Raw genomic sequence first — 57671 nt, 5'->3', positions numbered from 1 at the left:
AACGGTCGCCAGGTAAAAAGCTACAAAAAGCAGCCAATTACTTTCCGCCTAGAATCTGAATAATTATTTACACTTCAGAAAATACATTAAACCTCTCCAGTTTGGAGAGGTTTTTTTATTGGGCTTCGGCAATCCCGATTCTACAATCGGGACTATCGAAGCCTTCCTGATGACCGATTTGCGATTGACCATTCACCATTCTCAGTTACTTTTGTCAATAAATCTTTTTACATGATTGGAAAATTAGCAGGTTGGGACGAAACAATAGTGGCGCTGGCAACACCGCCGGGAATTGGAGCAATTGGGGTGATAAGATTAAGTGGTAAAAAGGCGATTGAAATAGTTAACGGTCTTTTTCAATCAAAAGATCTTACAAAACAAACTGCAAATACACTGCATGTTGGTTTGCTGAAGAATAACAACACCGTTCTTGATGAAGTAGTGCTTTCTTTATTCAAAGCTCCCGCAAGTTACACTGGTGAAGATGTAATAGAAATTTCATGTCATGGCTCGCCTTATGTGCAGCAACAGGTTATTGCGGCCTGTATTGAAAAAGGGGCAAGATTGGCAAAAGCTGGAGAGTTTACGCAACGGGCCTTTCTCAACGGTAAATTAGATCTTACACAGGCTGAAGCCGTAGCAGATTTGATAGCCAGTAATTCAGAGGCTTCAAGAAAGTCGGCACTGCACAATATCCGCGGTGGTTTTTCAAGCAATTTGAAGGAGTTGCGTGATCAATTGCTGAGCTTTTCTGCGTTGATAGAATTAGAGCTTGACTTTTCACAGGAAGATGTGGAGTTTGCGGACCGCACGCGTCTGTATGACCTTGTAAAAAGATCATATTCAACAACCTCATCTTTATTGAATTCTTTTCAGCTGGGCAACGTAATTAAAAATGGTGTACAGGTTGCAATAGTAGGCAAGCCCAATGCCGGTAAATCTACTTTGCTCAATACTTTGCTTAACGAAAACCGCGCTATTGTAAGCGACATTGCAGGCACGACCCGCGACACGATTGAAGAAATATTGAACATTGACGGCATTTTATTCCGGTTGATTGATACTGCCGGAATTCGCGAACATACCAGCGACATCATCGAATCGATTGGTGTAGAAAAGAGCCGCGAAAAGATTCAACAGGCGGATGTTGCATTGTATCTGTTTGATGTAAACACAAATACAAGAACAGATATAGAAAGCATCTTACAGGAGATAAAAAAAGAAAACTCGCAAATACTACTTGTTGCCAACAAAATTGATAACACAAATGAAGAGTCCGTTCGTTTGACATTTGGCAATTTGCCGAACGTATTGTTTATTTCGGCTAAGGAGCACCGTTATATAGAAGTTTTGAAAGAAAGATTGGTTGATATGGTATTGCAGGGCAATGTTCAAACAGAAGGAACCATTGTAACCAACGCCCGCCATTACGAAGCACTCCAAAAAATATCGACTTCGCTTGCAGATATCGTTAGTGGAATGGACAACAAACTACCTGGCGATCTGCTAGCTCTTGATATCCGCCGCTGCCTCCACTTTCTGGGAGAGATAACAGGTGAGATTACTAATGAAGATCAGCTGGATTATATTTTTAGTAAGTTCTGTATTGGAAAGTAGCTGATACAAAACAAACACGTGTAAAGGATATAATAAGGTTGTCAAAACCCCTGTTTTTATGGCTTTTTCATGTGCTTGGCGTATCGTTTATGTTTTAGTATTAATTGCTTTTACATACTATTTTGTATTTCATTTATACCCGTTGACCGAGGCACAAAATAAATCTCTTTGATTAGGTTTGTAGCATTGGTTATTTTCGCGCTTCAAAGAATGCTAATACCACCTACAAAGTAACCCTTCTCCAAATACACTACCGGTTTAATCATCAAAACCAGCAGTGGATGGAAAATTTTATTAAGAGGATTAATAACGGAGCGGGTCCTGTTCAAAAAATCAAACATTCTATTTTTTCGCTTTTATTGCTGGCTACAGGCATAGTCAGTGTGAAAGCACAAATCTACCCTGTGCAAGTAATGCCGCAGTTGATTGCGCCCTACACTGCGAGCGTACCTGAATACTACAACGGTACGACGGAGAAATTTGTGGTGCTGCTTGTGAATACCGATCTAACCAAGCCAACACTACAGGTAAAACTTAAGTTGAGCGTAGAAGGTGCGGGTATAAACTTAACCAGCCGCAGCGATGTATATTATCCTCCCTTGGAACTCGATGCCGGTGTAGCGCAGCGTATCAGCCTAAACGACCTCGCGCCTTATTTCGATGCAAACAACTTGATATTCTCGGGCATGACTCGCGCCCAGTACCAGCAATTCAGAAAGTTGCCGGAAGGGTTCTATAAATTTTGTGTTGAAGTTTATGAGTACAATACAAACCGTCTTGTTGGTCGCAGCAACTGCGCGATGGCATGGATCAGCTTGCTGGATCCACCATTTTTAAATTTGCCCAGAACAAGCGAGTCTATTGCTTACCGCGATCCAACCAATATTATTTTCCAGTGGACACCAAGAAACCTGAGTAACCCTACTGCGGCTTTTAATACAGAATATGAATTTACTCTTGCAGAGCTGTGGGATAATTGCATTGTACCCCAAGCGGCTTTCAACGCCACGCAACCACTTTACAGAACTACTTCACAAGCTACCACCTTATTATATGGTCCGTCAGAACCTTTACTAATTCCCGGCAAGCGCTACGGTTGGCGCATAAGAGCGCAAGCCAGTGATGGAAGCCAAAACAGCGCCGCTTACAAAAACAATGGTTATAGTGAAATCTACTGGTTCACGTATCAAAGAAATTGTCCTGAGCCCTTTAATGTACAATGCGATATAAGTGGCGGCAGGGCCACCATTACATGGAGTGCCAATGCACAACAGAACAGATATACAGTAGACTATCGCGAAAAGACACAAAGTGGCAGCACCTGGTACACGGTGAACAGCACCATCAACCGTGTGATGTTGTACGACCTGAAAAAAGATAAACAATACGAATACCGTGTGGGTGGCTTTTGTGACTTGGCAACAGGCAGTTTCCCACTAGATGGCGCGGTATATACTAACATCAAAACCTTTGCCCTCAATGGCACCAGTAAAGACGACTATCTCGCCTGCGGCATATTGCAGCCCGAACTAAAAATTGCCAACCGCAATCCTATACAAAGCTTGCTGAGTGGCGAGATAATAACAGCAGGAGATTTTCCTGTAAAGCTAATTAGCGTACAAGGTAGTAACGCCAACTTTACGGGCAATGGCTATATCACTATTCCATTCCTTGGCAAAGCGGCGGTGAAAGTCCGGTTCAGCAACATCAACGTGAACACAGACAAACAATTGATCGGGGGATTGATTGAAACGACTTATGACGCGAAAGAGACGCAGATTGTAGATCCTAATAAGATATTGGATGGCATTACCGGCGATCCGGCAAGTGTCTCTATACTTAGAGACTTAAAAGATCATATACCCGATGCCGCTGCTGCGCCTGTTAGCGAGTTAACCGACTTTGCCAAAACGCTTAATGAAGTAGACAAGGAAACGATAGACAACACACTGGTGCTTTCGGCTACAGAAAAGAAACAGTTGAAGGATGACATGGCGGCAATGGCCGAAGCTACCGAAACACTAGAAGATGCCACCGCTACACCCGAACAAAAACAACAAGCTGAACAGCAACTACGCAAAGCAGTACAAGATGGAGCTCCGCTGGTACAAAAGCTGGGAGAAGGTGTTGGCAAAGGAGTACAAACAATAGCAGGTAATCTTTTCAAAAATGTGCGCGACTTCCTCAAAGGCTACAAAGGCACAGAAGAAGATAAACAACAAGCAAGAATATACACTAATCAAACTGACAGTATTACCCAAGCTTATCTGCAAAGAACGGATGTTCCCGATAGTTTAAAAGATGGTTTGCGTAAAGCGGCACAAGACGCCGCTCCCGCTTGGAAAGCTTTGCAAAACGCAACAGCTTGTAGCAATAATATAATTGGCTACAACTATCCAAAATTACATGGGCCAAATACAGAAGATAATTTATTGGCGGATTACAGTTGTTATACACGACTTGGAAATGCGCAGTGGGATTGGATTGATATGATGAAAACGTGGGATGCGGCAACAAAACGTGATCTTATAATTATAATAAAAACTACAGAAAGCAACGGCAAGGTGAAAGAAGAGAGAAAGGATACACAAAAAATGAGCAATGAAAAATACTGGGAATATAAAAAGTCACTTTGGCTGGGCTTTGAGTTATGCAATAAAAAAGGTACAAGCGAATGGATAGATGGTTATAGTGAATACACAATGGGTAACGACTGTACGATCAAAAATGGATTCTATGGAGCGAATACAGGAGTGTTGTTAATAGAAGTTACTGGTGCAACGCCTGCTTACAAAGTTTATTATTATAAAGATATTGTTCGATACGATGCTCGTAAAAACAATAATGTTTTGCTGTTTGTGAATGGTTATCGTAATAATATGCTCGATGAATTTCCAAATACAGACAATTCCATTGGAACCGATGCCATAGCCAATTACTGGGAGGGCATAGATGATGTGTTTCTAATGCGGTTGAAGGACAGGAAAGTATACTATGCAGATGGACACCATAGCGTGAAAACGTCCAACCATAGAGGAATGTCAACATTTGTAAGCAGCATGTTGGGCTCTGCTTGCGCCGCTGGTAACAAGGCACTTATTGCGACAGCAACAGGCTTAAATGTTGTAACAGGAATTAAATGTGCCGGTTGTTATCACGAAAACAGTTGCGTATCCTTAAGCACAACACCTAATACAAATGGTTTCGGTGAGCGCCGCGACAATGGTAAAACGGCAGGCAACAATTTTATAACGGAACTCAAGGCAATTAACTTCGATAAAACCAAAGAAAAGGTAGATATTGTTGCACACAGTATGGGGTATGCTTATGCGTTAGGCATCATTGATGTGCTGAAGCAGAACGGGTATACGCTGGGCCGTTTTTATATATTGGCTCCTGAAAATGCATCATCGGGAAACATTATGCTAAGTGATTATGAAGAAGTATGGCAATATGGTTCAAATGAAATAAGCCTGCGGGAAAAGAAATGGTTACAGGATGGTGTTGCTCCGCAAGTGGGAGTAGGTAATATACAAACACGACGCGCTTATATACCCGAAGATGGCTCGGTACCGCAAGGCTTTAGAGACAGCCATACCATTGGAAATTATAAATGGATATTTAATAAACTAAAAGGACAAGATGGATATGTTACTCCGAGAAACTAAGTTGTTTGGTGCAACAATATTTTTATTGCTTTGCTTTTCATGTAAAAACAAAAGCACTGTTTCATGGGATACAGAACGATACAAAAATTATTCAAAAAAAGAAGTTGGAGAATATATGTATAACAGCATTTATGAAGCAATAAATGACAGTATGCATATTTGGGGATCAAATAAAATCGGTAATCAATCTATCTGGAATTTTAATTACAAATTGGATAGCGTTCTTTGTTTTAACAAGGAGAAGAATAAGTTGATAAGCGCATTTCTTGTTAGATGTAATCAACAAAATTGTTTGCAAGACGATGTCCATTTTTTTTATGGTATTAAAATGAACGGACTTTGGTATTTTTTCAAAGGACCAGATATAACGTTACCCCGTGAATATTATCAAAAAGATACACACACGCCATTAAGTTTTGAGAAGCTGCATGAATTGGCCATGAACAATATATTCATCGGTTATTTAAAAAAGAAGGATAAAGGGTTCTTCGGAAATTTATTTGGTAAAACGGAATGGGAAATAAATGATGATTTTTTTAGCGATTTATCAAGTGCTGCATGGTGTGCCCATTGCAAAACACAACAGCAATGGGATTCTACATTTTTGGATGTAGTTAAAAGAAATTGGGAAACACGCGATACCGTTGTGGGTAACTGAATGTAGTCGTTTCCGTCGCAATAAATATTTATATAAAATTTCTAAAATAACAATAATGGAAAATTTAGAGGAAGAGATTTTGTTATGCATAGCTTTGATTATTGCGAGATATGCCGTTTTGATAGGAATGACAATTTGTACGGTTCGGTCATTTTCAGCAAAGAAATATTTGACGGTCATAATATTTTTGTCCATAGTTGTCTCTTTCTTCTCAATGATTTTTTACCAAACGTCCACAAAAACAATTGCAACAGAGTTTGGAAATGTCGCTTATGTAAAAATGCCGGTGCAGTATAAAGTTCTCGAAAAAGAAATGGAGTTTCTTTTAATTAAATACTATACAAATGAAAGCAGTTTCCTGAGTTTTATTTATTCTGACAGTTTATTGTAATTATAAAATTTGTGCTAGTATAGTCGGCTAGTTATGTAGAAGGAAATTCTGAATATTTTGAGCGGGTAATCTGTTTGTTAAACAAGAAACGGACGAGCCTTCCTAAAAGTGAATCACATTTGGTGTTCTGGTATTTTGTACAATAATAAAAAGTGTTGAATGCTATTTAATCTCAAATGTGTCTGACTTGTGTCGAAATGTATCATCACCGTTTCGCTTTTGAAGGTGCATGTACGAAAAGCACCGACCCCTTAAAGCGGCAAGTTCACGAAAAGATATTTGTGGCTTTTGAAATTGCTTTACAAAAGTTGACATCTATTGACATTGTTTTGAAGTTGTAAATATTTTTTTCGATCTTGCACTCTAGCTCAACCATACAATTGCGTTGACTGCGATTATTTCTTACCGTTACTATTCCCATTACCAAATACGCTTAATTATTAATTGGAGTGATCAGCACTCTTAAAAAGGTTTAATGCGTATTCTTAAAATAATTCTCTATTCGTTCACAATGTTATTTTTTGCAATAACCAGTTGTAAGAAAGGACAGGTTGTTACTGCCAAGGCAGACTTTGCTTATGAAATTATCGACAGCAATTTCACCGTTCCGGTTAGAATAAAACTTACTAACAACGCAACAGGAGCCAATCAATACAAGTGGACATTTGAAGGAGGCGACCCGGCAACATCTTCAAAGCGAGACCCCGGTGTAATATCTTTTAACCAACCTGGAACATATCATATAACATTGGAATCATGGAATGAAGATGGCCATGATCAGAAAGCGGTTACAATTACTTTGGATAGCGCTGTAGTAATAAACTTCGATGCGGAAATACTTATAAACAGTTACGCGCCTGCCAACGTACAGATTACCAATAAAACAATCGGTGCCATTAGTCAGGAGTGGAGCTTCAACGGTGCAGCACCTCAAACGTCTTCAGCAAAAGATCCCGGCACCATCACATATACAAATCCCGGAAATTATACTATCACACTAACTGTCAATAATGGCCGCAAAACTTTTACACTCTCCAAAGAGATTACAATTCTGCCGCCGTTAGTCCCATCTTTTGAGATTGTTCCCTCGTTTGATGATGACGATTACCAGGCACCTCTCACTGCCGTTTTAAATAATAATACAAACGCGGAATGCACCTGGAAATGGACGGCAACGGGAGGTAAAATAGACAATGATACAGCAAAAAATCCCAGCATATATTTCGCCTCCCCGGGAACTTACACGGTAACGCTTTCGGCTAACAATAAAAAAGAAACTAAAACATTCGCGCAGACGATAACGGTATTGCCTAATACTAACCTGCGGAGTTTTGCCGATGTCAGACTCGGCATTAGCTCTGCTTATAATACGATAGGCTGTTTTTTCTCCACAAAACTCCGGAAGGTGTTTACAGCAAAAGATGACCTGACAAACATAGGAGGGAATATAGACATTGTATATTATGGTCTCAATAAAAACTTTAAGTACAACAGTTTTATTTCCCCTGACTCGGCAACTTATTACACTTTTAATGTTATTCCCAATGCTCGGCCTGTAGTTGTCGTCAATACTACAGAGAACTGTAACTGCAACCCCATAACGGCTAGTCAATTTGATAATATGTCAACCGATGCATTGTTCCAAAATACAGCGGTGAATTTTAGCGGTGCGGCGTGGAAGCAATTTGACAATTCAGCGATGCCGAGAATTGTGATGTATCAAACAGCAGATGGCCGCAAAGGTGCCATCAAAATCAAGTCGTTTGTTGACAACGCCTCTCAATCATACATTATTTGTGACATCAAAGTTCAAAAGGAACCGTAAGCCTGTCATAATAAAACCCTGAAGAATTGATAATTGAATGTTTATGCTGAACCCCGATACCAGGAAACTTTGTGCACTTATATTGCTAACCCTATTATGCAGATATGGATATGCGCAGCAAGTCGATATAGACGGATTGAAAGATGTATTCAAGGCAAAGCCCGTAAAATTTAGTGGAGGCGTATCTGCCAGCACCATGTTTTACAATGGTAACGGCGGTACAGGAAGAGCTCCATTTACCTGGTTCTTGCAAGGTAATGCCAACGCAAATATTCTTGGTAAAATAAACCTGCCGTTCTCTTTTAATTTCACCAATGCCGGACGCGGCTTCTCCTATCCGACTTTGCCGAACCGGCTCAGCCTGCATCCTACCTTTAGATGGATCACGGGACATATTGGCGATGTTGCCATGAGTTTTTCTCCGTATACATTAAACGGTTACCAATTTAGAGGCGCGGGTGTAGACCTGGCATTTAAAGGGCCTTGGAAAGTTAGTGCCATGACCGGGCGCTTGCAAAAAGCGGTTAATTATGATAGTTCGAATCTCAATTCATTGCCAACTTACCAGCGAATGGGTTACGGTGTTAAAGCGAACTATGAGAAGAGTTGGTACAAAGGAGGCATAGCTGCTTTTTATGCTAATGACAACGTAATCAGTTTATATAATAAGCCCGATAGTTTAGCCATCTATCCCCAACAAAATTTGGCTATCAGTTACGAGGTTGGTGTCAAGCCTGCAAAAGGTTTAGAGATCAATGCTGTATATGCGTCCAGCGCCTTAACCGCCGATAAACGAGATATAAAAGGAAACGACCTTGGCAAAGGCTGGATGAAGAAAGTGATGAATGGAAACTCAACTACCTCCTTATACCACGCATTTAAAACGCAGGTTAATTATTCCTTTCTAAAAAGCACTGTTGGGGTAGGGTTCGAAAGGGTGGACCCCGGCTATAAAACATTGGGTGCTTATTATTTTAACAATGACCTGGAGAATATAACCATCAATTTCGGGCAGAGCCTTTTAAAAGACAAAGCCAATCTTGCATTGTCTTTAGGTTCGCAAAGAGACAACCTCGATGGAGGTAAAGCAGGGACAACGCAACGACTGGTAGGATCCATCAACGTGAACTATGCGCCTGTTGAAAGAATGCAAACGAGTCTCATGTATTCCAATTTTCAAACGCATATGAACATGCGCCCGCAGTTTGACTACATCAACAATGTATCTCCCATTGTCAATTTTGATACACTTAACTATGTGCAACTCTCACAAAATGCCGCGGTGAATGTAAACTACATCACAAAAAAAACGGAGCAGCAAAACCAGGCATTGAATGTAAATATAAACTTCCAGGATGCCTCTGATCAGCAAGGCGGTGTAGTTACCAAAGGAAACAGCTCCCAGTTTTACAACCTGGCCACTGCTTACAATGTTTTGTTTTTAGAGAAAGGGTTGAATGTAACACTGGCGTACAATGTGAGTTATAATACCATTGCGCGAAATAATTTTCTAACGCAAGGTCCTACGTTGTCGGCCAATGCAAAACTATTTGATAAAAAGGTGACGGTGGGTTTTTCCTCTTCTTACAATACCAGCGCATCGCAAGGAACTAAACAAAATGATGTATTGAGTCTGCGCGTGAATGCGGCATACACACTGCTAAAGAAACATAGGCTCAATTGCAGTCTCATCAACCAATACAGAAATGTAATTAATAAAGGCAGTACACACGACCTGACGGGAACACTCGGTTATAATTATGCCTTTTAATTTTCATAACAACGTTTATATGAAGCAACATTTACTTCTCATCATATTTTTTTCTTTATGCGTGGTGCTATCCAGGGCCAATACCGCTGACAGTACGATAATCAATCATAGAGTTGCCGGAACCATTGTTGGAAAACAGATCGGGGCGGATGCATTGTCGGACACCTCAAAACTAAAAGCCTTTGCTGATACGATGGTTGCCAAAGTAGAACAAATGGATCGCTGGCTGGAAACCATTCAGCCGGATGATCTCAATGAGCTGCCTATTGGTTTAAAGAAAACCATCAGCAATGTAACTTATAAGCTGGCTGTTAGCAGCGCCATCTTTTACGAGACTTATGCGGAGCTAACCGTGTATGCAAAAGTGGAAATACCGCAGAACCCTAAGCAGCTATTCTTTGGCATCAGTGGACTAAAGTTGTCGTACAAGGGAGGAATTATAGGCGATGCAAAATTGGTATTGTTAGGAAATGTTCCTATCAATATCAATGGTGGCAATAGCCAGGTTGTATTGAAAGGTGGCTTGAATATGAAAAACGGGCAGGCGATGGATGACCTCACGTTCATAACCATGGATTGTAACGGGTTCAAAGAAATGGGGCTTGCCGCAGACGTGGTATTTCCCAGAAGTTTATTGTTGCCTTGTAACAACAATGGAGACGTACTACAAGATGCCACCCAAAAAGTAAAAGGCAGTTTTAAAACAATAGTAAGTGATTGGAATGACATACTTGTTGGCATTAGTTTACCAAAGTTTCAGGTAAATGGCCTTGATGGCGTGGTGTTCACATTGACCAATGCAGTCTTTGATTTTAGCGATACACGCAACAGCTCCACCATACAATTTCCGGAAGGATATGAACTAAGACACATGAGCTATCCTTCGCCTTCCATGTGGAGGGGTGTATATGTGCAAACAATTGATGTAATGCTTCCCAAAGCCTTTAAGAGAAAAAGCGGGGAGCGGGTTTCTTTTGGTGCGAATAATCTCATTATTGATAACAATGGAGTTTCAGGTGTTTTTTATGGGAAGAACATCATACCGTTCTCCGACGGTTCAGCATCGGGCTGGCGTTTTTCTGTCGATGAATTTAACCTGGGCATAGAAGCCAATCAACTGGTTGCAGCAGGTTTCAAAGGCAGTATCGGTTTACCCGTTGCCGATAAAGATTCGTTAAAGTATGAAGCCGTTATCACGCAGGACAATAAATATTGGCTGACAGTAAGTCCTCAGAAAAAAATGGATTTCCAGTTCCTGCAGGCCAAATGCGAACTTGATTCCAACTCCTATGTAAAGCTTTTGGTGGATAACGGGGAGTTTTTACCAGAAGCCAATTTATATGGCAGGCTTACCATTAATGCTTCCGCAAAAGGGGATACGAGCAAGTCTATCGCCAATTTCAAAGGAGTAACATTCAGGGGCATGCGCTTACGAACAAAGGCCCCGTATTTTGCCGTAGATTATTTTGGGTATGAAGGAGAAGTGAAAGTTGCCAACTTCCCGGTGTCGATAGAAAACATTGCATTGACTGCCAATAATACCCATGCTGATCTTGCTTTTGGATTGAATGTTACTTTACACGACGATGCCTTCAAGGCCAAAACGCGACTTACCATTGGTTGCGATTTTGAAGTGCAGCAAAGTGATGGTAAGCAACAAGGATATCACCATTGGAAGCTGGGCAAAGTAGGACTGGAAAGTATAAAAATAGACAATGCCAAAATAGGTTCCTTAACCTTAAATGGCGAGGCCCATTTCTTTGATGATGATCCAACTTATGGAACAGGTTTCGGCGGCGGCATCAATGCTACTTTTACGTCTATCAATGTAGAGGTACAGGTGCGGGCAATTTTTGGCCACATGAAAGATTACCGTTACTGGTTTGTAGATGGCCTCGCGCAGTGGTCCCCGGGCATACCGGTGGTTGGCCCCATCATGATAAACGGATTCGCCGGAGGCGCTTATTACCACATGGCTAAGATGAATCCTTTTGCCGGGATCAGTAAAAACCTCATGCCCGAATATAAGCCAGACAATACCCTCGGTCTTGGTATTAAAGCCGGTGTACTATTCTGCATCTCCAGTCCTGAAGTGGTAAATGCCAGGGCTGAATTTGAAGTGGCTTTCAATAACAATGGCGGCATCAACTACGTCGGTTTTTTTGGCAATGCAGATATCATGAAAGGAGCCATTGACCAGGTGGCCGGAGAGTTGGAGCAGGCCAAACAAGTCTTTGCCGGTGTAAGCCAAAAAGATGCGGAAACCGCTAATCTTTCCGACGAACAAAAAGCCGCAAAGATTGCAGAAGAACAGCAACAAAAAGTGAGCAATCCGAAAGAAGCGGCAGCCCAGGTTCCCATTCCGTGCAGTATTGGAGGGCCGAATTTTAAAGGATTGTCGGCGTATGTGGGTATGTTCTATGATTTTAAGAACAAAACATTTCAATCCAATTTTGATCTATACCTGAACGTTGCCAATGTATTAACCGGAGTGGGTGAAAACTATTGCGCCGGTTGGTCAGAAATGTATTTTTCGCCTGCAGAGTGGCATGTGTACATGGGCACACCAAATAAGCCGATAGGAATACAGTTTGGCCTTGGAGGATTTAACCTGAGGACAGAATCCTACTTTATGATGGGAAGCAAGATTCCCGGTTCCCCGCCACCGCCGCAGGAAGTAGCAGACATATTGGGTGTAAGCATGCAGCAGTTGGACTACATGCGCGACCTCAATGCATTGGGCGATGGTCGTGGTTTTGCTACGGGCACAAGACTTTCTGTACAAACAGGTGATCTTACCTTTCTTATTCTCTATGCCAATTTCAAAGCCGGCCTGGGCTTTGATATCATGCTAAAACAATACAAAGATGCACATTGCGAAGGCAGCAGTGATCCAATAGGCATCAACGGTTGGTATGGTAATGCGCAGGCATACGTTTTTTTACAAGGAGAACTCGGCGTCAAAGTGAATCTGAAATTTATCAAGTTCAGGTTCCCTATTATACAAGGAGCAGCGGCAGCATTGTTACAGGCAAAATTGCCGAATCCCTCGTGGTTCCAGGGATATTTGGGGGTGAAGTTTAACCTCCTCGGCGGCCTAGTAAAAGGCAACATGAACTTCAAATTGAAGATTGGTAACGAATGTAAAATTGTGAATGATGCGGGGAAAGAAGCCGTTGTGGGAATGGCCGTCATATCAGACATCACACCAAAAGATACCGTGAATACTGATGTGTTTACCGCGCCGCAAGTAGCTTTCAATTTTGCTATTGATAGAGATATTCCTATACAGGATGAAACGGGCAACAAAACCTTTCGCGTACAACTAGATCAGTTCGATCTTGCAAGCAACGGTAAGACCATTCCGGGCAAAATACAATGGAACAGCAATAAAGACGTAGCTACATTTTATTCAACGGAAGTGCTGCCATCCAATGCAACTGTAAAAGCCACCGTGAAAGTGAGTTTTAAAGAGTTGAAGAACGGCAGCTGGCAAACCGTTTATACTGACGGCGTAAAAGAAGAAGAGAGCAAAGTGCTTTCATTTATAACCGGCACTGCCCCTGAAACTATTCCGCTGAACAATATCGAATACTCATGGCCGGTGGTGGATCAGAAGAATTTCTATCGCGAAGAAACCTCTACAGGCTATGTACAATTAAAGCGCGGACAAACTTATTTGTTTAATGTTCCCGGCTACAGGCAGGACCTCTCTTTTGTTCCATCCAATGGTGATCAGCCAGTTGTCATACCGTTCCAATATGATTCTGCAAAATGCAGGTTGAGTTTCAATGTCAACAAACTGAAAGGTGACCTGGCATATCAATTATTACTGACCAATGCACCATCGAGTCAGAAGACTGTGACGAACCAGCAAACACAAACAACCTCTGTCGATGATAGTGGGCTCGAAGTGACGAGCAACAAAGCGTCGGATGTGGCGCGTACAGACATTGCAAAAACCATACTGCAATATGGTTTCCAAAGCAGCCATTTTGCCAAATTCAGAGAGAGGATGGATAATATGTCATTGGCCGGTACAAAATCAAGAAGGATCAGTTCCGATGTAGTGAATTTCATGCAGGGCGCTACTGGTGCCGGAGCCTTTGATTTGGCAGAACTAAAAGGAACCGACTACACCGGAGGGCAGCCACTGATACAACCGATAGCGGCGATAATGAACGAATTGTATTTCAATAATCAGATCCAGCCACTCATTTATGCAGGCCTGCCTTACGGTGATATTAATATTTCAGATAGAGACACCACCGAATGGGGAGCAATACCGCTCAGAGCATTACCCGTATCCCTCAACTATCAATATTTAATAGAGCAAGGCAATTATGATGACCCGCAAGTGACCACGTGGCTACCTTATATCTATGATCTTCCGGCTGCATATAAAGCGGACTTTACGGACCTGCAAAGCCAGGTAGTGAACAGGTATTTAGGCACACCACAGCAAAAGGTATATGAAAAACTGATCAATGGCTACTATCCGTTTATCAACGAGGGCGATTATAACGTGAACTACCAGTTTGTATTACCGGGTGGAGTGAGCGGCAGCTCCAAAATAATTCCTTATCACAATGCAATCAAATAGTAATAGAAAAGTGAGTATGAAAAGAAAGATAATAAACTACGTAAAGAATGTCTGCATCGTTCTCTCTGTATTGTTTGCACCCTTAATGTTATTGGCGCAAACAAAAGAGAAAAAAACACAACCTGCTATCCGCATGATAGGTCGTGCCGACAGTGCTGGGAAGAAAATATACCTGCGCTGGGCAGCAACAGATCCGCAAGTCTGGAAAATTAATAACCAGTATGGCTATACGCTGGAACGGTTTACAGTGCTGCGTGATAGAAATATGTTGTCTGTACCGGAACGTAAACTGATCACAGTAAAGCCATTAAAACCGCAGCCTTTGACAGCCTGGGAAACGCTTGCGATAAAAGATAGCAATGCGGCCGTCATTGCGCAGGCACTTTACGGAAAGGATTTTGAAGTAAGCATTTCGGAAAAAGGAGCCGCTAAAATAATGGCGCAGTCCCAGGAATTGCAACAACGTTTTTCGTTTGCACTATATGCTGCGGACAACAGTTTCGATGGGGCTCTAATGGCAGGCTGGGGATATGTAGATACAGATGTAAAAGCAAATGAAAAATATTTGTATCGCCTAAAAACGGCAGCGCCACAAGGCGTTTTGAAAACAGATTCAACAGGTGTGTTTATCAGCCCGGCGGAATATGAGCCGCTTCCTGCCGTGCAGGAAATTGTGGCGCAGTTTGGTAATCATGGTGCACTCTTAAGCTGGGATATGCACATGCTTTCGCGTTATTATGCTTCGTACTATGTAGAAAGATCAGACGATGGCGGGGCAAGGTTCAATCGCATCAATCGTTCCCCGGTAAGCAATTTTGACGATAAAGACGGACAGCCAACGCGCATGTATTTTGTGGATTCGTTGCCAGAGAATGGTAAAGAATATCAGTACCGTGTGATGGGGCTAAATCCTTTTGGACAAACAGGACCAGCTTCACAAATAATAAAAGGTAAGGGCAAAGAAATGTTAGCAGCTGTTCCCAATATACGCAACGCTTATGTAGATGAAAAAGGTGCATTACAGGTGAATTGGGTCTTTGATGAAAAAGCAAATGACCTTATTAAAGGATTTGTATTGCAAAGAGCCGATAAAGCAACCGGACCTTACAAAGCCTTTAGTGACACACTTGCCAACTCGCTGCGACATGCCGGGATAAAGAAAGAACTAAGCTCTTCTAATTATTTTACCATTACAGCTATTGCAAAGGAAGGAGAAGCAAGCACTTCATTTCCGTATTTGGTGCAGCCAATTGATTCCACGCCGCCAGCCATACCGACAGGTGTTAAAGCTGTGATTGATACGAACGGCGTAGTTACATTAACATGGAACAAGAACACTGAAAATGACTTGATGGGCTACAAGGTATTCCGGGCGCAAAAAAAAGATGAAGAACCTGTGCCACTCATAGATTCGTTTTGGGTAAGAAATAGTTTTAAAGATACACTCAGTTTAAAGCTGCTCAATAAAAAAGTGTATTACGCCGTGAGCGCTTTGGACGAGCGTTTCAACCAGTCTCAAAAATCTGCATTAGTGGAAGTAAAGAAACCGTCCGTTATCCCTCCTTCACCGGCAGTGCTCACAAAGTTTAAAGTAGAGGGCAATAGCGTTACACTTCGTTGGATCAACAGTACAGATGAAGATATTGCAGCGCATATTCTCTATCGTAAAATGGACGGAGACACTGCATTTGAACTTGTTCAAACATTTGAAGGTAGGAGCGTAGATAGCTTTGCAGATGCCGGTCTGAAAGCTTCCCAAAAATATCATTACTACCTGCAGGCAAAAAATGAAGACGGTTTAACTACGAATTCAGAAGAGCTGATAATTACCACTACCAGCAATGCTTCTTCCAAAGATATGCAGATCACAAAGCTGTATGCTTTTCCTGAAGCAGACAAAAGGCGTATAGAAGTTTCGTGGGATGACAAGATTGAAAACGTGGTGGAGTATAATGTATACAAAGCGATAAACGGTAAACAGCTTACTCTATTTAAAGTAATTCCTACAGCGCAGAAAGGATTGTATGATACAGATGTACAGGCTAATACAGAATATCAATATGCAGTAATGGCAGTACTCCGTTCAGGAGCATTTAGTGGAATGAAAGCAGTAACAGTAAAATATTAAAAAGATGAAAGTACGTTTAAGTGTTTTGTTATTATTTTTGGTACTTTTTGTACAACCAATATTTGCTCAGGTTGGTAATGGAAACTATCAAGTTACCATAAACACTACTGTGTGGGATGGGCATGATAATAATAGTGGAAGATGTAGCAACAATTTTAAGTACTATTTTCAATATACAGATAATGCAAATGCAGAACTGGTTTGGCAGGAAGCAAATGGCTTGGGAACACAACCTACAGTATGGAGCAAACAGGTGACCTTTCCGGCTACCCGTGCATTGGTAAAAATTTATACTACCTCCAGTCGGAATTGGCATAGTTGGGGTGGCTGTAATGGCTACGATGACAATAAAGGCCCAGACAAGTACATGACCATACCTTGCTTTGTAGGTAGCTACAATGATATTTATGATGTTTGGTCGAGCTATACCAGTATTTCGATAGCGCCTGAAAAAGTGGTAATTGCTGCGCCAAGCAACATATTGCCCGAGAATGATAAGCTATCATTTCAAGCTTCACACAATTTCCCATCTTCCGTTTATAATTGGCAGTACTCCCTGGATGGCAATACATGGAACGATTTTCCTTCTGGCTCCAATTCTGATAACATTTCTATTTCTGGATACGAATTAATGGGAAGTGCATTTAGACCGCTTATTGGGTCAGGTAATATCTTTATAAGAATTGATTACAAATGTGGCAAGCGGTATTCAAATATACTTACGTTAAATCCCCGGCTATCATCTCCTAAAATAGTTTCAACAATTGCAACTCCCAACAAATGTTATGGGGAATCAAACGGTAATGTGAAAATTCAATTTGACCGTGCCTTATTGCCAAATGAATCGTTGAACATATACCTGGAAGATACAACCTCGACGTCGGGGTATAGCAATGATATGTTAAACCTGACTTCTTTAAATGCAGACAATTCCGTTGCTTGGCCCTCTGAACTGCCCCCGGGTGGCTACAGAATAACACTACTGGGCAAGTATCCCAATAGTAGCATCACAACATATACGGATGGCATAAATCATATAGGTCGTTTTGGTTTTACCGGTCCTACAGCGGTTCAATATAGCGCCACAAGCCGCGACGTGTATTGTAATGGAGGATCAGACGCGACCATAACGGTTAATGCAACCGGAGGTGTTGGCAACTACCAGGTGGGGTATAAAAAGATGCAGGATAATAATTATACATGGATGCCATTTTCGAGCGCCAACCAACATGTTATTACCGGACTTGATACCGGCACTTATTATATACGACTGCTGGATGGCAATAATTGCATAATGAAAGATGGCAGTGGAAATGAAGTGATCAGCACAATAGCTATTAACCAACCGGCAGAAGCGCTTCATGTCGATGCATCTCAAATTATCAATCCTCTGGCATTTGGTTATACGGATGGAAGTATAACGGCGATACTCACAGGGGGTACTCCAATAAGCGGCAATAGCTACAATGTTGACTGGTCAAAGTTGGATGGCACTTCATTCACGCCGCAGGCACCAACAACCAATCCATTTACCACTGTAGTGCAAAACCTGGGAGATGGTAAGTATATACTTTCTGCAAAAGATGCCAATTTCACACTCACCTCGGGTGTAGATGCAAAAGGTTGTATGCTCAAAGATACTTTCACCGTAACACAGCCTTTGCCTTTAAAAGTAACCATTAATGAAAAGCAGGTGATCTCTTGCAAAGGAGCGAATGACGGTCTGCTATATGCTCAAGGAGAGGGTGGTATTGAAATACCCATATTCCGTTATAAATATCAATGGTTCAAAAATGATAACGGTTCGTGGATGGATATCAGTCAATCCGATAGCATCGCAACGCGTCTAATCGCTGGTATCTATAAAGTGATCATCACTGATAAAAACAACATCACAAAGGAATCAACACCATTTACTCTTACAGAGCCTGAGCAATTAGTAGTATCCTTAACCAGCACACCGCTTATTTGTAATGGCAGCAATAACGGAACGGCTGATGCTAGTATTACTGGAGGTACATTACCTTATCATATTGAATGGGCAACAGGTGACACAACCAACGCAATTACCGGCCTTTCACAAGGCACATACATGGCCTTTATAACAGATGCGCGTGGTTGCCAGACGCAACAACAGGTTAAAGTGGCAAGTCCTGATCCGATCCTCTTTAGCAATATAATCGTTAAGGACCCAACCTGCTTTGGTGGAAAAGATGGCGCAATCACCTACGTAGCAACAGGCGGTGCGCAGCCGTATACATATAGCTGGAGCAATAATGCAACCAGCCCCATGTTAAATGCTATACCTGCAGGAAATTACAATGTGACGATTACAGATAAAAACAACTGTACAGCACAGCAAACATTCAAGGTCTTTGATCCCGCAAAAGTGGTTGTTGATCTTGGTCCGGATAGAACACTATGTAATGAACAGGTTTTGATAGCTGATGCCTCTATTGCCAATGGAATGATTTACCAATGGAGTGGCAGTAGTGGTTTCAGTGCATCTACTTCCCAGGTAACATTAAGCAATCCCGGCACGTATAACGTGAAAGCTATTGACGGCAATGGTTGCACCGCCTTTGATACCATTAACATCACGAGAAGCAACGCCCTTGTAGCTGCCGAAATGGTTGCCGCTACACAAGCCTTCCAGGACCAAGATGTAGAATTGGTAAACATCAGTAAACCTGCTCCGGAAAAAGTAGAGTGGCTACTGCCGCCGGATAATGTAACCGTTCTTAATACCAGCGATCAGTATGCGGCCATACGATTCCGCGACACCGGACTATATACCATCGGATTAAAAACAATGGTAGGAGCCTGCGAAAAAATTGTGACCCAACCCATCACCATTGTAAAAGCAGAATCTTTCGATGATCCCGGTGGAACCGCTTCTCCGTTTGTAAAAGAGTTTGTGGTGTTACCCAATCCGTCACACGGCCAGTTTACCGTAAAAATCACGTTACAGGAGGCTTCTCCAATAGAATTGAGATTGATCAATATCAACAGCGGTCTTATTGCAAATGTGCTCAAGCAAAGCGGCAGTGCGCAATACATCATTCCTTATAATCTTAACCTAGCTGCAGGCATATACTCATTGGTACTGGAAACATCAAAAGAATATCGCGTGATCAAAATAATGATCCTTTAAAAAGTTTTTTTAATAATTAAAATAAATTCCAAAATGAAAAAAACAATTCTTGGTTTGGCAGCTTTAACTGCGTTGGCATTCGTAGCATGTAAAAAAAACAATGATTCTTCTCCTGCGCAGAAGATCATAGGTAAATGGCAGTTGGTGAACGATGTAACTAAGGTTACGAGTAAAAGCACCGGACAAGTTACACGGAACGATACTACAACCTACTCAATTGATAGCTATATCGACTTTAGAACTGACGGGTATGCTTATAGCTATGCGAACGAGGGTTATGATATTTCTCGTGACACGGTAAAATACATGGTGTCGGGGAGTCTGCTTATCTCGGGTACTAGTGCACAAGGCTTTGATACAGTAACTATCAAGACTTTAACAGATAATGTCTTGTCTATCTACTCGAAAGAAGATGGTCCTTATAATACCTATGAGTGGACCGAAAATGCCAAAAAATAACAGAATGTTATAACGCCCTCTGCTGCCTTCATAAGAATATAAAGGCGACCGAATGTGTTATTTGTCACAACTAATTTTCAAGCAACATCACTAGTTTTTCATGAGCAAGAAGCACTTGATCCGTTCCATAAAAAATGTAATTATAACGCTACAGTTATTAGTGGCAGCACATTTTAACGCACAGGCACAAATCTATCCTGTGCAGGTAATGCCACAATTGATTGCGCCTTATACAGCCAGCATACCGGAGTATTACAATGGAACAAATGAGAAATTTGTGGTGTTGCTTGTTAATACAGATCTTACCAAGCCTACATTACAGGTAAGGCTCAAACTGACCATACAAGGAGGAGGCATAGTTCTCACTAGTCGCGATGATGTGTATTATCCCGCGCTTACCCTCGATGCCGGTGTGGCACAACGCATCACCTTAAATGACCTGGCTCCTTACTTTGATGCCAATAATTTGATATTCCAGGGCATAACCCGTGCCCAGTACCAGCAAACGCGCCGCTTAAATGACGGCTTCTATCAATTTTGCGTGGAAGCTTATGAGTACAACACCAATCGCCTCGTAGGTCGCAGCAACTGCGCCATGGCATGGATCAGCTTACTTGATCCGCCAATTTTGAATCTTCCAATCAAGTCTGAATCGATTGCTTATCGAGACCCAACCAATATTATTTTCCAGTGGACACCGCGCAACCTGAGCAGCCCAACGGCCGCATTTAATACTGAATATGAATTTACCCTTGTAGAACTATGGGATAATGGGATTGCGCCCGAGGCTGCTTTCAATACAACGCAACCTCTTTACAGAACTACTACACAAGCCACCACCTTATTATATGGCCCATCGGAGCCCTTGCTTATACCCGGCAAGCGCTATGGTTGGCGCATAAGAGCGCAAGCCAGTGATGGAAGCCAAAACAGCGATGCGTATAAAAACAACGGCTATAGTGAAATCTACTGGTTCACCTATCAAAGAAATTGCCCTGAGCCGTTTAATGTACAATGCGATGTAAGCGGCGGCAGGGCCACCATTACATGGAGTGCCAATGCACAACAGAACAGGTACACAGTCGACTATCGCGAAAAGAACCAAAGCGGCAGTAGCTGGTACACGGTAAACAGTACTACCAACAGAGTAATGCTGTACGACCTGAAAAAAGACAAACAATACGAATACCGTGTGGGCGGCTTTTGCGACCTGGCAACAGGCAACTTCCCACTAGATGGCGCGGTATATACTAACATCAAAACCTTTGCCCTCAATGGCAGCAATCGAGAGGATAATCTTGCCTGCGGCATATTGCAACCCGAATTGAAGATTGCCAATCGAACATCTATACAAAGCCTGATCAGTGGTGAAATAATAACAGCAGGTGATTTTCCTGTAAAGCTTATTAATGTGCAGGGTAGCAATGGCAACTTTACTGGCAATGGTTATGTCACCGTTCCATTTCTTGGTAAAGCAGCCGTGAAAGTCCGGTTCAGTAACATTAACGTGAACACAGACAAACAACTGATCGGGGGATTAATTGAAACAACCTATGATGCAAGAGAAACACAGATTGTTGCAGTTGATACGCTAATCAATGATTTAAACGGGTTGTTAAGCGGGGCCAAAAATAAATTGAATGATTTGCTTGATTTAAATGATCCAACTAAGCTTAAGAAAGCCATAGACTCAATTGAAAATGCGACATTAACGAAAGTGGAGAATGATTCGATCAGAAAAGAAATAAGCAAGAAATTTGAGGAGATAAAAGGCATAGCAGCCAATGTGCCATTAAACACTCCGGAGAATAAAGAGTCAGTTACAACTAAACTGGATGAAATTCAGCAATTGGCAGGAAGTGGATCTCAAGGTAATGCTGTTGCAGATGCAAATAAGCCCAAGGCAGACAGGAAAAGTTTTTATTCCATAGAAGGAAATAAGTTTTATAATGGTGATACCATATTTTTACCTAAATCAAACAAGCTTTTCACTTTTAAAGCCTACTGTGACAGTATCCGTCTCTTTAGTAAGAATAGCGTTTGGAATGGCCTTACAGCGAGAGATTCCGCAACGGCAACATTCGTTCCGAGCACCGTTTCAACCAGCATTAGGGGTAGTCGAATCAGTACGATTTATAATGATAGCCTGAGGCATGATACGTTAATATGTAAGGTTGTGGTGGTGGATGTTAAGTTTAGTGAAGACCCTAATCAATTGTGGGGATTTGATGAAAATGAGGGCTCCAAAGAAGATATGTATGTTCCCGCATATAAGCTGAGTTCTAGTTCACTTAGCACAACTTTTGTTTCATATAATACCGTTCCTGCTCCTGGCATTCCTTGGAAATCGGTTGAAGATAATGGAAATTACGATAAAGTAAATGTGCAAATTTTTCCACCAGGCGCAGAGAAAAAGGTTTTTTTTAGATTGAAGGATTCTATCAATTACAATGTACGACCGCAACGGCCTACAACTAATCCTCAAACGATAGAAATTAATAACACGGTCAATACAAATTTTACGGAACTCATACCTCGTATCGGGAACTTTGAAAATGATACGTTGCAGCTTAAAATTAAAGGGTATACAAAGGTTATAAAGAAAGTTGCGATAATAACTATAAATGAAAGTAATGATGATGTACAATTAGTTCGAATTAATGATACTACATTATTTGATACTACTGCAATAATTACTTGGGGAAATAATAGATTTCTTGATTCGAAAATTTCAGGCGATGATAGAGTTTTGTATAGATCATGGGCTAATGATTCAGTCATTGTTGCAGGACCAAATAAAAGATGTGAAACGAAAGCTAACAATCGTGATATTATAACTACTGTTTTACCAAGAAGCAATTTTCAGGCTGCATTAAATAGCATATATAAGAATGGTGTAGTTGAATGGGAGGTAGACCCGGCAAACTATGTTAGAACTATTAATTATGACTTTAATAAGGACAGTATGCTAGATGTCTCGACCTGGGCAACACAAGAAAGATTAAGGATAATTGATAGTTGTGGAACCAATGATGGTAGATATAATTTATTTGTAGTTGATTTTCCGAGTGATGGCGCCCAAAATGGGATGATGAAATTTAATCAATTATATGGTTTTTTCTATTATAGAAGGCATCCATCAACAGGCGGTAGTTTGCCAGGTAACGTATATAAAACAGCTGCCCATGAGTGTGGTCACGGGGGATTTGGATTTTGGCATCCATGGAATGAGTTTAGCGTATATCCAGATAGGGCAAGAGGAAATTGGAATACTAAAGATGCTAACAATTTGATGGAATGGGATGGCGGATGGAATAGGGACAAAATTAGAAAGTACCAGTGGGATTTAATTAATAGACATTAATACAAAATACATGAGATATTATCTTATATTATTAAGCGGTATACTGTTGTCAACTAATAACAGTTATGCTCAAAAAAGTGGGGATTCCTTAGATAGTAATTTGTCAATAATAATTGATCGGATGGTGAAAACAGGTGAAAAGCCATATAGCATTATACAAACTTTAAAAGTCGAGGATCGTCCGGATTTATTAGTGCCACTTCTTAGTAAATATGATACGATCAATAATTCAATTGTGCAACAGAAAGTATTTGAATGTTATCATGATTATGGCATTAAATCCCCTGATATTAAATTCAGGCAGAAAATGGTTTTAAAACTTCTTAGTGGGTGCAGTGATACAGTAGATAAATCATATGCATGCGGCACTAATCTTAATTATTTAAAAAAGTTTGCAACTGCAGATTTTAATGAGAAATCAAAAAGTATTATACGTGGAAAAATAATTGCGTCAAAAAAGTATATTGGTGACTTCAGTTTAATTGCAGGCATGTTGTCCTTAAATGATATGATGTCTATTGTCGAAGAACTATCAATGAAGAACGACAAAGATGTTCAGTTTAAACTAGCTTTGGCAAGAATGGGAAATGACAAAGCCTTAAATGAGCTTTATTACTTTTTTAAATCTTTATCAATTAATGAAAGATTGATGAACTATGAAGAAGATTTAATGTATGTGAAGCAACCTAAAATACTCCAATTAATTATAGAAGATTTGTATTCCGAAGAATATTATAGTGTATTGGAAGAGGGAGCGAAGAATCCTATTATATATAAGTATAATCAATACGCTCTTTTCATACTTTCGAAAGTTATCGAAGGATTTCCTTTGAAGGCTAACTATGCAAAAAGCTACACTAACAAAGAAGTTGAAATTGCGAGAATGTGGATAAAGCAAAACGGAAAATATAAGATAATTAAAAATGTTTTTTAAATGATATTAAGGGTTAAAGAAAATCGCAATTGAGCAAAATAATACTGGTGTTGATTTTATAGTATCGCAGTAAGCAAAATGAATTCGATTATGAAAAAACTATCACTATGGATTGAAAAGAATTTGTAGGTGGCGCGAAGAATATTTTGGTCCACAGATCGTATTCTGTGGAATGTCCCTATTTCAAACAGGTATTTGTTTTTTACATCCCAACATTGCTCCGAATGTTTATATGACAGCAACACATGAATTGGGACATGGTCAATTCGATTTAGAACATCCTTTTCATGAATTTGTTGGGTTTCCTAGAGGAGGGAAAGACATTTTTAATATTATGAATTATGGGAATGATAGAAATAGATTTAGAAAATATCAATGGGATAAGATTAGATAATAACAAAAATATAGAATATGAAATCACTTTTTTTGCTACTGCTTTTGGTGTTATTTCAATTTAAAGGATTTACACAGTTTGTAAGTAATGAGATAGATAACATTGTTAGTGAGTATACTAAAAATCCTCAGAACAAATTGACATTTTTTTATACAATTGAAAAATATCAAGATGATACTATCCAACTAAATAAAATAATGGTTGAGCTTGTTAAACACCTTCACAAAGATGAAGAAATAGATTTTCAAATAGTTAACTCTTTGCTTGATGTTGCAAACGGTCGGTTTAGTAATAGCTTCGTTATCAAAGATGAGGCACTTTTAAAACTAACAGATATTCTCAATGATTTACTAGTGCTTTCAAGCAATAGAAATTTTATCGCCGAGAATTTGATGTATTACAATTTTGGCTTGTATAATGAGCAGTCAAAAAATAGTTTACTCAAAAGTTTAAAGAATAGGAAGCTATGTTTTAATTGGACAATTTTAGAAGTAGGTGCGTTGAATATACCTGGTGGTAAACAAGCATTGCAAACTATTATTGATAGTAATTGGACGGAATTTAAAGACGCTGCTTTAGTTGCATTATGTAGGATGGGTGATAAGCATTCACTTGATATCTTTTTCACCAAAATAAATAAGATAGACCCTGTTGAAAAGGCTTTTGATCAATACTATAGAAAGATCGAATACATAAAACAGCCAGAAAGCATTCTGTTTTTAGTAAAATTATTAGACTCAAAAGCTCTCAACGAAATGCCGAAAGAAACGATGAAACCTACAAAGTTCGCGGCGACAATTGTGAGGGTCTTATCACGTATGATTATCGATTTTCCAATTAAATATTTTAATGATGCCGAAGAAGACAATGCTATAAAAATGGCAAAAGAATGGTGGAAAGAAAATAAATCTACCTACAAGATAAACAGAGAAAAATATTGACCTCAGTGATTATATCATCAATGTAATTAGGTATGAAAAAATATTTTTTGTTGATATCCACGCTTAGTAGTCTTTCTTTCTTTTCTTATTCTCAAAACAGTATAGTAAAAGAAATTGAATCAAGAATCAGTCGATCAATAAATTCTACTGATAGTTCTTACAATCAGTTTACTATTGATGATTTGCTTTCGAATAAAGAAATAGATAGTTTGCAATACTGGCCTATATACAGAAGTTTAAACGAAAAATTAAGAATAAAAAATAAGTTGGATTTCGATCTAATTGCATCCTTTTATTCTATCTCCGCTCATTCAAATAACATAGACTTAAAGAAAGCAATTGCTTATAGGCAGTTGCTTATAATTAATGACTCTTCATTTTCCCAATTTAATAGAAATTTTAGTTCGTCAAGTATGTCAAGTATTGATCTAAGCTTTTATGACAATGATTTATCCAAAAAACAAATAACCATAAATTTAGACCGAAAAAATGCCGATAGAAATATCATACTTCTTGCGGGGGCATTGCAAATGCAAAACCTGACTCCACAACTGCAGAAAATTGTCGATAGTAATTTTGCAGGAAATTCGACAAATGCAGCATTGGCATTGTGTCGAATGGGGAATCACGATGCCTTGCAAAAATATTTTAGTTCAATACATCGACTAAGCGTAAAGAATATTGTTCATGACAATTGGAAGGAAATTGAATATATAAAACAAGCTGAAAGTATTGACTTGTTAGTTACTATTCTTTTTTCGACCGAAACAGAGCCAGCATTAAAAGAAACCTGGCCACCTGAAAAACTTGCTTACTATGGTATGGAAGCATTGGACAGAATGCTGAAAAATTGTCCGATTAAAGTAAGAGGTATTTACAGTAATGAAAGGGACGCCAAACTTGAAGATATGCGTAAATGGGTAAAAAATAATAGAAAAAGTTTGGTTATTAATAAAAATATTTGGTAGTGAAATTAGCCCTATATGAAAAAGAATGTTTTATTCGGAATGCTTATATCCGTTTACGTATGCGGTCAAGCACAAACTAATGATAAGGATTATGTTTTAGTACTTACAAATAATATTAATGATACTACAATAAATGTTTCTAGTAGAGAATATGACAGTAAACAACTCAAAAATTATGAATTTAAATCGTTCACTGATCAGGCAAAAATAAATTTGATCAAAAATGTTAAAAATAGAAAGATGTGTTGTAACGGAGCAATTTTGGAAGTGGGTGCGTTGAATATGAATGGCGGTAAGCAAGTATTGCAAACTATTATTGATAGTAATTGGACGGAATTTAAAGATGCTGCTTTAGTTGCATTATGTAGGATGGGTGATAAGCATTCTCTTGATATCTTCTTTTCAAAAATAAATAAGGCAGACCCCGCTGAGAAAGCTTTTGATCAATATTATAGAGAAATCGAATACATAAAACAGCCAGAAAGTATTCGGTTTTTAGTGAAATTATTGGACTCAAAAGCTCTCAACGAAATGCCGAAAGAAACGATGAAACCTACAAAGTTCGCGGCGACAATTGTGAGGGTCTTATCACGTATGATTATCGATTTTCCAATTAAATATTTTAATGATGCCGAAGAAGACAATGCTATAAAAATGGCAAAAGAATGGTGGTTTAAGAATAGAAGCAATTATAAAATTGACAATAGTAAATATTGAAGCATATAGCTGGTTTTACACAGCGATGCTTTCCAGTCTTTCCCGTTGTTTAACACCTTCGCGAAGGCTGAGGGTGCCTCTAGTTTACATTATTGTTTGGGTTAAAATCCACAATCCATTCAATACCATATTTGTCCCGAAAACAGCCAAAGTATGAACCCCAGGGGCTGTCACCGATAGGGCCTTCTATTTGTCCACCTACCGAAAGACCGTTAAATAATTTGTCTGCTTCTTCTTTACTATCTGCTGAGATTACAATTTTACTTCTGTTCTCATTTTCGTTTGTTCTTCCCATGCTTTCCGGAACATCATTTGCCATCAACATGTTACTTTTACCGATAGGCAAAGCAATATGCATTATCTTATTTTCTTCGTTTTCTGCTACCGGAAATTCGACGCTTGCAATGTCTTTGAAACGAATAACTTTTGCAAACTCTCCGCCAAATACTGACTTGTAAAAGGTAAACGCCTCTTCGGCATTTCCGTTGAAATTGATGTGAGGATTGATTAGTGCCATAACTCTTTTTTTAGTAGATAAACATACAGCTTAACTACAAAATAAGTACGGTGTAATCCCGTCAAAAAGGAGGTTGATTGCGCCAGCGACTGGTTGCTTTATTTATTGGAAAGCAGAATTATTCGCTATTCCTTAACCGTACACCACATCCAGCTTACTCTTATTGTAGAACAAGCTTGAAATGTCTTCAGGTACAATAGATTTATACCTTTCCACAAGGTCATCTTTAATTTTTTTCAGCTTATCCATGATAAATGACGTTTTGCCAAAGGCACCCATTCTGATGTTAGATCCATTTTGTTTTTCGGTCTTCAAGAGCTCTTTTAAAGGAACAAAAACCGCCAGTGATGATACGGATGGGATATCCAATATTCGCGCAATGACGCCTGCAAATGGATAGGCTTCGGAATAAACGATGTAATCAAACTTGTAAGCCCTGGTTTGCGAAAGAACATCGTCAACAAATTTTGTGGGGCGTAATTGTTTCGCATCTGATATATTCATGTCTTCTTTGTAAGCCACAAATTCGGCGCCTGCCTCCTGTACTGATTTTTTAAATTCTTCTGAGCTAAAGAAAACAACATCTTCTCCCTGGCTGGTTAACTCTCGAGCAAGCCCTAATGTTGGATTCATGTGCGTTTCCGACGGCATGCTCAGGAACAATATTCTTGACATATTCTTTTGTTTATCAATCTTCAATTCAGCAAAGTCAATTGCTGTATAAAGGTAGACGAGCCAAAAGGCAGAATATTTTATGGTTTTGGAAAAAAACTTAGGCGTAGATGATCTTCAAGCGGTGAATCACTTTATTCTACAGCATATTCCTATCAATCAACTCCAGCACATCATACTTTCTTCTTTCGAAAGAATTTTCAAGAACGGCATTGATGATCTTTTTTACACCATTCACGTATGAATCATGTCCCAGCACTTTTGTCTCAATGATAACCTGGTCCGGGCCATCTTCAATAATTATTTTGTGATAGGCATGTTTGTCAAGATATTCTGCGGGAATGCCAACTTCATTTAACTGTGTACCAGCTTCTCTGATTGACTTGATTTCAGCCGATGGAAAGTTTAATGAATGTGCAAGATTGTAGGCCGTTCCCGGAACGGATTTTTTCGCAGACTGATGAGATTCTATAATGGAGATATTATTTTTTGAAAAATAATGTCCGTAAAGTTTTAACATGTTCATTGTCTTCAATAATAAAATTGAAGTGTTGGGACAGATGATCAAAGTAAAATCAGCGGCCATGCTTTCTGTTACAAGGCCGGTTGAAAGCTCTATAAGTAATGATCCGGTCTTTTTGCAAAACTCAATGCACTCATCCAATTGCCTGCCCGAGCCTGCATGAACGATAATTGCTTTCTCGTTTGTAGCATAATCAGTTTCCCACTTCAATACATCGCAAGAAGGAAATGATAGTGGAGCCGATAGTATTGCGGTTGCTAATTTGCCTGAACCTGCGATGAATATTTTCATTTTGCTTTCTTAAAATGGAGTTGGGTTGTGATCCGCAAAATTAATCGTTGGCAGTCAGTTGTTGTAGAAAAATGTCAATCCTTGCTTTTTGCCTCAAGTGATGACGAAAATGCATTTCAGCAAATCGCAGCCAATCTTCCGCGCCAAAGTAATTTAGGCCCGGATGTTTGGTCTTTCCTTTAAAATCACTTTTTGCCATTAATGAGGCTGTTCTATTCATTTTCATTTTTAAAGAAACCAGGGCAGCTTGTAATTGGTGCTTGCTTATTGGCTGTGGGGTAGCTGCATTTTCCGGAGGGCCTTCAATCAATTGATCGGGAAACTCGTTGTTACGAAACATCTCGTTTGCATGATTGGCTGCTGCCTCATTCAGGAAATCGTTATTCGATATACAAATGGCGATCTGATCGATGTAAAAATCTGTGTTTTCCAAAAGGTGCATGTACAACTGGCCGAGCGACCAGCTTTCAGCGGAAGGTTTAGTGGAAAGCTGTTCAAAGGTATAGTGATTCAAACCTGCAATCCAGTAATCTATTATATCATTAAAGTCGTCAATGAGCATAGTGAAGCAGAAATGGTTCTGAAAAATTGTTGCCTATCAAAACTAAGATAAATGGAGGGGAACTAAATATGAAAACGGTGCCTTGTCTTGTACGCAATTGCTTCAGCAAATAATAGCCGAACTGATTTCTGCATTAAAAAAGCTCCCGTTTTGACGCCGGTGTTGGGCTCAAAACGGAAGCAGAAATGATTCTTTTCCGAAACTACTTTTTCACGATAGTTGTTTTTACAGGTTTCAGGGTTTTAAGGTAATTGTAGACGGCTGTCAGTTCATCATCATCCATTCGTTTGAATGAGTTCCACGGCATTGGTGAGCCCGGAATAACTTTGCCCATGCGAAAACGATCGATGAAATTTTGCTTTGACCAGTTGAATATTCTGCCGGTAGAATCGGGTGTAAGGTTAGGGGTTATAAAGCCCTCTATTTCGCCGCCTCCGCCAAACGGTTCACCGATGAATGCACCGGACATGTCTCGCAAAGTGTGACAACCGTTACATTCAGCAACACTTAAGGCAAGATATTTTCCGTAGGCTGCAGTGGTATCTCTTGGAACGCTTTTGGGAACATCGCCGGTAGGACCAACTGGTTTTACCAAAAACGCCTTCACAATGTTGCCCATTATATTCAACTCATTTTCCGGCACTGCGTTTCTTACAGGTTTTTGTGCACGTAAATAAGAAATGACTGAAGTAAGATCTTCGTCGCTCATATTGTGAAACGGCATGAAATCGTACACTGCCGCGCCATTTGGATGTACGCCAAAACGGAGCGCCCTTGCAATTTCACCGTCGGTATAGTTGCCTATCCCAGTTTCTTTGTCTGGTGTGATATTTTTGGAATAAACCGCTCCCAAAGGCAGATCAAACTTAAACCCGCCGGTAAGTGGCACTTCCTGGCCAAGCTCGTAAAGTGAATCCACATTCGCCGTGCTGTGGCAGTTGATACAATGCGCAGAGCTGAATACCAAATGTTTTCCTCTCGCAATCACTGCCGTATCTGTAGAGGCTTTAATATCGGGATAAGGGGCTTCAAATCGCAGGTCTTGCCGGGAGGCCACAGTAACGGTGATGCCTGCAACAATTACAGCCAGTACTATAAAGGTCCATTTCAAAATTTTTTTCAGCTTTCTCATAACAAAAAGTGGTAAGGTTTAGGAGAACCACGCCACAAGGTAGAAACGGGAAAAAGCTGGTGCAATGAGAGAGGTGGCGAACTGTTGAAATGGCTGCATGAGTTGAGGATTTGAAAATATGGGAATTTGAAAATTTGAAAATGCCGGGGCAAGTTGTTAGTTGTTGGGCCTTAGTGACGACTAATCGAAATTGAACTCTAACAACTGACAACTTTTATCTACAAGGCATGATTTTTTAAACTGTTCCCTAAAATAATTTTATGAGAGACTGGCTAAGAACACTGCTCGCCGGTTACGGCGCTTATAAATGGGGTGGTGGCTGTTTTGGAACGATCATCGTTTTTATCATTCTCTACTGGCTTTTGGGGCATGTGGGATGCAACTAGAGAACGGAACGCTGATTTTCATGATTTTCATGATTGTCATGATTAAGGAGTTGAGAATTGAGAGTTGAGAGTTGAGGATTAATGCGGGTCTGTAACTTCAAATCTCAAAAAATCATAAGAGATCATGATAATCATGAAAATCTGCGTTCCTTGCTATCTTTGAAACATGTACACCAAGCAAGAAGCAGCAGCACTAAAACAATCATTCTGGACCGCATTTGGCCAATACATGTCCCTGCATCTTTCTGCCGAAGGCGAAAAAGCGAACTGGATCAACTACAAGACGGGCGAAAAAAATATTTACTTCAGAATGAATGCCGACAATAGAACTGCGTCTATTGGCATTGAGATTGCACATCCTTCCTCCGATATTCAGCACTTATATTTTGAGCAATTTGAGCAATTGAAGGCGGTTCTTCACGAAACCCTTGGCGAAGAATGGACCTGGCAAAAAGATGTTCGCGATGAAACCGGGCGCCAGGTATGCCGCATTTATACATTTACCGAAGGCATAAATATTTTCAAAAAAGATGACTGGCCGGCAATTATTTCCTTTTTAAAACCACGCATCATCGCACTCGATGAATTCTGGATTTCAGCGAAATACGTTTTTGAAACACTACGTTAAAACCACGTCAGCGAATACTACATCATTAATTTCAAACTGTTTATGCTAAATTGGCCGCTCTTTACACGCATTTGAAATAACCAAATACCAGGACTCATGAAAAAAACGCTTGTCTTACTTTTTTTATTTGCATCTGTAATGGCCGTTGCCCAACCCAAAGTTGACGTTGACAAACAGATAAAACTTTGTGTGAATCAATACAAAGGAATGCTGGCTGCCTGCACAGATACAACGTTGTTTCCGCAATCGATCAGCCCGGACGGGTCATTATATAAAAGGAAAAGTGATTGGTGGTGCAGTGGTTTCTTTGGCGGCTCCCTATGGTATTTATTTGAGTACACCAAGGACGACAGCCTGAAGCGTGCTGCAGAAAAATGGACAATGGCGGTGGCAAAAGAGCAATATAACAAAGGCACCCACGATTTAGGATTTATGCTGTATTGCCCATTTGGGAATGGCTATCGCCTCACCAAAAATCCTGCTTATAAAACCATTATGTTAAACGGAGCTCAATCTTTATCGACAAGATTCGACCCGAACGTGGGCGTTATAAAATCATGGAACAATTTCAGTGGCTATAAATATCCGGTGATCATCGACAATATGATGAACCTGGAATTTTTATTCTGGGCTGCAAAAGCTTCCGGCGATAAAAAGTTCTACAACATTTGTATCTCGCATGCTGACAAAACCCTGAAGAATCATTTCAGACCAGATTACAGCAGTTATCATGTTGTGTGCTATGACAGCGTAGGAAATGTGTTGGCAAGGAAAACTGCCCAAGGCTACGCCGATAATTCAGCGTGGGCGAGGGGACAGGCGTGGGGACTTTACGGCTACACGGTAATGTATAGGGCAACAAAGGATAAAAAATACCTGGACCAGGCCGTTAACATTGCATCGTTCTACATGAACAATCCAACGCTGCCTGCTGATAAGATTCCTTACTGGGATTTCAATTCTCCTACCATTCCAAATGATGTACGCGATGCTTCTGCAGCGGCTATTGCAGCTTCTGCTTTGCTTGAATTAAGCGGATATGTGAAGAAAGACAAAAGCAAATCCTACATAAACTTTGCTGAGCAGGTTTTGCAAAGCCTTTCTGGTCCCGAATATTTTGCAACAGAAGGCAATCAAAATTTTATACTGAAACACAGCACCGGACACAAGCCCGCAAAAAGTGAAATTGATACACCAATAATTTACGCCGACTATTATTACATCGAGGCATTGCTGCGTTATAAAAAACTTATGGCGCACAAATAGCAATGATTTAGCAAATAGGCGCGGATATTTGTGGTACAGAAAACAGTGCAAATGATGAATGATAAACTTTCTTTAGAAATCATTGAGTTTGGTAATACTTCTATCAAGCTATATGTTCCTGGTTACGGCTACGTAAAACAGAAATATGAAGAAAGTAAATTGAATGCTGCCGGCGCGCATTTTCCTTATTGGGCAAAAATATGGCCGGCAGCTATTGGTATGTGTAATTTCATTAACGCCCATTCGTCTTTGATTACAGGGAAAAAGGTGTTGGAACTCGCTGCCGGCTTAGGATTGCCGTCGCTCTTAGCCGCTGCTTATGCCGCGGAAGTTTGCTGCAGCGATTATTTGCAGGATGCAATTGATGTCATTGACAGATCAATTGCCATCAACGAGTACAATAATATTTACACACAACTATTGAACTGGCACCATTTGCCAGACAGTTTACAGGCGGACATTTTGCTGATGAGTGATGTGAATTACGATGAAGAAGAATTTGCTGTTCTCTATAAGGTAATTGAAAGATTCATTGCCGGAGGTACCACAATCATTTTATCTACGCCACAAAGATTAATGGCAAAATCATTCATCGGTAAGTTGATGCCGTGGGTGGCCCATCAGGAAGAAATGGAAATAAATGTTCCTGAAAAAACATTTGTTTCCATTTTTGTTTTAAGAAAGAAAAAAAAGGATAAGGTCTAAAACCAATTAATAATTAATAATTAATAATTAATATGGCAGCATTTGTTATTAAGTGTGGCCTTTATAATTGTCAAACAGAAATGGTCTTAACCAACAATTATGTTGCTGTGTCATCAATTATTCTTTATTAATTATTAATTATTAATTGATAACGGCAGTGGGTTTCGGATCACAAAAATGCATTCCAAAGAAAGAGATTGCCTTTAGCTCCGGGCTCTTCCAGGCGTTCTTTCAATATTGTTTGTAAAGCTTTTTTATCAACTTTTTTGCCTTTTTTGGGCGCAGCCAATTGTTCAGGCGTTACCTGCACCAGTTCCAGTTTAGTTGCGAACCATGTTGTGTTGAGGCGCGGAATAGCAATCCCCAATATCATTCCCGGCAGGTTGTTAAAAGATTCTGGTCCTCCGTGGGTAATAATTTCGTCTGTATAAAACGCGATAACATACACAGAATCCATAATGATGCCCACGGCCTTACGGCACTCGAAGCCTGCTATATTCCTGGTATCTGAAGTGATCTTCCAATTTACTTTTCTCAGGCTGTCCTGAATTAAATAATTGCCATCATAAATACTTTTCAGGCTCACGCTTTGGTCCTTCTGCAAATCTGAAGACACCGTATTTTCATTGGCAACCAGCAGCCAGTCTGGCGTGCGGCCAGCGCTTACTTCCTCTCGTCCGGGCTTATACAAAGTTTTATCTCCGTTAAAATAAAGATCGAAATAGAAGTTCTTATGATTTGGAATATTCTTTTTGAATTCTTCCACCCAGGATCTATCCCCATCGTCACCGGTAAATGCAGCATCGATCACTTTATGCAGGTTAACTCTTTTTTCAAATTCTATTTTCCCTTGCGTAATAAATAGTTGTTGCGAAAAGCCTTTGCTAACGCAAGCGACGGTTATGATAATTGTGAAAAGAATTTTCATGATAAAAGGTTTAAGGGTTGGTGGATGGTGTTGTCATTGCGCTCTTTGAAAAATTCCATACAAAGCTCAGGAGGAAATAGCGATTGATCGTTTGGTAATTTCTCTCCATAATATTTGTGTTGGAGATGTAGCGATAATAACCTTTGTTTTGATTCAACAGGTCATGTGCGCTGAATTTGATCATTGCTTTATCGTCTTTCAGCAATTTGTAACCCAGGTAGCCGTTCCACAAAATGACGTTATTGTTTTGGTCAAACGTTGCTGTCTTCTGGCGGAACTGACCCGTTACGTCTGTGCCTATTTCAAATTTCTTTTTTATATACACGGCGCCGCTGATGTTTTGTGACGTGCTCCAGTAATTATTATTAACACCCGTGTTTATTGTTGAGTGAGAACCGTTGAAATTAATGGATGGATTGTAGCTAATGTTCCATTTTTCATCTTTATACTTCGTTACGTTCATTCTGAGTGATGGAGAATAGCTTTGGGTTGTGTTCTTTTGAAGATTAACATAACTGGTGTACTTGGAATAATTCATGCTCGCGCCAAAGGAAAGACGCATGTTTATTTTCTTAAAATTTGTGAAAAAATTGCCACCCATATAGCCATTCGCATTGCCATTGGTGTTGATATACTGGTAAACAGTTTTACCTGTGGCAAGATCCGTGTACTGTGTGCTCGTAATATTGTTTGCAACCGTAGATATATTGCCGTACATATAAAAGCCGTAATCCTTCATAACCTTGAAAGAGTTATAATTGAAGCTAATAGAATGCGTGAACTGTTGTTTTAGAAGGGGGTTGCCCACATAAATAACCAGCGGGTTGTCGTTGCTTGCAACAGGCTGTATCTGGTAAATAGAAGGCTGGCGCGTGCTTCCGTTATAATTAATGGAAAAGCCAGTAGTCGTATTGAATTTGTAATTGAAATTGGCACGTGGAAACAGGTTGACATAATTTCTTTCGAAAGAGGCGTTGTTCACTTTATCGCGTTGGTTGAAATTTTGGAAGGCAAGATCGCTACCTATTCCAGCAACGAGTTTCTTTGAATTGTATTTAAAAAAAAGACCTCCCGTGTTTGTTGTTACGTCATATTTGTAACTGTTGCTATACGCCTGGCTGAGATCCTCATATTTGCCATCAGCAGATTTGTTGTAAGACAATCGCTCAGAAGTACTGCTGTTAATTCTTAAGCCATAACTTATCTCCGCAAATATTCTTTTGCTTAAAGGCTCGGTGTAACTCAGTTTTCCGCCAAATGCATTCACTTTGGTATCCGTTAATTTCATTTGATCTGTAAGAGAATCTTTCGGCACTCTTGTGATGGGATCATAAGTGGTGATGATTGCATTTAAGTAGCCCGTCGAATTATCTGAGTTGTATTGATCGTTTAAGTTCAGCGAAAGTGTCCGTCCAATTTTTTCAAACTTTTTTCTCAGCAGTAAAGTGGACGTCCATTTTTGATTGTCGCCGTTTGCCGAGTTGGATTGAACACTCTGGTTGATCGTGCTGTCTTGTATATCGTATGTGCGGCTGTTTGAATTAGATGCATTTTGGAATTGTCCCATGCTGCCATTCACAGTTACTTTCACAGAAAGGCCTGAATCAATCTGAAAGTCGTAAGTGCCATTGATAAAATGTTTTTGACGAGAGTTTGTGCTGTTGTCGGTTGATTTGGTAAAGAATGTAGTGTCGGGTAAAATGGACTGCGAAAGCGAATTGTTTTGTGCCTCGACATTTAATTTGTTGTAACGATAACTGCCGTTCAGCTTTTGTTTATCAGCATTGAACTTGTCAGAATAATTGGCACCGGCGGCCCAGCTTTTAGGAAGGCCCTCGCCATTGAAGTTGGGGCTATTGTCCTCGCTGCCGTAATAGACTATTCCATCAAAGTCTTCATTGTATTCCCCCTCGTCACCGCCGCCGTATCTATCTCTGTCGTTCCAGTTTAAACCTGTCGTTCCTACATTACTCATAATGCCATAGACCGATACTTTTTGTTTGGCACGGAAACGATTGAACATCGCGCTGTTGTCATACTTCCCATCGGGCCCTCCGCCAAGATCAAGCTTGCCAAAGTAACCCCGCTTCTTGTCTTCTTTTAGTTTCAGGTTGATCGTCTTCTTGCTGTTGCCGTCATCAATACCGGTGAAGGCTGCCTGGTCGCTTTTCTTATCAAAAACCTGCACTTTATCAACCGCATCCGATTGTAAATTTTTGGTAGCAACCGTTGGGTCGTCGCCGAAAAACTCATCGCCGTCTACCAATATCTTTTCAACCTCTTTTCCCTGCGCTGTGATCTTTCCATCTTTGTCTACTGAAATACCCGGCAATTGTTTCAGCAGCTCTTCCACATTGGCGCCTTGTTTTACTTTAAAACTGTCTGCTTTGAATTCAAGCGTGTCACCATGCATACGCACAGCCGCAATTTTTTGCTTTACAATTACCTCCTCCAGCAATTTTGCTTTGGTGGTAAGGCTGATGTTTCCCACATCTTTCAGAGAAATACTATCGAGTAAAACAGGAGTGATATAATCGGCAAATTTGGGATAAGTTACCATGATCAAATAATCGCCTTTTAGCAGATCATGTAGTTCAAAAGAACCATTTTCATTAGTTCTAGTGAATTTGTAGAGTACTGAATCTTTGGATTGTAATAAAGCGATAACTGCATTTGACAGATTCTGTTTGTTAAGTGTATCCCTTACTGTTCCTTTAATAGAGGCTTTCTGTCCAATGCACGTGACACTAATGAATAGAGTAATAACGGCAAATACGGGTTTCATGGAAGGTTCTTTCTAATGGTGGAGACAAAAAGAATATTTTTTTTACTCCCAAAAAAGAATCTCCATCCTAAACTTAAGTTAAAGGATATTTCTTAGCACAAGAGAAGTTTATATATTTTGGAGAATCATGATAGACGAATAACTGAATAACTGATTAACTGAATAACTGAGTGCTTGAATTTCGAAGAGACTTTTGGAATTAGAAACACTCAGTTATTCAGTTAATCAGTTATTCAGTTATTGATATTAGCACATCATTAACTCCTCCCGTGCAGCATTTCTGCGAAAGCCTATAACCTCTATACGTTTGCTTTCAAAATGTTGTTCGTGCGGATTCGAGATCTCTGCAACGGTCATTGGCGCAGTAATAATTTTGTTGTGGCCAAGATGATTGCTTAGGCGTTGTGCTTTTTCAGTGCTGAGCTTTCCAAATTCGTATTTTGCGATCAGTCTTCCTTTACGCATCAACGCGCTGTCGACTAAAGTAAGCGAACTGTTGAAAGTGCAAATGATCTGCACATTTAAGAAATCTGCCAGCAGTCCGTCCGAGATATTCAAAAGATTTGAAACCGAAGAACTGTTGTTTGTTTTTCTATCCATGATGATGTTCTCTGCATCCTCAATGATTAATACAGAATTTGGATTATCGATCAGCAATTCAATGAAAGACGGGTCCATCAGGTCTCCTGCAACATTTGGCGACAAGAACAAAACCGGCTTTTTTATTTTGCCAACGAGATAACGCAGGTAAGTAGTTTTGCCCGCGCCAGGCAAGCCATGCAACAGAACAATGCCTTTATCATTCTTTTTACTGAGTCTTGTTCTTATGATTTCGTCGATCGGTTTAAAATCATCTTCATAAAAAAGATCAAGATCGAGCTTGGTCTTTTTTATTTCCATCGGTTGCAGTTCCATTTTATTTTTCTTGTTCACAACGAGATTAATTTCCAGCGGTTGTCTGCGCTCGCGCTTTTTAAACTGCCTTGCAAGTTCAGTCACCTCATTAGTGAAATCTTCGTTTTTGCCATCATGAAAGATCTCGCAATAGTAATCGTCAAATTCCAGAATACAATTGTTTGAAAGAATGACAACCGTTTTGTCAAACTCATATTTCTTCTTTTTCAAATAGTACCATTTGTACTGATGAATATCTTTTATGAGATGACTGTATTTTTCTGTGATTGCTTTAAAAGCTTTTTCTCCGTCAATGCCTGAGATATAGTTAAGGCTTGGCAGTGTATTGAAACAAAACAAATACAGCGTTTTTGCATCAAGGAACGAATCGCCAAATAAGTTGTTGGCGTTTATAATTTTCTGACTAAATAAATTGTCCATGTCGTTTGTAAATAATTCTACTTTCTATTAATTCTATCATTGTCTCAGGGGCGCAGCAAAGCGTTCTCTCTACAGAGAAATAAAGCTTTGATGCTTTATACTTTCGTTGCTATTTCATTACAAGAAAACGCATGGACTTTGAAGTATTAGTTGTTTTAAAAAGTTGTTAGTTGATGGTTGTTAGTTGTTAGGCTTTAGGTGCAAGTTGCTAATTGATGATTGCTGACTGTTAGGAATGTTCGAATTGAAATCCTAACAACCAACAACCAACAACTAACAACTAACAACTCTAGTTCAGATTTGCCGCAACATATCTGCCCTCAATAATATCATTCACTATATCATTGGAAATGTTGTACTGTCTTGATCCATCGAACTCTTCTTTTGCAGCTTTTATTTGCAGCAAATGTCTTTTCGCATGTTGCACCAAAAAGTAAACGTGATGGTACACATCTATTTTTCCAATGCCGGCAACGCTTGTTGCGCTTTTATGCAAGATGCCTTCTCCGTTTTTCAACTCATCCAGATAGAACAGGGATTGTGTCAGCTGATGTTTGATCGTTCTGCGTACATCCTCCAAAGCTGTTTTGTTTTTCGGTTCCATATGTTCAGGATGGCTCCAGTTAAAGGCATCCGGCATGCCGATCAATTGCATTTTATCCCAGTCGAACTCGTACGTTTCCAACAAAGATTTATAGCTATTGTCTCTTGAGTTTTCCAACGCTCTCAATGATCCCTTTCGGATAAGTATCAGCAAATAGAAATTTGTCAGCGAAATATGTTCGAGTATTTCGGCAATACTCCAGCCACCATCTGCGGGTTTGTAATGCAGCAACTTTTCGTCTGCATTGAACCATTTCATCACTTCATTGAATGTGATGAACATTTCTGTCTTAATTCTGCTCATAACATTGTTTATCATAAAATTTAATTTTTCTCTTGTTGATCGTGAATGGTCAATCGTCAATCGTGAATGTGGAACCCAACGTTGTAGGCTGCATTCACGTTTCACCATTCACGACAGCCTTCACGCAATTAGTCGTTTAAAATCACCCATTCTGCAACAAAAAAGCCCGGTCAGTTTTTAAAACCGACCGGGCTTTTGCCACTTTGCAAAAAGAGAAATTAATCTCCCGATCGATTATATGTACGCATCTTACCAAACACAGGCACAGAACAATACTGCTGCTTACGCAACGCCTGCTTCGAAATGGAAATATGCGATTGTTGTAAAATCATATTGATTATAAATCAAAAGCCCCGCTATTGTTGAGCGGGGCTTTTGTATGCTTAGTATTTTTTATCTACTTGTTTACAGCATTTAATGTCCCGCTTATGCATAGCATCTTCACCTGGCCGTAGCAAAGCTTTGATGATATTTTTGAATGAATTCGTGACATTTTATTGCTGTTTTTAATTTTTATAACAGTGCAAAAATAGATATCTTTTTTTGAGATATGCAAGTGTTGGAGAAATAAAATTTGAAAATAATTTTTGGCCTGGGCTGAAATGCTTGCTGGTAGGGCGTTTGAAGAGATGATTTTTTTGTGAAGAGAAGTATTAAAGTTTGTGAATGACCGAAGACTTTTTGGGAAGGTTCTACCTGATGACTATAATTTCTTAATGAGTTTGAGTAAATTCGGCTCGATAAATTTTATCATAAGCGACCACAAGGCAATCGATATGCCTTGATCAACCTATTAAATATATGAAACGACTATTGCTATTATTGTCTCTTTTCTGTGTAGCTCATTTTTCTTTTGCACAGGATAGTGGGCCGAAAGAAATAACACCACAGGTTCTGCAAAAACTAAAAGCCGACATTGAAAAGCAAATACCTGCATTTAAGCAAAAGCTTTCCAGGGAAAATTTAACCGCTGATCGAATTGAGTTTTCTCTGGACACATTCCGGATAGAACAATTGGTTTCAAAACGTATGGACGTAGATTATTCAACTGCAGGAATGAATATGGCAGTTGAAGAGCAGACTGCTTCGTATGATAAGCTGATGAACAAATACTACAACAAGCTTTTAAAGACGCTTAAACCAGAAGATCAAAAAGTGCTTGTGAGTGCGCAGAGAGCCTGGCTTGCCTATCGCGATGCTGAGCTTAAACTTATTGGGACTATGACAAAGGAAGAATATTCGGGGGGAGGTTCAATTCAGTCCAGCATTGCCATTGGCTCATATTCAGAGTTGGTTGTAAAAAGGGCAATAGAGATTTTTAATTATTACGACGGCATTATTAAGGACAAATAAAGCTATAACCCAAAGAGATTTCGCGTAGTAAAGTTTTTTGGACAAGAAATCGGCAGACGATTTAAAAACGAGAAAGCCCCGCAAGCAATGAGTCTGCAGGCTTTTCCAATGACATTGTTCTGTATAATAAAATTTAAGGAGGCGCAGACAATAAAAATCTGATTCATTTATCGACAAGACTCTATAAATTTGGCCACATTCGTAACCTTAAAAATACAAAATGAAAACTCTTATCACGGTGATTATTTTATCACTGGGAATTACTCTCAATGCTCAGGATAACAGCAAATCTATTTTATTTAAAAAAGGAGCAGAGCTGGAATATAGAACCTACGATCTCAAACCCGGAGCACTTTCCAAAAAGGATTTTTTTGAAATTACCAGGTTGATTTTCAAAGTTCTGGATGTGCGGGACAGCAATAACATTAAATACAGCTACATATCTAAGAAAGGAATAAATCCAAATAATGCAAAACAAACTTATGAAAAAAAGTATGTGATTACCTGTGATGGAAACAAGATATCCATACCTCTTGATTTCTATACTCCAGACACAGTTTACTTCTCGAATGTGTATCCAACAGTAACTAAGGACAAAGGAATTCAGTTCTCCGTAAATTACATTGGTGCATCCTTTTATAAGTTTCCCACCGACTTTAAAAAGAATAAATTCTTAATTGAAGGAGACGCAGTTACAGTAAGCAACACAGTAAGGGATTTTGAGACTGCTTTTACACAAGACGGCACACCGAAAACAACAGCCAGGATTATTGAATTTAACCGCGACGCCAATTTGATCATTAAAAAGTGCGAGACGAAAGGAGAGGAAAATATTACTACTGAGCGTGGAGATTATGAATCTAGCAAAATAGTAATTGCAGCAGAGTTAGAGGTTTCAAAAAGGAGGCTACCCACTACTTGGACACTTTTCTACAACCCTGAAGTTGGCCTTGTTAAGTTTGAAGCAGAACAATCAAAACGTATGCTTAGTTATACAGAACTAGTTAGGGTAAAAAAATAACAGAGAGTTCAGACCTAAACTATTTTGAACGATTCGTTTAAAACTAAAAAGCCCCGCAAATTAAGATTTGCGGGGCTTTTTTGCGGAGACGGCGAGATTCGAACTCGCGATACAGTTTCCCGTATACACACTTTCCAGGCGTGCTCCTTAAACCACTCGGACACGTCTCCTGATTTGCAAGGGCTGCAAAAGTACTATTTCAATTTTTACAAACCGAATATTTTTTGTGCATTCGCGGTTGTTACTGAACAAATTTCTTCAACAGTTGTATGCTTCACTTCAGCCAGCTTTTCAACAATGTATTTTAAGTAGCTACTCTCATTTCTTTTTCCGCGAAACGGAACCGGCGTCAGATAAGGCGCATCGGTCTCCAGCACTAAATGCTGCAGATCTATTTTTTCTAACACCTCGGGTAGATTTGCTTTTTTGTAAGTTAAAACACCGCCGATGCCAAGATAGAACCCTGCCTTGATAATTTCTTTTGCAGACTCATAACTTCCTGAGAAGCAATGGAAAATGCCCGCCAGTGAACCGTTCTGGCGCTCCTTCACAATATTGATCGTTTCCTGCATCGCATCTCTTGTATGAATGACAATGGGTAGTTTGTACTGAAACGACCAGTCTATCTGGGTTTGAAAGGCTTCTACCTGTTCTTTGGCAAAAGTTTTATCCCAGTAATGATCAAGCCCTATTTCCCCGACTGCAACAAATTTTCTTTTTTCAAACCATTGAGAAGCAATGTCTAATTCCTCTTTGTAGTTCTCTTTTACCGAGCATGGATGCAGGCCCATCATAGCGTAGCATTTCCCGGGATAACTGCTTTCCAGGGCAATCATGGCGTCATGCGTTTCGCTATCAATCGCAGGCAGACAGAACTTCTGAACGTCTTCTTTTTCAGCTCTCTCGATAACTTCTGCAATGTCTGTGCTGAATTCGGTACTATATAAATGTGTGTGGGTATCGATAATCATGGCGCAAATTTCGAGAAATTATAAGTCATTATAACATAAGTTATTTATGGCCGGTGTTATGTTATTTTGAAAAGAAGGGATGAAAAAAAGCATTTCCGGTATAATAATTGTCAATAATATCAAGCGTTTCAAAGATTTCTTGATTTTTTAATATTAGATTGAAAGAGAAATTACTTTGCATTAATAAAAAATATATTATACCTTTAAATCAGTTTTCATAGGGTACGGATTAAAAACGGGCCAGGGTTTCTACCCCGGCCCAAATTTTTTTATAGACGTCCATATTCTTTTTAGATCGGCAACACATCAGTTTCGTGTATCCGGAAGGCTGATTTTTTCAAACGAATATCCCTTTTGCGAAAAATATTCAAGCACTTTGGGAAGTGCATAACGCAGCCGTTTAAACGCTTTTTCGCTGTCGTGAAACACAACAATATCTCCTTCTTTTGTCGACTTGATCACATTATCAAGACAGCGTTCAGGGCTTAATTCTACATCAAAATCACCACTTAATACAGACCACATAATCACATTAAAGGCTGCATTTTCTTTTAAATGTTTAGCAGCAAAATTGCTGATGCGTCCATAGGGCGGACGAAACAAATTTGAATCGATCACCTCTTTTGCCTTCGCGATATTGTCAAAATATTCTTTCTCTTCTACCTTCCATCCGTTGAGATGATTAAATGTGTGATTACCCGTAGCATGGCCCTCCATCAGAATGCGCTTATACATTTGCGGATATGCATCTACGTTTTTGCCAATACAAAAAAAAGTCGCCTTCGCTTTATACTTCAATAATTCATCCAGCACGAAAGCGGTTATCTCCGGGTGTGGTCCGTCATCGAACGTCAGATAAATTTTCTTTCCCTGCCGTGGCATGTGCCAAACCCTGTACTTGCAAATGGCGCGGAATATCCAGTTTGTTTTTATAGTGTAGAACATGTGGCGAGTTGTTAGTTGATGGTTGTTAGTTGTTAGCTGATGGTTGTTAGTTGTTAGGCTTTCTAGTAAGCCTAAAATTAATACCTATTATTGCTGTAAGGGAAAGACTGAATCTAATGCCTAACAACCAACAACTATTAACTAAAAACTCTACTTCAATTTATCATTCTCTCGATGCCTGTTCGCATCGCGGATATTTTTCTTTTCAAAATTCTTTTCCAAAGCTTCTGTCAGGTCAACGCCGGTTTGATTGGCGAGGCAAATTAATACCCACAACACGTCTGCCATTTCATCAGCAATATTTTTGTTCTTATCACTTTCCTTAAAAGATTGTTCCCCGTAAGTTCTTACCATCAGCCGCGATAGTTCGCCCACTTCTTCCATCAATATTCCAAGGTTAGTAAGTTCATTAAAATATCGTACGCCCACAGTTTTGATCCAGTTGTCGACTTGAGTTTGCGCTTCTTGTATGGTCATGTTTTTAGTTTTAAGTTGTTAATAGAGTTGAGAGTTGAGAGTGGAGAGTGGAGAGTGAAAGGCAAGGTTGTGTGCAAGAACAACAACTCTCCACTCTCAATTCTCCATTCTCAACTATTCTCTATTCTTCGTGTCTATAAAAATAGTAACTGGCCCGTCATTCACCAGCTCCACCTGCATGTCTGCGCCAAACTCGCCGGTGCCAATGGTTTTGCCAAGGTCTCTTTCAAGTTGGGCGATCATCTTTTCATACAAAGGAATTGCAATGTCGGGTTTGCTGGCTTTAATGTAAGAAGGCCGATTGCCTTTCTTTGTAGAGGCATGTAAAGTGAACTGGCTCACGAGCAATATTTCAGCATTTATGTCCTTTACAGACAAGTTCATTACACCCTGCTCATCATTAAAAATGCGCAACTGCGTCAGCTTTCCGCTCAGCCATTCTATATCTTCCTGTCCGTCTGCATCTTCAATTCCCAGCAGGATGAGCAAACCCTGTGCTATTGCAGATTTTTCCTTTCCTCCGATACTTACACTTGCTTTTGAAACTCTTTGAACTATTGCTCTCATAAATAACCAATTGTATGTAAATTTATACAGATCAAAAGTAGTGAGATGATAGATATTACACAGGAAATTAAATTTAAAACCGCACGCAGCGGCGGAAAAGGCGGACAGAATGTAAATAAGGTGGAAACAATGGTGGAAGGATATTTTCACGTAAATGATTCTGCACTGCTTACAGACGATCAAAAACAACTGATTAACCAGAAGCTGGCGAACAAAATAACCAGTGAAGGGTTTTTACAAACCAAGTCGCAGACTCACAGAAGCCAATTGCAAAACAAAGCCGCGGTTATAAAAAAACTGCATCAAATGATTGCTGAGGCTTTTAAAAAGGAGAAGAAAAGAGTGGCGACAAAACCTTCTAAAGCATCAAAGGAAAAAAGAATTGAAACCAAAAAGAAAGCAAGCCAGGTAAAAAGCGGAAGAAAGAGGATTTCATTATCTGATTTTTAAAAATTCCCTGAAATGAAAATTATTATCAGTGCTGCCATTGCCACCGCTGCATTGTTTTTTGCAAGCTGCCAACCAGAGTTGAAAAACGGTGACGCATCATCCGGAGATTCCACACAGCTACCCACTTATAATTTCGTGCTGAGCTTCAAAGGAAAAGTTGACAATGCAGATCTGGCTTTCAATCAAACCTATCAAAACTCATTTGGAGAATCATACACCATCACAACTTTCAAATACTATATTGGCGATATCCAGCTGCTGAACAGCACTTCCGGCAAAGTGTACAATGTAAGCGCTAAAACTTTTTATCTCGTGGATGCAAGCGATTCTGCGTCCTCCAACATCACTTTAAAGGCACCCGTAGGAACTTATGATGTGATCAATTTTACCATGGGCGTTGACAGTATATACAATGTGAGCGGCGCACAATCCGGCGATTTGGATCCGGTCAAAGGGATGTTCTGGACCTGGAACACAGGCTATATAATGGCAAAAATGGAAGGCACATCGCCATTGTCACATTTGCCCGATAACAGAATTCAGTTTCACATCGGCGGGTTTAAAACAGGTGAGAGTGCCATAAGAAGCGTTAATCTTACATTGCCCGAAGGAAGAACACTGGCAATATCATCACAAGGCGATAGCAAAGTGACGATTAATGCAGATGCAAACAAATGGTTTTATAACCCACACGACATTCATATTGCAGATACCGCCGTGTGTATGACGCCGGGCACGCTGGCAACAAACATTGCCGACAACTATGCCAAAATGTTTACTGTTGTTTCCGTTACCAATTAACTATACTAAATGCGATTGATTGCGGTTATACTAATCTTTATTTTCGCCGGTATTGCCACTACCTGGATGATCAGTTGTAAGAAATCCGGAGAAAGCAGTACGCATACTACACCTTTGCAAGTGCAGATTCCCGCAGGGTTTCCCGCACCCAAATATGATTTTACCAATAACCCAATCACTAAAGAAGGCTTTGAACTTGGAAGACGTTTGTTTTATGATGGGAAATTATCAAAGGATGGCAATTTCCCCTGCGCCTCCTGTCACCAGCAGTTTGCGGCATTCTCCACATTCGATCACGATCTTAGTCATGGGTTCAATAACCAGTTTACAACAAGAAATGCACCGGGACTTTTTAATATGATCTGGCTGGATCAATTTCAGTGGGATGGTGGTATTAACAACCTGGAAGTGCAGCCGCTTGCACCTATTACAGCGCCAAATGAAATGGCTGAAGATATTGGTACAGTAGTAAAAAAGCTGCAGGCAGATGCGGCGTATCCTTCAATGTTTAAAGCAGCCTTCGGTTCTGACCAGGTTACCAGTCAGAACATGTTGAAGGCGCTCACACAATTCGTTGCTATGATGGTTTCCGCTAATTCAAAATATGATAGGGTAAAAAGAGGTGAAGCACAGTTTAATGTTTCTGAGCAGGCGGGCTATGAAAGCTTTAAACTAAAATGTGCCGCCTGCCACCAGGAACCTTTGTTTACAGACCTGAGTTATAGAAACGATGGTTTTTCAATAAATACTTCTCTCCATGACGTTGGCAGGATGCGCATTACAGGTAAAAGTGAAGATTCGATGAAGTTCAAGGTCCCAAGTTTAAGGAATGTTGCACTTACCGAACCCTACACTCACGATGGACGCATACTGTCTATCGGTCAAATGATTGATCATTACACAACGGGCATAATAAACAGCCCTACTTTGGATCCCTTATTGAAAAATGGTATTCAGATTGGCTACGCCGAAAAATATAATCTAATCGACTTCCTCAAAACGTTGTCCGATTCTTCATTCATCGCGGACACCCGGTTCTCTCAACCGCAGCAATAGGAAAAAAGATAAAGTTTTACCACCCCACGTTCAATGGTGTTAGTCTGCCGAGCTTGAAAACTAGAGTACAGGACGAATTTAAAGGGATCCAAAAAAACTGCTAGGAAAGGTTTAATGATCAATGGTTTAGTGCACCCCTCGTAAACAAAGTTCTATCTAATTGATATTGAACGCTACAGTGTTAGAACGCCTTTTTATGCGTAGTTATACGCATAATTACAGGGCACAAGTACTACTGTATATTATCCGCCCTTGTGCTACATTTCGCCCATTAATTTTTATCTAAATTTTTTTGTATGAAAAAAATGTTCTTTTTTTCTGTCTTTGCGCTCTTTACAATTGCTTTTTTATTTTTAGGTTGTAGTAAAGATGTGCAGGAAAAGGAAATATCCGTTGACCGTAGCAATGTAACCAAACACATTATTAGCGTGAAGCTTGCAAATTCATACACACACAAATTCAGAACTGTGTATGATAAATATACTCAGTCACAAGGTGCAATGAAAAGTGCAAGTATAGGATCGTCGGCGGCCAGTGGCGGATGCTCGCTTGATCTGCCTATTGCAGAATCTTTTAACAGGGATGTAATTGCGCTTCTTTTAAATCAAAAAGATGCAACCGGTGGTATTGCAGCAGGCATTCGCATGTATTATGGCATTAATGAAAATAACGAAGTTTGTCTTGTATTGACGCCTTATGATAATAACGGCAAAGACATCATCAACAACTTGTCGAAATCGGCTCCAGTGGCAATCAAATTGCCTGGCGTTAACACTGCTTCAGCTCAAACCGTTGGATTGGATGATGGCGGTGTAATTGAAAGAGGACAACGTTGTCCTACAGTTTGCGATTTAACAAGTCCGTTGTTGTTACCATAGAACCTCGAAACACATGAGAAGAACACTCTTTTTGTTTATACAAAGTAATTCGATCTTACTGCCACTTATTCCGGGCCTGTTACGCTTTCCTTATATAGAGAAGAGCTACAGGCCCTTTATTCTGTTATTGCTGATAGGTTTCATTAACGAGATCATCAGCTTCATTTCTATTAATATTTTTAAAACAAACGAAGTATCGTCAAATCTTTACCTTTTAGTAGAGGCAATGTTTTTGTTTTATCAGTTTCACGTGTGGGGATTTTTAAAATCTAAAGACAAGGCCTTTTATTTATTTACAGGTGTGTTTGCAATTATGTGGATCATTGAAGAAATACTCTTCGGTCAAATTACAAGCAACAGCCGCATTTTTGTGATCAGCTATTCTTTTGCCGTAACGCTTCTTGGCATCAATCAAATCAACTACATTATTATCCACGAAGACAAAAAACTACTACGCAATGGCAGGTTCATTCTGTGCATTGGCTTCATTATTTTCTATATTTACCAGATATTATACGAAGGTGCATTGTATGTAAACCCTTATCTTGATGATAATTTCGAAACAAGTAACCTGATCATCCTATTTTTCGGGAACTTGAATTTCTTGGTGAACATTTTATATGCAATAGCAGTTTTTCTGATCCCGGAGGAAACAAAACTTCCCTTCACTTTGGAAAAGCTGAACAATATGGAAAGGGGTTGACATGGATTCTCAACATTTATACACTATCGTAACGATAGCAATACTGATAGCCATTATTATATTGTTTTTCGTTACCTCAATTGTTATGTATCACAGGCGTTATGTAGCACTGCAAAAAGAACGGATTTTTGCAGAAATTACCATGCAGGAAAACGAACGGAAGCGTATCGCTACAGATCTCCACGATGGTATTGGTCCCCTTTTATCAACCATTAAACTGAACATAAACAGCATAGATGTTGTTGAAGAAGGCGACAGGCTCATTATAACAAAAGCCGGAAAGCACATTGATGAGATCATCAAAAGCATGCGGCAAATCTCTTATAACCTTTTACCAAACACACTTGAAAGAAAAGGATTGATAGAAGCTCTGAAAGAGTTTGTGGAGCATGCAAACGAAACAAAGACACTGCAGGTGCATTTGCAGATTGTGCAGCATTTTGATGTGTCGCCGGAAAAATCTATTCATATATTTCGTATGTTGCAGGAGATTGTACACAACACCGTTAAACATGCCAAGGCCAAAAACCTGCAAATAGGTTTGGGCGCTGAGGAGAACCATATTTTGATTTTGACGAAAGATGATGGCTGCGGTTTTGATCCTTTAAAAGAAAAAGACAAATCTTCCGGGGGGCTGGGACTAAAAAGTATCGAAAGCCGGGCAGATGTTTTAAATGCGAAACTGGTTATTGATACCGGGCCATCAAAAGGAACAAGTTATTTTATTAAGATACCGATATAATGTCCCAGAACCACGACCAGATTAAATTAGTAATTGCAGACGATCATGAGATTTTTAGAGACGGTTTAGCACTGATGCTAGCCAAGCAGCCCCATATAGAGCTTGCCGCACAGGCTGAAGATGGAAATGAACTGGTGGACATTGTGAAAAAATACGAACCTGATGTGATTCTCACCGACATCAAAATGCCGCGACTGGACGGCATCGCAGCCACTCAGGAAATCCTTAAATTATATCCCGCTGCCAAGATCATCGCGCTTTCCATGTTTGATGAAGAAAGCCTCATCGTAGACATGCTGGAAGCCGGCGCCAAAGGCTATCTACTTAAGAATGCAGACAAACAGGAAATTCTCGATGCCATAACAGAAGTCTATAACGACAAAGTTTTCTATTGTCGTCATACCTCCGCAAGGCTTGCGAGCTTAATTGTAAAGAGCAAATTCAATCCGCATAAAAAGCAACAACTTCCTGCCTTCACCGACCGCGAAAAAGAAATTATCAAACTCATTTGCAAACAACTTACCGCGCAGGAAATAGGCGAACAACTCTTTCTCAGCAAAAGAACTGTCGAAGGCTATCGCATAAAAATTCTTGAAAAAATGAACGTAAAAAACACCGCCGGAGTAGTGGTGTATGCGTTGAAGAATAGTTTGATCAGTGAAGAGGAACTTTTGTGAGGAATTAATAATTAATAATTAAGAATTAATAGGTGCAGCTTACTAAGAGAAATGACTGGGCCTCTGTTCAAAACATAATAGGGTTGCATTCAATGAAGAATGCAACCCTATTAATTACTAATTATTAATTATTAATTTTCCTACAAGCTCATCATTTCCTTAAACTTCACCGTCTGTCTTCTGCTTACTTCAATTTTTTCGGCACCTTTTAATTCAAGTAACAGGCCGCCATTAAAGTAAGGTTCGATCTTTTCGATCATGCGAAGGTTTACAATATGCTTTCTGTTTGCACGGAAAAATACTTTCTCATCAAGCCTTTCTTCCAAAGCATTAAGCGATTTTAATATTAAAGGTTTGTTGGGGCCAAAATATACTTTTGCATAGTTGCCCACGCTTTCAAACAATCTTATCTCGCTCAGTTTCACAAACCAGCAGCGCTCTCCATCTTTTACAAACACCTGATCGTTCTCGCTAAGCAAACTCTTGTTTGCATTTTCAGAGGACACCTGCATATCTTTTTCCTCTGCATTTTGCAGTTTTTGCACAGCATCTGCCAGGCGCTTCGGCTCAATTGGTTTCAGCAAATAGTCCAACGCATTTACTTCAAATGCTTTCAACGCGTACTCATCATATGCTGTTGTAAAAATTACATAAGGCACACGATTAAGTTCCGAAAGCATTTCAAAACCCGTTTTGCCCGGCATTTGTATATCAAGGAAAATAAGATCAGGATTCAGCGATTCAATTTTTTCCAATCCCTCATTGGCATTCGCTGCCTCTGCCACCACTTCAATTTCAGGAAAATCAATCAACAGTTTTTTAAGTTCCGTTCTTGCCAAACGTTCGTCGTCAATTAAAACAGTTTTGATCATGGTTTTTTCAGTTGAGAGTTGAGAGTTGAGAATGGAGAATGGTAGGTTGAAAAATTTAACTCTCAACTCTCCATTCTCAACTCTCAACTACAATTATATTATCGGTATCAGCACCCTCGCTTCCACCGTATTATTGTTCAGTTCACTAATGCTAAAGTTAGCTTTATTCCCGAAAAGAAGATGAAGCCTGTTCTGCGTACTCGTCAGTCCAAAACCTTCGCCGCCAATTTCGCCATCCAGCTTTCCGGAATTTTGTACGATCATTTCGTGATTGGAGCCCTTGAAATCTGAAATTATTTTCACCGTGCCACCATTCATTTGCTTGCTGATGCCATGTTTGATAGCGTTTTCAACCAACGTTTGCAACATCATTGGGGGGACCGGTTGATCAAGCGTATCGTCATTAATTAGATATTCTACCTGCAAGCGATCTTCAAAACGAATGTGCTCCAGTGCCAGGTAATCTTTCACAATGTCCAGTTCTTTTTGAAAAGGCACCGTTTCAGATTTATCCGTTTTCATACTGCTGCGCAAGAGGTTGCTCAGTTCTGTAATGGCCTGTCTTGCTCTTCCCGGATTTTCGTCGATCAAAGCCCTGATACCGTTTAACGCATTGAAAATGAAATGAGGATTGATATGCGACTTGATGGTTTTGAGTTCCAGTTCCTTTACCAGCGATTCCAGCTTAAGAGTATCCACTTCCTGTTTTCGGCTTTTTTCAATGTAATGATAGAAGTAGTAGATGATCACCCAGGGAATGATAAAGAGGCCATTGTCGAGGGTAGATGCCAGAAGGCGGGTAGAAAAAGTGATCTTTTTTGTGGTGTCAACCAGGTTAAACAAATTCACAAGACCCAGGTAAAGCAAGCTGAAGAGGAAACTGGTAACCACCACAGTAAGCGCCAATCTTGGCATAACCTTTTCTACAGGAAGCAATAGCCAGCCCGATCTGCGAATAAAGTTCCGGAGTAAATGCGTAGCAAAAATACCAGAGAAGAAAAGAAGCAACAATCTAAAAAAGAAACGATTGGTAAGTTCTTTTTCAAAGGTGTACGCAAAAAAGATCATCGAAAGGGTAACCACACCCCATCCGGCAATCTGGCAGAACCAGTAGTATTTGGAACTTTTATTCAGCATATATGGCAAAGCTAGTTATAACGGTCACCTAAGATAAAGGATTTCTACTAATGGCTAAATAGCTGGCTTAACGGGACGAAGGTGCCTGGTTCGCCCTCGTCGGTTGCTAAATTTACATGCGTAAAGAGCTGATAATCTCTTAATTCTTGCTAACTTTCCATTACGCACTATTAAAACCTATCAATGATAAAACTCATCAGGCAGCTTTCAATTTGTTTCCTTGGCATGGCCTTGTGTTATGGCTGCATCAAAAGCGCACCATTAAGTCCCGAAGCAGATATCGAAACTTTCACCATTGATTCCAGCTATCTCGACGTTAACAAAATAACCATTGATCAGATCAACAGAACCATTTTGCTGTACATAAAAGGCGACTCGATAGATAGTCCGATCAAGCCTGTGATTACAACAACCAAGGGAGCAAGTGTGTCCCCCGCTTCCGGCGTTCCTGTTGTATTCAATCAGCCGGTTGAGTATACGGTAACCTCAGAGGATGGGCAGAATCACAAAAAGTACACAGTAAAAGCTGTGGCGGTAACGGGCCTTGAATATGAATTTGAAAACTGGATGCAATCCGGAAGCGATAACCGCGTATACGAGCATCCTGTTGAAATAAACAATGGTGTTACAGAACCTATTTGGAGCTCTGGCAATCCAGGTTTAACCATTGTAAACGATCCGCCTTATCCTACGCAGAAAACAACTGACAGCTACCAAGGGCAATACGCGGCCCAAATAACAACTATGCCTGGCACTGTGTTGTTTGGCCTGGGCGCTCCGTTGGCAGCTGGTTCACTTTTTCTTGGATCGTTTGAGCTAAATATTGCGCAGCCTTTACAATCAACCAAATTCGGACAGCCGTTCGCCAAAGCCAAAAAGCCGGTTCGCTTTACAGGGTACTACAAGTATGCGCCCGGTCCTACTTATTCTCAGTTCGTAATTACAAACGGCAAAATAACATCCACGCCGATTTCCGGAGCACAGGATACTTGCGCCATCTATGTCATCGTGTTTCGTGGCAGCGATCCGCTGGATGGCACCAACGTTAGCAATTCCCCCAGGATCATAGCAAGAGCGGAACTGAAGCAGGGGCTTCCGGCATCCGGATATACAGCCTTCAACATCCCGTTTGAATACTACGATGATCATATCGACTGGAAAAACGAAAACCTTTTGTTCACGGTTGTTTTTTCTTCCAGCAAAGGAGGAAATGAATATCGCGGTGCACTGAATAGTCAACTAAAAGTAGATCATGTAGAAGTGGTTTGTGAGGATGTTAATTAAATCAATACAATTATGAGAAAAAACATAATGAAAAACTTTTTGCTGTTGGTTGTTTTGACAGGCGCATTGACGACTGTTGGTCAGCAAAACCAAAGCGAATTCAAACCCTCGTTCAGACAATATATACTGGCGGGGTACAATTTTGGAGGAACCGCGCCAACACCTATGCCCAATACTATTCGCAAGATCAATGCGTGGTGGCCGGAGTTTAATCCCTCGCTGGGATATGAAGTGGATTATGTGTTTAATGAACATTGGGGAATAGGCGGCGCCATTAAACTTGATTACAAAGGAATGGGTACCAAGAGTGAAGTGCTGTACATGCATACGATCGTGGATATTGAAGACGGCGACAAGCCAGGCAAGTTTGAAGGTCTGTTTGTGGGGCACAATAAAACAGTTGTAAAAAACGCATATGTTACATTACCACTGCATGCGATCTATTATCCTGATAAAAACTGGAAAACCCAGCTGGGTGTTTACTTCGGTTATTTATTTCATGGAAGCTTTAGCGGCGAAGTAACCGATGGCTACATCCGCACGCCCGATGCAGTAGGAGAAAAGATAGCGATCGATACGGCAACATTTGATTTTGACGACGAAATGAGGAAATTTGATTTTGGCTTACAGGCCGGAGGTGAACGCCGGATTAACAGTAAGATATCGGTAAACGGCAACCTTAGCTGGGGATTGCTGCCCCTGTTTCCAAAATCATTTCACGGAATGGATTTCAGCATGTACAATATCTTTTTTACCCTGGGGATAAGCTACAAGTTGTAAGTGATGGGTAGAGACGCATGAAAATGCGTCTCCTGAAATACGGGGTGTTGGTTGTAAGTTATTGATAAGTATTATTTTAGTTTATTGATCAGGTCAAAAAGTAGGACAATAATTTGGCAAATTTGTTTAACAATAAATGTTGCCATAATTCGCCTTGAAAGTCTTAAAAATATGATCTTTGCAAATTCTGAATAATTGATAAGTACTGAATATCTTTAAGGTATAGAACGAATACATGGAAATTAAAGCTGGCCCCATATTAGCAACAATTGATTCTCCTGCAGACTTGAAAAAGCTGGGCAGGGAACAATTAAATCAAGTGTGCGATGAACTGCGCCAATACATCATTGATATTGTGAGCGTGCATGGCGGCCATTTTGCGGCCAGCCTTGGAGTGGTGGAACTAAGCGTGGCACTTCATTACGTTTTCAACACGCCGTACGACCAGTTGGTGTGGGATGTGGGTCACCAGGCTTACGGCCACAAAATACTAACCGGCCGTCGGGATAATTTTTATACCAATCGCAAATACAACGGGTTAAGCGGTTTCCCTAAAAGAGGCGAAAGCGAATATGATACTTTTGGTGTAGGACACTCTTCTACCTCTATTTCTGCGGCCCTCGGTATGGCCATGGCTGCGAAATACAAAAAGGAAGACAGAAAATCTGTTGCTATCATAGGCGATGGTTCCATGACCGCTGGCCTCGCATTCGAAGGTATGAACCACGCAGGCGTTGCCGATGCAGACATGTTGATCATCCTGAATGATAACAACATGAGCATAGATCCGAATGTAGGCGCGCTCAGGGAATATCTTACAGACATCACTATTTCTCCGACTTACAACAAGTTCAAAGACGATATCTGGAAAGCGCTGGGCAAATTGCCCGTAGGTAAAACATTTACCCGCGAAATGGCGAGCAAACTCGAACATAGCATTAAAAGCTTTTTGAGTAAAAGCAGCAATTTGTTTGAGTCGCTTAACTTACGCTACTTTGGCCCGATCGATGGTCACAATATCACCAAGCTGGTAGATACACTGGAAGACCTGAAGAAAATTCCGGGACCAAAATTGTTGCATGTGCTCACCGTAAAAGGGAAAGGATATTCACTCGCAGAAAAAGATCAAACAAAATGGCACGCACCGGGATTGTTTGATAAAATAACTGGTGAGATCTACAAAAAGAAATTCGACACACCCCAGCCGCCAAAATACCAGGATGTATTTGGCCAAACAATTGTTGAGCTGGCAGAAAAGAACGATAAAATATTTGGTATTACACCTGCAATGCCGAGCGGCTCTTCATTAAAAATAATGATGGATAAAATGCCGGATCGCGCATTTGATGTAGGTATTTGCGAGCAACATGCAGTAACATTGAGTGCCGGTATGGCAACACAAGGGATGCGTGTTTTCTGCAATATTTACTCATCATTCATGCAAAGAGCATACGACCAGGTGGTGCATGATGTTGCCATTCAAAAACTGCCCGTTGTTTTCTGTCTGGATCGTGCGGGATTGGTAGGAGAGGACGGCCCTACGCATCATGGAGCATACGACATTGCATATATGCGCTGCATTCCAAACATTGTGGTAAGCGCACCAATGAACGAAGCAGAACTTCGCAACCTCATGTATACTTCGCAACTGGAAGCAAACGAATATCCTTTTGTGATCCGTTATCCACGTGGAGAAGGAGTAATGCCTGAGTGGAAAACGCCAATGGTGGAAATTCCAATTGGCAAGGCAAGAAAATTGAAAGACGGCGATGAAATAGCGATTCTTTCGCTTGGACATCCCGGCAACTTTGCGGCGAGTGCTATTCGTAATTTAAAAGCTGACGGCCTTAATCCGGCGCATTACGATATGCGTTTTGCAAAACCTCTCGATGAAGAAACCTTGCACGAGGTATTTGCGAAATACACTAAGATCATCACGGTAGAGGATGGAACCGTTGTGGGAGGGTTCGGCAGTGCAATACTGGAATTTATGGCCCAACATAACTACAGCGCAGAAGTAAAAATTATGGGAATTCCTGATCGAATTGTTGAGCACGGTACACCGAAACAATTGTACAACGAGTGCCACTACGATGCTGATGCAATTGCCGATGTTGTTCGTGAAATGATGAAAGACAAGATCACCATTTTGGGTTAATTAAGATTTTCTTTAACATATTAGCATTCATAACTCAAGCCTGTTACCCGTAACAGGCTTTTTTAATTTGTCCTTTTTCTATACACATTTGTCCTTTTATGAATCTCAGGCTACTAAAGATTATAAAACTTCGCCATTCAATTTTAGTAGTCTGTTTATGGCCTCGAATATTACCTTTTCGCTTTCTTGCGAACACGGCATTCAATGTTTAAAAGAAACGCAAATCATAGACGTTCAATCGAACGGCGACATTCATTCATCGGGATATACTTCAGAATGTAGCGAAGGGGCGAATCATTTCTTCGGATTGGAAAAGGGATTTTCACTGATTATTTCTAAGTTTTACTGCGCGGACGAAGTCATATTCACTAAAAATCCGGCAGATGAAAACACTATTGTGATTGGCTACGAATTAAGCGCCCATCCCATAAAATATGAATTGGAAAGTGATGGTTTGTCCATCACAAAGCAGATACTTCAGAACAACGTGCTTTCTTTTTCCAACGCTTTAACATTAAAAATATTACCGGTAAAAAGTTCCATTGTTCAACATTTATGGATCGTAATTAC

48 protein-coding genes and 1 tRNA gene (2 of these 49 cut by a window edge) are annotated in these 57671 nt (G+C 40.1%); 33 read left to right on the top strand and 16 right to left on the bottom strand.

Translation table 11 applies throughout. The features are described from left to right. The 16 genes from KTO63_RS08635 to KTO63_RS08560 all read left to right on the top strand — a co-directional run. Positions 1 to 63, top strand: the end of a protein-coding gene (locus KTO63_RS08635; protein WP_217790822.1) for an energy transducer TonB. 774 nt of this gene lie to the left of the window's left edge; the window shows 63 of its 837 coding nt (coding positions 775-837); its start codon lies beyond the left edge, outside the window; its stop codon occupies positions 61 to 63. A gap of 168 nt (positions 64 to 231) precedes the next feature. Next, the gene (mnmE, locus tag KTO63_RS08630) at positions 232 to 1617 is read left to right on the top strand and encodes a tRNA uridine-5-carboxymethylaminomethyl(34) synthesis GTPase MnmE (RefSeq protein ID WP_217790821.1); all 1386 of its coding nucleotides are present in this window, start codon (positions 232 to 234) and stop codon (positions 1615 to 1617) included. Positions 1618 to 1898: 281 nt separating this feature from the next. Then, positions 1899 to 5285 carry a fibronectin type III domain-containing protein gene (locus KTO63_RS08625; RefSeq protein ID WP_217790820.1) on the top strand — a complete coding sequence of 1129 codons (3387 nt, stop codon included), beginning with the start codon at positions 1899 to 1901 and terminating at the stop codon, positions 5283 to 5285. Next, complete coding sequence (locus KTO63_RS08620) at positions 5260 to 5943, top strand: hypothetical protein (RefSeq protein ID WP_217790819.1); 684 nt, start codon at positions 5260 to 5262, stop codon at positions 5941 to 5943. The genes KTO63_RS08625 and KTO63_RS08620 overlap by 26 nt, the downstream gene beginning before the upstream one ends. A 55-nt stretch (positions 5944 to 5998) precedes the next feature. Further along, complete coding sequence (locus KTO63_RS08615; RefSeq protein ID WP_217790818.1) at positions 5999 to 6334, top strand: hypothetical protein; 336 nt, start codon at positions 5999 to 6001, stop codon at positions 6332 to 6334. Positions 6335 to 6845: 511 nt separating this feature from the next. Then, positions 6846 to 8159, top strand: coding sequence for a PKD domain-containing protein (locus KTO63_RS08610; protein WP_217790817.1), 1314 nt, complete (start codon positions 6846 to 6848; stop codon positions 8157 to 8159). A gap of 43 nt (positions 8160 to 8202) precedes the next feature. After that, positions 8203 to 9930 (top strand): hypothetical protein, encoded by a 1728-nt coding sequence (locus tag KTO63_RS08605; protein WP_217790816.1) that lies wholly within the window; start codon positions 8203 to 8205, stop codon positions 9928 to 9930. A 19-nt stretch (positions 9931 to 9949) separates the two neighbouring features. Next, on the top strand, positions 9950 to 14533 hold the full coding sequence (locus KTO63_RS08600; protein ID WP_217790815.1) for a hypothetical protein: 4584 nt from the start codon (positions 9950 to 9952) through the stop codon (positions 14531 to 14533). Positions 14534 to 14549: 16 nt separating this feature from the next. Further along, a complete protein-coding gene (locus KTO63_RS08595; RefSeq protein WP_217790814.1) occupies positions 14550 to 16661 on the top strand; it encodes a fibronectin type III domain-containing protein in 2112 nt (703 codons plus the stop codon). A 4-nt stretch (positions 16662 to 16665) separates the two neighbouring features. Further along, complete coding sequence (locus tag KTO63_RS08590; protein WP_217790813.1) at positions 16666 to 19815, top strand: T9SS type A sorting domain-containing protein; 3150 nt, start codon at positions 16666 to 16668, stop codon at positions 19813 to 19815. Between the two features lie 33 nt (positions 19816 to 19848). Beyond that, positions 19849 to 20274: a hypothetical protein gene (locus KTO63_RS08585; RefSeq protein ID WP_217790812.1), complete on the top strand. Its 426-nt coding sequence runs from the start codon at positions 19849 to 19851 to the stop codon at positions 20272 to 20274. Between the two features lie 100 nt (positions 20275 to 20374). Beyond that, positions 20375 to 23638, top strand: a complete 3264-nt coding sequence (locus tag KTO63_RS08580) for a fibronectin type III domain-containing protein (protein WP_217790811.1) — start codon at positions 20375 to 20377, stop codon at positions 23636 to 23638. A gap of 10 nt (positions 23639 to 23648) precedes the next feature. Continuing rightward, positions 23649 to 24572, top strand: a complete 924-nt coding sequence (locus KTO63_RS08575) for a hypothetical protein (RefSeq protein WP_217790810.1) — start codon at positions 23649 to 23651, stop codon at positions 24570 to 24572. 411 nt (positions 24573 to 24983) lie between these two features. Then, a complete protein-coding gene (locus tag KTO63_RS08570; RefSeq protein ID WP_217790809.1) occupies positions 24984 to 25907 on the top strand; it encodes a hypothetical protein in 924 nt (307 codons plus the stop codon). A 32-nt stretch (positions 25908 to 25939) separates the two neighbouring features. Continuing rightward, positions 25940 to 26875, top strand: coding sequence for a hypothetical protein (locus tag KTO63_RS08565; protein WP_217790808.1), 936 nt, complete (start codon positions 25940 to 25942; stop codon positions 26873 to 26875). A gap of 15 nt (positions 26876 to 26890) precedes the next feature. Further along, entirely contained in the window at positions 26891 to 27592 is a 702-nt protein-coding gene (locus tag KTO63_RS08560; protein ID WP_217790807.1) for a hypothetical protein, read from the top strand. Positions 27593 to 27671: 79 nt separating this feature from the next. On the opposite strand, the gene KTO63_RS08555 is transcribed toward KTO63_RS08560, so the two are convergent. From KTO63_RS08555 to KTO63_RS08535, 5 genes are all read right to left on the bottom strand, one after another. After that, entirely contained in the window at positions 27672 to 28109 is a 438-nt protein-coding gene (locus KTO63_RS08555) for a VOC family protein (protein ID WP_217790806.1), read from the bottom strand. Between the two features lie 132 nt (positions 28110 to 28241). Beyond that, positions 28242 to 28784 (bottom strand): glycosyltransferase, encoded by a 543-nt coding sequence (locus tag KTO63_RS08550; protein ID WP_217790805.1) that lies wholly within the window; start codon positions 28782 to 28784, stop codon positions 28242 to 28244. A 136-nt stretch (positions 28785 to 28920) separates the two neighbouring features. Beyond that, a complete protein-coding gene (locus KTO63_RS08545) occupies positions 28921 to 29595 on the bottom strand; it encodes a dihydrodipicolinate reductase C-terminal domain-containing protein (protein WP_217790804.1) in 675 nt (224 codons plus the stop codon). Positions 29596 to 29635: 40 nt separating this feature from the next. Next, positions 29636 to 30157 (bottom strand): DinB family protein, encoded by a 522-nt coding sequence (locus KTO63_RS08540; protein ID WP_217790803.1) that lies wholly within the window; start codon positions 30155 to 30157, stop codon positions 29636 to 29638. A 202-nt stretch (positions 30158 to 30359) separates the two neighbouring features. Then, positions 30360 to 31289 carry a c-type cytochrome gene (locus tag KTO63_RS08535; RefSeq protein WP_217790802.1) on the bottom strand — a complete coding sequence of 310 codons (930 nt, stop codon included), beginning with the start codon at positions 31287 to 31289 and terminating at the stop codon, positions 30360 to 30362. Between the two features lie 260 nt (positions 31290 to 31549). Here KTO63_RS08535 and KTO63_RS26370 point away from each other — a divergent pair, with 260 nt between their 5' ends. From KTO63_RS26370 to KTO63_RS08520, 4 genes are all read left to right on the top strand, one after another. Continuing rightward, positions 31550 to 31675 (top strand): hypothetical protein, encoded by a 126-nt coding sequence (locus tag KTO63_RS26370; protein WP_262901957.1) that lies wholly within the window; start codon positions 31550 to 31552, stop codon positions 31673 to 31675. Between the two features lie 166 nt (positions 31676 to 31841). Continuing rightward, positions 31842 to 32303, top strand: coding sequence for a DUF4268 domain-containing protein (locus tag KTO63_RS08530; RefSeq protein ID WP_217790801.1), 462 nt, complete (start codon positions 31842 to 31844; stop codon positions 32301 to 32303). 96 nt (positions 32304 to 32399) lie between these two features. Continuing rightward, positions 32400 to 33569 (top strand): glycoside hydrolase family 88 protein, encoded by a 1170-nt coding sequence (locus tag KTO63_RS08525; protein ID WP_217790800.1) that lies wholly within the window; start codon positions 32400 to 32402, stop codon positions 33567 to 33569. A 30-nt stretch (positions 33570 to 33599) separates the two neighbouring features. Then, complete coding sequence (locus KTO63_RS08520; protein WP_217790799.1) at positions 33600 to 34274, top strand: class I SAM-dependent methyltransferase; 675 nt, start codon at positions 33600 to 33602, stop codon at positions 34272 to 34274. A gap of 169 nt (positions 34275 to 34443) precedes the next feature. Here KTO63_RS08520 and KTO63_RS08515 read toward each other — a convergent pair whose 3' ends face one another. From KTO63_RS08515 to KTO63_RS08500, 4 genes are all read right to left on the bottom strand, one after another. Next, the gene (locus KTO63_RS08515; protein WP_217790798.1) at positions 34444 to 35202 is read right to left on the bottom strand and encodes a GLPGLI family protein; all 759 of its coding nucleotides are present in this window, start codon (positions 35200 to 35202) and stop codon (positions 34444 to 34446) included. 10 nt (positions 35203 to 35212) lie between these two features. Beyond that, the gene (locus tag KTO63_RS08510) at positions 35213 to 37987 is read right to left on the bottom strand and encodes an outer membrane beta-barrel protein (RefSeq protein WP_217790797.1); all 2775 of its coding nucleotides are present in this window, start codon (positions 37985 to 37987) and stop codon (positions 35213 to 35215) included. Between the two features lie 246 nt (positions 37988 to 38233). Further along, positions 38234 to 39322, bottom strand: coding sequence for an AAA family ATPase (locus KTO63_RS08505; RefSeq protein ID WP_217790796.1), 1089 nt, complete (start codon positions 39320 to 39322; stop codon positions 38234 to 38236). 289 nt (positions 39323 to 39611) lie between these two features. After that, positions 39612 to 40244 carry a DinB family protein gene (locus tag KTO63_RS08500; RefSeq protein ID WP_217790795.1) on the bottom strand — a complete coding sequence of 211 codons (633 nt, stop codon included), beginning with the start codon at positions 40242 to 40244 and terminating at the stop codon, positions 39612 to 39614. 786 nt (positions 40245 to 41030) lie between these two features. On the opposite strand from KTO63_RS08500, the gene KTO63_RS08495 reads away from it, so the two are divergent. Next, complete coding sequence (locus KTO63_RS08495) at positions 41031 to 41582, top strand: lysozyme inhibitor LprI family protein (protein ID WP_217790794.1); 552 nt, start codon at positions 41031 to 41033, stop codon at positions 41580 to 41582. Between the two features lie 220 nt (positions 41583 to 41802). Beyond that, positions 41803 to 42603: a TapB family protein gene (locus tag KTO63_RS08490; RefSeq protein ID WP_217790793.1), complete on the top strand. Its 801-nt coding sequence runs from the start codon at positions 41803 to 41805 to the stop codon at positions 42601 to 42603. 83 nt (positions 42604 to 42686) lie between these two features. Here the strand turns inward: KTO63_RS08490 and KTO63_RS08485 are convergent. The 5 genes from KTO63_RS08485 to dtd form a co-directional block, all read right to left on the bottom strand. Next, positions 42687 to 42773, bottom strand: a tRNA-Ser gene (locus KTO63_RS08485). A 36-nt stretch (positions 42774 to 42809) separates the two neighbouring features. Then, positions 42810 to 43574 (bottom strand): TatD family hydrolase, encoded by a 765-nt coding sequence (locus tag KTO63_RS08480; protein ID WP_217790792.1) that lies wholly within the window; start codon positions 43572 to 43574, stop codon positions 42810 to 42812. A 306-nt stretch (positions 43575 to 43880) separates the two neighbouring features. Further along, complete coding sequence (locus KTO63_RS08475) at positions 43881 to 44519, bottom strand: polysaccharide deacetylase family protein (RefSeq protein WP_217790791.1); 639 nt, start codon at positions 44517 to 44519, stop codon at positions 43881 to 43883. A 150-nt stretch (positions 44520 to 44669) separates the two neighbouring features. After that, on the bottom strand, positions 44670 to 44996 hold the full coding sequence (locus tag KTO63_RS08470) for a nucleotide pyrophosphohydrolase (RefSeq protein WP_217790790.1): 327 nt from the start codon (positions 44994 to 44996) through the stop codon (positions 44670 to 44672). Between the two features lie 114 nt (positions 44997 to 45110). Further along, positions 45111 to 45563, bottom strand: a complete 453-nt coding sequence (gene dtd, locus KTO63_RS08465; protein ID WP_217790789.1) for a D-aminoacyl-tRNA deacylase — start codon at positions 45561 to 45563, stop codon at positions 45111 to 45113. 9 nt (positions 45564 to 45572) lie between these two features. Between dtd and arfB the strand changes: the two genes are divergently transcribed. From arfB to KTO63_RS08430, 7 genes are all read left to right on the top strand, one after another. After that, complete coding sequence (gene arfB, locus KTO63_RS08460; RefSeq protein ID WP_317195752.1) at positions 45573 to 46013, top strand: alternative ribosome rescue aminoacyl-tRNA hydrolase ArfB; 441 nt, start codon at positions 45573 to 45575, stop codon at positions 46011 to 46013. Positions 46014 to 46025: 12 nt separating this feature from the next. Beyond that, positions 46026 to 46814: an MbnP family protein gene (locus KTO63_RS08455; RefSeq protein WP_217790787.1), complete on the top strand. Its 789-nt coding sequence runs from the start codon at positions 46026 to 46028 to the stop codon at positions 46812 to 46814. Positions 46815 to 46823: 9 nt separating this feature from the next. Then, positions 46824 to 47870, top strand: a complete 1047-nt coding sequence (locus tag KTO63_RS08450) for a cytochrome-c peroxidase (RefSeq protein ID WP_217790786.1) — start codon at positions 46824 to 46826, stop codon at positions 47868 to 47870. A gap of 296 nt (positions 47871 to 48166) precedes the next feature. Further along, entirely contained in the window at positions 48167 to 48748 is a 582-nt protein-coding gene (locus KTO63_RS08445) for a hypothetical protein (RefSeq protein ID WP_217790785.1), read from the top strand. Between the two features lie 13 nt (positions 48749 to 48761). Next, positions 48762 to 49451, top strand: coding sequence for a hypothetical protein (locus KTO63_RS08440; protein WP_217790784.1), 690 nt, complete (start codon positions 48762 to 48764; stop codon positions 49449 to 49451). A gap of 1 nt (position 49452) precedes the next feature. After that, complete coding sequence (locus tag KTO63_RS08435) at positions 49453 to 50193, top strand: sensor histidine kinase (protein WP_217790783.1); 741 nt, start codon at positions 49453 to 49455, stop codon at positions 50191 to 50193. Then, a complete protein-coding gene (locus KTO63_RS08430) occupies positions 50193 to 50870 on the top strand; it encodes a response regulator transcription factor (RefSeq protein ID WP_217790782.1) in 678 nt (225 codons plus the stop codon). The genes KTO63_RS08435 and KTO63_RS08430 overlap by 1 nt, the downstream gene beginning before the upstream one ends. Positions 50871 to 51010: 140 nt before the next feature. Here KTO63_RS08430 and KTO63_RS08425 read toward each other — a convergent pair whose 3' ends face one another. Then, the gene (locus tag KTO63_RS08425) at positions 51011 to 51742 is read right to left on the bottom strand and encodes a LytR/AlgR family response regulator transcription factor (RefSeq protein WP_217790781.1); all 732 of its coding nucleotides are present in this window, start codon (positions 51740 to 51742) and stop codon (positions 51011 to 51013) included. A 93-nt stretch (positions 51743 to 51835) separates the two neighbouring features. Next, positions 51836 to 52879 (bottom strand): sensor histidine kinase, encoded by a 1044-nt coding sequence (locus tag KTO63_RS08420; protein ID WP_217790780.1) that lies wholly within the window; start codon positions 52877 to 52879, stop codon positions 51836 to 51838. 183 nt (positions 52880 to 53062) lie between these two features. On the opposite strand from KTO63_RS08420, the gene KTO63_RS08415 reads away from it, so the two are divergent. The 4 genes from KTO63_RS08415 to KTO63_RS08400 form a co-directional block, all read left to right on the top strand. Next, positions 53063 to 54163: a PCMD domain-containing protein gene (locus KTO63_RS08415; RefSeq protein ID WP_217790779.1), complete on the top strand. Its 1101-nt coding sequence runs from the start codon at positions 53063 to 53065 to the stop codon at positions 54161 to 54163. A gap of 12 nt (positions 54164 to 54175) precedes the next feature. After that, a complete protein-coding gene (locus KTO63_RS08410; protein ID WP_217790778.1) occupies positions 54176 to 54943 on the top strand; it encodes a porin family protein in 768 nt (255 codons plus the stop codon). 235 nt (positions 54944 to 55178) lie between these two features. Beyond that, positions 55179 to 57101, top strand: a complete 1923-nt coding sequence (gene dxs / locus KTO63_RS08405) for a 1-deoxy-D-xylulose-5-phosphate synthase (protein WP_217790777.1) — start codon at positions 55179 to 55181, stop codon at positions 57099 to 57101. 157 nt (positions 57102 to 57258) lie between these two features. Beyond that, positions 57259 to 57671, top strand: the 5' portion of a protein-coding gene (locus KTO63_RS08400) for a helix-turn-helix transcriptional regulator (protein ID WP_217790776.1). The gene runs 610 nt beyond the window's last position; only the first 413 of its 1023 coding nucleotides appear in the window; it begins with the start codon at positions 57259 to 57261; the stop codon falls past the right edge of the window.

This window comes from Pinibacter aurantiacus, from assembly GCF_019130065.1.
Lineage (GTDB): Bacteria > Bacteroidota > Bacteroidia > Chitinophagales > Chitinophagaceae > Pinibacter > Pinibacter aurantiacus.
Note: the sequence above shows the minus strand (reverse complement) of the source record. Positions and strands in the feature narration are given on the sequence as shown.

Coding starts and splice junctions, on each gene's coding strand:
- KTO63_RS08575 (WP_217790810.1), top strand. CDS start 23,649: ATGAGATATTATCTTATATTATTAAGCGGTATACTGTTGTCAACTAAT.
- KTO63_RS08475 (WP_217790791.1), bottom strand. CDS start 44,519: ATGTTCTACACTATAAAAACAAACTGGATATTCCGCGCCATTTGCAAG.
- KTO63_RS08600 (WP_217790815.1), top strand. CDS start 9,950: ATGAAGCAACATTTACTTCTCATCATATTTTTTTCTTTATGCGTGGTG.
- KTO63_RS08505 (WP_217790796.1), bottom strand. CDS start 39,322: ATGGACAATTTATTTAGTCAGAAAATTATAAACGCCAACAACTTATTT.
- KTO63_RS08605 (WP_217790816.1), top strand. CDS start 8,203: ATGCTGAACCCCGATACCAGGAAACTTTGTGCACTTATATTGCTAACC.
- KTO63_RS08445 (WP_217790785.1), top strand. CDS start 48,167: ATGAAAAAAATGTTCTTTTTTTCTGTCTTTGCGCTCTTTACAATTGCT.
- KTO63_RS08610 (WP_217790817.1), top strand. CDS start 6,846: ATGTTATTTTTTGCAATAACCAGTTGTAAGAAAGGACAGGTTGTTACT.
- KTO63_RS08425 (WP_217790781.1), bottom strand. CDS start 51,742: ATGATCAAAACTGTTTTAATTGACGACGAACGTTTGGCAAGAACGGAA.
- dxs (WP_217790777.1), top strand. CDS start 55,179: ATGGAAATTAAAGCTGGCCCCATATTAGCAACAATTGATTCTCCTGCA.
- KTO63_RS08510 (WP_217790797.1), bottom strand. CDS start 37,987: ATGAAACCCGTATTTGCCGTTATTACTCTATTCATTAGTGTCACGTGC.
- KTO63_RS08565 (WP_217790808.1), top strand. CDS start 25,940: ATGAAAAAATATTTTTTGTTGATATCCACGCTTAGTAGTCTTTCTTTC.
- KTO63_RS08455 (WP_217790787.1), top strand. CDS start 46,026: ATGAAAATTATTATCAGTGCTGCCATTGCCACCGCTGCATTGTTTTTT.
- KTO63_RS08555 (WP_217790806.1), bottom strand. CDS start 28,109: ATGGCACTAATCAATCCTCACATCAATTTCAACGGAAATGCCGAAGAG.
- KTO63_RS08550 (WP_217790805.1), bottom strand. CDS start 28,784: ATGTCAAGAATATTGTTCCTGAGCATGCCGTCGGAAACGCACATGAAT.
- KTO63_RS08590 (WP_217790813.1), top strand. CDS start 16,666: ATGAAAGTACGTTTAAGTGTTTTGTTATTATTTTTGGTACTTTTTGTA.
- KTO63_RS08625 (WP_217790820.1), top strand. CDS start 1,899: ATGGAAAATTTTATTAAGAGGATTAATAACGGAGCGGGTCCTGTTCAA.
- KTO63_RS08560 (WP_217790807.1), top strand. CDS start 26,891: ATGAAAAAGAATGTTTTATTCGGAATGCTTATATCCGTTTACGTATGC.
- KTO63_RS08450 (WP_217790786.1), top strand. CDS start 46,824: ATGCGATTGATTGCGGTTATACTAATCTTTATTTTCGCCGGTATTGCC.
- KTO63_RS08535 (WP_217790802.1), bottom strand. CDS start 31,289: ATGAGAAAGCTGAAAAAAATTTTGAAATGGACCTTTATAGTACTGGCT.
- KTO63_RS08410 (WP_217790778.1), top strand. CDS start 54,176: ATGAGAAAAAACATAATGAAAAACTTTTTGCTGTTGGTTGTTTTGACA.
- KTO63_RS08540 (WP_217790803.1), bottom strand. CDS start 30,157: ATGCTCATTGACGACTTTAATGATATAATAGATTACTGGATTGCAGGT.
- KTO63_RS08570 (WP_217790809.1), top strand. CDS start 24,984: ATGAAATCACTTTTTTTGCTACTGCTTTTGGTGTTATTTCAATTTAAA.
- KTO63_RS08480 (WP_217790792.1), bottom strand. CDS start 43,574: ATGATTATCGATACCCACACACATTTATATAGTACCGAATTCAGCACA.
- KTO63_RS08615 (WP_217790818.1), top strand. CDS start 5,999: ATGGAAAATTTAGAGGAAGAGATTTTGTTATGCATAGCTTTGATTATT.
- KTO63_RS08470 (WP_217790790.1), bottom strand. CDS start 44,996: ATGACCATACAAGAAGCGCAAACTCAAGTCGACAACTGGATCAAAACT.
- KTO63_RS08490 (WP_217790793.1), top strand. CDS start 41,803: ATGAAAACTCTTATCACGGTGATTATTTTATCACTGGGAATTACTCTC.
- KTO63_RS08495 (WP_217790794.1), top strand. CDS start 41,031: ATGAAACGACTATTGCTATTATTGTCTCTTTTCTGTGTAGCTCATTTT.
- KTO63_RS08525 (WP_217790800.1), top strand. CDS start 32,400: ATGAAAAAAACGCTTGTCTTACTTTTTTTATTTGCATCTGTAATGGCC.
- KTO63_RS08585 (WP_217790812.1), top strand. CDS start 19,849: ATGAAAAAAACAATTCTTGGTTTGGCAGCTTTAACTGCGTTGGCATTC.
- KTO63_RS08440 (WP_217790784.1), top strand. CDS start 48,762: ATGAGAAGAACACTCTTTTTGTTTATACAAAGTAATTCGATCTTACTG.
- KTO63_RS26370 (WP_262901957.1), top strand. CDS start 31,550: ATGAGAGACTGGCTAAGAACACTGCTCGCCGGTTACGGCGCTTATAAA.
- KTO63_RS08545 (WP_217790804.1), bottom strand. CDS start 29,595: ATGAAAATATTCATCGCAGGTTCAGGCAAATTAGCAACCGCAATACTA.
- KTO63_RS08500 (WP_217790795.1), bottom strand. CDS start 40,244: ATGATAAACAATGTTATGAGCAGAATTAAGACAGAAATGTTCATCACA.
- KTO63_RS08435 (WP_217790783.1), top strand. CDS start 49,453: ATGGATTCTCAACATTTATACACTATCGTAACGATAGCAATACTGATA.
- KTO63_RS08415 (WP_217790779.1), top strand. CDS start 53,063: ATGATAAAACTCATCAGGCAGCTTTCAATTTGTTTCCTTGGCATGGCC.
- KTO63_RS08620 (WP_217790819.1), top strand. CDS start 5,260: ATGGATATGTTACTCCGAGAAACTAAGTTGTTTGGTGCAACAATATTT.
- KTO63_RS08420 (WP_217790780.1), bottom strand. CDS start 52,879: ATGCTGAATAAAAGTTCCAAATACTACTGGTTCTGCCAGATTGCCGGA.
- KTO63_RS08530 (WP_217790801.1), top strand. CDS start 31,842: ATGTACACCAAGCAAGAAGCAGCAGCACTAAAACAATCATTCTGGACC.
- KTO63_RS08595 (WP_217790814.1), top strand. CDS start 14,550: ATGAAAAGAAAGATAATAAACTACGTAAAGAATGTCTGCATCGTTCTC.
- KTO63_RS08515 (WP_217790798.1), bottom strand. CDS start 35,202: ATGAAAATTCTTTTCACAATTATCATAACCGTCGCTTGCGTTAGCAAA.
- KTO63_RS08580 (WP_217790811.1), top strand. CDS start 20,375: ATGAGCAAGAAGCACTTGATCCGTTCCATAAAAAATGTAATTATAACG.
- KTO63_RS08430 (WP_217790782.1), top strand. CDS start 50,193: ATGTCCCAGAACCACGACCAGATTAAATTAGTAATTGCAGACGATCAT.
- dtd (WP_217790789.1), bottom strand. CDS start 45,563: ATGAGAGCAATAGTTCAAAGAGTTTCAAAAGCAAGTGTAAGTATCGGA.
- mnmE (WP_217790821.1), top strand. CDS start 232: ATGATTGGAAAATTAGCAGGTTGGGACGAAACAATAGTGGCGCTGGCA.